Origin of the sequence: Halomonas ventosae (genome assembly GCF_004361885.1) — a bacterium.
GTDB lineage: Bacteria > Pseudomonadota > Gammaproteobacteria > Pseudomonadales > Halomonadaceae > Halomonas > Halomonas ventosae_C.
This window is the reverse complement of record NZ_SNWH01000011.1, coordinates 1-56,688: the sequence shown is the minus strand read 5'-3', so window position 1 is coordinate 56,688 and position 56,688 is coordinate 1. Positions and strand designations below refer to the sequence as shown.

The 56,688-nt window shown below is 65.2% G+C and carries 51 protein-coding genes, 6 tRNA genes and 1 riboswitch (1 of these 58 only partly in view); of the genes, 21 read left to right on the top strand and 36 right to left on the bottom strand.

Annotated features, from left to right (window positions below):
• Together recA and DFO68_RS09800 are read right to left on the bottom strand one after the other, a co-directional pair.
• A protein-coding gene (recA, locus tag DFO68_RS09805) for a recombinase RecA (protein WP_133483477.1) crosses the window boundary here: on the bottom strand, positions 1–582 show its 5' portion. Its footprint begins 492 nt before the window's first position; the window shows 582 of its 1,074 coding nt (coding positions 1–582); it begins with the start codon at positions 580–582; the stop codon falls past the left edge of the window.
• A gap of 114 nt (positions 583–696) precedes the next feature.
• Positions 697–1,209, bottom strand: a complete 513-nt coding sequence (locus tag DFO68_RS09800; protein ID WP_133483476.1) for a CinA family protein — start codon at positions 1,207–1,209, stop codon at positions 697–699.
• 144 nt (positions 1,210–1,353) lie between these two features.
• On the opposite strand from DFO68_RS09800, the gene mutS reads away from it, so the two are divergent.
• Positions 1,354–3,933, top strand: a complete 2,580-nt coding sequence (gene mutS / locus DFO68_RS09795) for a DNA mismatch repair protein MutS (protein ID WP_133483475.1) — start codon at positions 1,354–1,356, stop codon at positions 3,931–3,933.
• Positions 3,934–4,096: 163 nt separating this feature from the next.
• The gene (gene fdxA / locus DFO68_RS09790) at positions 4,097–4,420 is read left to right on the top strand and encodes a ferredoxin FdxA (RefSeq protein WP_133483474.1); all 324 of its coding nucleotides are present in this window, start codon (positions 4,097–4,099) and stop codon (positions 4,418–4,420) included.
• A gap of 493 nt (positions 4,421–4,913) precedes the next feature.
• Here fdxA and eno read toward each other — a convergent pair whose 3' ends face one another.
• Genes eno through DFO68_RS09775 form a run of 3 tightly spaced genes read right to left on the bottom strand, consistent with a single transcriptional unit; the run spans position 4,914 to position 8,811 of the window.
• Positions 4,914–6,206 (bottom strand): phosphopyruvate hydratase, encoded by a 1,293-nt coding sequence (eno, locus tag DFO68_RS09785; RefSeq protein ID WP_133483524.1) that lies wholly within the window; start codon positions 6,204–6,206, stop codon positions 4,914–4,916.
• 47 nt (positions 6,207–6,253) lie between these two features.
• A complete protein-coding gene (gene kdsA / locus DFO68_RS09780) occupies positions 6,254–7,150 on the bottom strand; it encodes a 3-deoxy-8-phosphooctulonate synthase (protein WP_243726477.1) in 897 nt (298 codons plus the stop codon).
• 5 nt (positions 7,151–7,155) lie between these two features.
• Positions 7,156–8,811: a CTP synthase gene (locus DFO68_RS09775; protein WP_133483473.1), complete on the bottom strand. Its 1,656-nt coding sequence runs from the start codon at positions 8,809–8,811 to the stop codon at positions 7,156–7,158.
• A gap of 176 nt (positions 8,812–8,987) precedes the next feature.
• On the opposite strand from DFO68_RS09775, the gene DFO68_RS09770 reads away from it, so the two are divergent.
• A tRNA-Met gene (locus DFO68_RS09770) sits at positions 8,988–9,064 on the top strand.
• 227 nt (positions 9,065–9,291) lie between these two features.
• Here the strand turns inward: DFO68_RS09770 and DFO68_RS09765 are convergent.
• A complete protein-coding gene (locus DFO68_RS09765; RefSeq protein ID WP_133483472.1) occupies positions 9,292–10,590 on the bottom strand; it encodes a M18 family aminopeptidase in 1,299 nt (432 codons plus the stop codon).
• Between the two features lie 142 nt (positions 10,591–10,732).
• Between DFO68_RS09765 and DFO68_RS09760 the strand changes: the two genes are divergently transcribed.
• Entirely contained in the window at positions 10,733–12,787 is a 2,055-nt protein-coding gene (locus DFO68_RS09760) for a carboxy terminal-processing peptidase (RefSeq protein ID WP_133483471.1), read from the top strand.
• A gap of 207 nt (positions 12,788–12,994) precedes the next feature.
• Here DFO68_RS09760 and DFO68_RS09755 read toward each other — a convergent pair.
• From DFO68_RS09755 to DFO68_RS09735, 5 genes are all read right to left on the bottom strand, one after another.
• Positions 12,995–13,070: transfer RNA gene (locus tag DFO68_RS09755), tRNA-Asn, on the bottom strand.
• Positions 13,071–13,131: 61 nt separating this feature from the next.
• A tRNA-Asn gene (locus DFO68_RS09750) sits at positions 13,132–13,207 on the bottom strand.
• A 60-nt stretch (positions 13,208–13,267) separates the two neighbouring features.
• Positions 13,268–13,343: transfer RNA gene (locus DFO68_RS09745), tRNA-Asn, on the bottom strand.
• A gap of 132 nt (positions 13,344–13,475) precedes the next feature.
• Positions 13,476–13,552: transfer RNA gene (locus DFO68_RS09740), tRNA-Met, on the bottom strand.
• A gap of 85 nt (positions 13,553–13,637) precedes the next feature.
• On the bottom strand, positions 13,638–14,603 hold the full coding sequence (locus DFO68_RS09735) for a choline ABC transporter substrate-binding protein (protein ID WP_133483470.1): 966 nt from the start codon (positions 14,601–14,603) through the stop codon (positions 13,638–13,640).
• A 184-nt stretch (positions 14,604–14,787) separates the two neighbouring features.
• On the opposite strand from DFO68_RS09735, the gene betI reads away from it, so the two are divergent.
• From betI to DFO68_RS09715, 4 genes are all read left to right on the top strand, one after another.
• Positions 14,788–15,393 carry a transcriptional regulator BetI gene (gene betI / locus DFO68_RS09730; protein ID WP_208107400.1) on the top strand — a complete coding sequence of 202 codons (606 nt, stop codon included), beginning with the start codon at positions 14,788–14,790 and terminating at the stop codon, positions 15,391–15,393.
• Between the two features lie 16 nt (positions 15,394–15,409).
• Entirely contained in the window at positions 15,410–16,894 is a 1,485-nt protein-coding gene (betB, locus tag DFO68_RS09725; RefSeq protein ID WP_133483469.1) for a betaine-aldehyde dehydrogenase, read from the top strand.
• Between the two features lie 9 nt (positions 16,895–16,903).
• Entirely contained in the window at positions 16,904–18,601 is a 1,698-nt protein-coding gene (betA, locus tag DFO68_RS09720; protein ID WP_133483468.1) for a choline dehydrogenase, read from the top strand.
• Between the two features lie 153 nt (positions 18,602–18,754).
• Positions 18,755–21,202 (top strand): acyl-CoA dehydrogenase, encoded by a 2,448-nt coding sequence (locus DFO68_RS09715; RefSeq protein ID WP_133483467.1) that lies wholly within the window; start codon positions 18,755–18,757, stop codon positions 21,200–21,202.
• 25 nt (positions 21,203–21,227) lie between these two features.
• Here the strand turns inward: DFO68_RS09715 and DFO68_RS09710 are convergent, their stop codons facing one another.
• The 4 genes from DFO68_RS09710 to DFO68_RS09695 form a co-directional block, all read right to left on the bottom strand.
• Complete coding sequence (locus DFO68_RS09710; protein WP_133483466.1) at positions 21,228–21,788, bottom strand: carboxymuconolactone decarboxylase family protein; 561 nt, start codon at positions 21,786–21,788, stop codon at positions 21,228–21,230.
• 14 nt (positions 21,789–21,802) lie between these two features.
• Positions 21,803–23,131: an aspartate aminotransferase family protein gene (locus DFO68_RS09705; RefSeq protein ID WP_133483465.1), complete on the bottom strand. Its 1,329-nt coding sequence runs from the start codon at positions 23,129–23,131 to the stop codon at positions 21,803–21,805.
• Between the two features lie 192 nt (positions 23,132–23,323).
• The gene (locus DFO68_RS09700) at positions 23,324–24,301 is read right to left on the bottom strand and encodes a quinone oxidoreductase family protein (protein ID WP_133483464.1); all 978 of its coding nucleotides are present in this window, start codon (positions 24,299–24,301) and stop codon (positions 23,324–23,326) included.
• A 92-nt stretch (positions 24,302–24,393) separates the two neighbouring features.
• Positions 24,394–24,981 (bottom strand): hypothetical protein, encoded by a 588-nt coding sequence (locus DFO68_RS09695; RefSeq protein ID WP_133483463.1) that lies wholly within the window; start codon positions 24,979–24,981, stop codon positions 24,394–24,396.
• Between the two features lie 141 nt (positions 24,982–25,122).
• Here DFO68_RS09695 and DFO68_RS09690 point away from each other — a divergent pair, with 141 nt between their 5' ends.
• Positions 25,123–25,875, top strand: coding sequence for a glycerophosphodiester phosphodiesterase family protein (locus DFO68_RS09690; protein WP_133483462.1), 753 nt, complete (start codon positions 25,123–25,125; stop codon positions 25,873–25,875).
• Positions 25,876–25,895: 20 nt separating this feature from the next.
• Here the strand turns inward: DFO68_RS09690 and DFO68_RS09685 are convergent, their stop codons facing one another.
• The 4 genes from DFO68_RS09685 to DFO68_RS09670 are packed head-to-tail and all read right to left on the bottom strand — an operon-like array spanning position 25,896 to position 30,421.
• Positions 25,896–26,663 carry an ABC transporter ATP-binding protein gene (locus tag DFO68_RS09685; protein ID WP_133483461.1) on the bottom strand — a complete coding sequence of 256 codons (768 nt, stop codon included), beginning with the start codon at positions 26,661–26,663 and terminating at the stop codon, positions 25,896–25,898.
• Positions 26,663–27,631 (bottom strand): FecCD family ABC transporter permease, encoded by a 969-nt coding sequence (locus DFO68_RS09680; protein WP_373190775.1) that lies wholly within the window; start codon positions 27,629–27,631, stop codon positions 26,663–26,665. Before DFO68_RS09680 ends, DFO68_RS09685 begins: the two co-directional genes overlap by 1 nt.
• Positions 27,628–28,539, bottom strand: a complete 912-nt coding sequence (locus DFO68_RS09675; protein WP_373190776.1) for a cobalamin-binding protein — start codon at positions 28,537–28,539, stop codon at positions 27,628–27,630. The genes DFO68_RS09680 and DFO68_RS09675 overlap by 4 nt, the downstream gene beginning before the upstream one ends.
• A gap of 10 nt (positions 28,540–28,549) precedes the next feature.
• The gene (locus DFO68_RS09670; RefSeq protein WP_133483459.1) at positions 28,550–30,421 is read right to left on the bottom strand and encodes a TonB-dependent receptor domain-containing protein; all 1,872 of its coding nucleotides are present in this window, start codon (positions 30,419–30,421) and stop codon (positions 28,550–28,552) included.
• A 131-nt stretch (positions 30,422–30,552) separates the two neighbouring features.
• A riboswitch (cobalamin riboswitch) is annotated at positions 30,553–30,772 on the bottom strand.
• A gap of 131 nt (positions 30,773–30,903) precedes the next feature.
• Between DFO68_RS09670 and DFO68_RS09665 the strand changes: the two genes are divergently transcribed.
• Positions 30,904–31,992: a PA0069 family radical SAM protein gene (locus DFO68_RS09665; RefSeq protein ID WP_133483458.1), complete on the top strand. Its 1,089-nt coding sequence runs from the start codon at positions 30,904–30,906 to the stop codon at positions 31,990–31,992.
• A gap of 10 nt (positions 31,993–32,002) precedes the next feature.
• Here DFO68_RS09665 and DFO68_RS09660 read toward each other — a convergent pair whose 3' ends face one another.
• From DFO68_RS09660 to DFO68_RS09635, 6 genes are all read right to left on the bottom strand, one after another.
• Entirely contained in the window at positions 32,003–33,001 is a 999-nt protein-coding gene (locus DFO68_RS09660) for a zinc-dependent alcohol dehydrogenase family protein (protein WP_133483457.1), read from the bottom strand.
• Between the two features lie 53 nt (positions 33,002–33,054).
• Positions 33,055–33,906, bottom strand: a complete 852-nt coding sequence (locus DFO68_RS09655) for a DUF2797 domain-containing protein (RefSeq protein WP_208107399.1) — start codon at positions 33,904–33,906, stop codon at positions 33,055–33,057.
• Positions 33,890–34,165, bottom strand: a complete 276-nt coding sequence (locus tag DFO68_RS09650) for a YeaC family protein (RefSeq protein ID WP_133483456.1) — start codon at positions 34,163–34,165, stop codon at positions 33,890–33,892. The genes DFO68_RS09655 and DFO68_RS09650 overlap by 17 nt, the downstream gene beginning before the upstream one ends.
• Positions 34,166–34,175: 10 nt before the next feature.
• Positions 34,176–35,027 carry a rhomboid family intramembrane serine protease gene (locus DFO68_RS09645; protein ID WP_133483455.1) on the bottom strand — a complete coding sequence of 284 codons (852 nt, stop codon included), beginning with the start codon at positions 35,025–35,027 and terminating at the stop codon, positions 34,176–34,178.
• Positions 35,028–35,205: 178 nt separating this feature from the next.
• Positions 35,206–36,225, bottom strand: a complete 1,020-nt coding sequence (locus DFO68_RS09640) for a metallophosphoesterase (RefSeq protein WP_243726476.1) — start codon at positions 36,223–36,225, stop codon at positions 35,206–35,208.
• Positions 36,225–37,106 carry an NAD(+) kinase gene (locus DFO68_RS09635; RefSeq protein ID WP_133483454.1) on the bottom strand — a complete coding sequence of 294 codons (882 nt, stop codon included), beginning with the start codon at positions 37,104–37,106 and terminating at the stop codon, positions 36,225–36,227. Before DFO68_RS09635 ends, DFO68_RS09640 begins: the two co-directional genes overlap by 1 nt.
• 145 nt (positions 37,107–37,251) lie before the next feature.
• Here DFO68_RS09635 and DFO68_RS09630 point away from each other — a divergent pair, with 145 nt between their 5' ends.
• A complete protein-coding gene (locus DFO68_RS09630) occupies positions 37,252–38,433 on the top strand; it encodes a glycosyltransferase (protein ID WP_243726475.1) in 1,182 nt (393 codons plus the stop codon).
• A complete protein-coding gene (locus tag DFO68_RS09625; RefSeq protein WP_208107398.1) occupies positions 38,433–39,755 on the top strand; it encodes a PIG-L family deacetylase in 1,323 nt (440 codons plus the stop codon). The genes DFO68_RS09630 and DFO68_RS09625 overlap by 1 nt, the downstream gene beginning before the upstream one ends.
• A 117-nt stretch (positions 39,756–39,872) precedes the next feature.
• On the opposite strand, the gene DFO68_RS09620 is transcribed toward DFO68_RS09625, so the two are convergent.
• Positions 39,873–40,757, bottom strand: coding sequence for a DMT family transporter (locus DFO68_RS09620; protein WP_133483452.1), 885 nt, complete (start codon positions 40,755–40,757; stop codon positions 39,873–39,875).
• 92 nt (positions 40,758–40,849) lie between these two features.
• Complete coding sequence (locus DFO68_RS09615; RefSeq protein ID WP_133483451.1) at positions 40,850–41,380, bottom strand: YqaE/Pmp3 family membrane protein; 531 nt, start codon at positions 41,378–41,380, stop codon at positions 40,850–40,852.
• Positions 41,381–41,671: 291 nt separating this feature from the next.
• On the opposite strand from DFO68_RS09615, the gene DFO68_RS09610 reads away from it, so the two are divergent.
• The 5 genes from DFO68_RS09610 (at position 41,672) to DFO68_RS09590 (ending at position 45,671) form a co-directional block, all read left to right on the top strand.
• Positions 41,672–42,079, top strand: coding sequence for a CBS domain-containing protein (locus DFO68_RS09610; RefSeq protein ID WP_133483450.1), 408 nt, complete (start codon positions 41,672–41,674; stop codon positions 42,077–42,079).
• Positions 42,080–42,429: 350 nt separating this feature from the next.
• Positions 42,430–42,503, top strand: a tRNA-Gly gene (locus DFO68_RS09605).
• A 66-nt stretch (positions 42,504–42,569) separates the two neighbouring features.
• Positions 42,570–42,935: a hypothetical protein gene (locus DFO68_RS09600; RefSeq protein ID WP_133483449.1), complete on the top strand. Its 366-nt coding sequence runs from the start codon at positions 42,570–42,572 to the stop codon at positions 42,933–42,935.
• A gap of 329 nt (positions 42,936–43,264) precedes the next feature.
• Complete coding sequence (gene putP, locus DFO68_RS09595) at positions 43,265–44,755, top strand: sodium/proline symporter PutP (RefSeq protein ID WP_133483448.1); 1,491 nt, start codon at positions 43,265–43,267, stop codon at positions 44,753–44,755.
• Between the two features lie 280 nt (positions 44,756–45,035).
• Entirely contained in the window at positions 45,036–45,671 is a 636-nt protein-coding gene (locus tag DFO68_RS09590; RefSeq protein ID WP_133483447.1) for an OmpW/AlkL family protein, read from the top strand.
• Positions 45,672–45,765: 94 nt separating this feature from the next.
• Here DFO68_RS09590 and DFO68_RS09585 read toward each other — a convergent pair whose 3' ends face one another.
• On the bottom strand, positions 45,766–46,098 hold the full coding sequence (locus tag DFO68_RS09585; RefSeq protein ID WP_133483446.1) for a YqcC family protein: 333 nt from the start codon (positions 46,096–46,098) through the stop codon (positions 45,766–45,768).
• A gap of 286 nt (positions 46,099–46,384) precedes the next feature.
• Between DFO68_RS09585 and DFO68_RS09580 the strand changes: the two genes are divergently transcribed.
• The 4 genes from DFO68_RS09580 (at position 46,385) to DFO68_RS09565 (ending at position 49,366) form a co-directional block, all read left to right on the top strand.
• On the top strand, positions 46,385–47,410 hold the full coding sequence (locus DFO68_RS09580) for a DUF3549 family protein (RefSeq protein WP_133483445.1): 1,026 nt from the start codon (positions 46,385–46,387) through the stop codon (positions 47,408–47,410).
• 24 nt (positions 47,411–47,434) lie between these two features.
• Complete coding sequence (locus tag DFO68_RS09575) at positions 47,435–47,872, top strand: ATP-dependent zinc protease family protein (protein ID WP_133483444.1); 438 nt, start codon at positions 47,435–47,437, stop codon at positions 47,870–47,872.
• A gap of 31 nt (positions 47,873–47,903) precedes the next feature.
• Positions 47,904–48,812: a 30S ribosomal protein S6--L-glutamate ligase gene (gene rimK, locus DFO68_RS09570; RefSeq protein ID WP_133483443.1), complete on the top strand. Its 909-nt coding sequence runs from the start codon at positions 47,904–47,906 to the stop codon at positions 48,810–48,812.
• Between the two features lie 107 nt (positions 48,813–48,919).
• Positions 48,920–49,366 (top strand): hypothetical protein, encoded by a 447-nt coding sequence (locus tag DFO68_RS09565; protein WP_133483442.1) that lies wholly within the window; start codon positions 48,920–48,922, stop codon positions 49,364–49,366.
• Here the strand turns inward: DFO68_RS09565 and DFO68_RS09560 are convergent.
• From DFO68_RS09560 to DFO68_RS09525, 8 genes are all read right to left on the bottom strand, one after another.
• A complete protein-coding gene (locus tag DFO68_RS09560; RefSeq protein WP_133483441.1) occupies positions 49,287–50,069 on the bottom strand; it encodes a SanA/YdcF family protein in 783 nt (260 codons plus the stop codon). The genes DFO68_RS09565 and DFO68_RS09560 overlap by 80 nt on opposite strands.
• Positions 50,070–50,089: 20 nt before the next feature.
• Entirely contained in the window at positions 50,090–50,662 is a 573-nt protein-coding gene (gene sufT / locus DFO68_RS09555; protein ID WP_133483440.1) for a putative Fe-S cluster assembly protein SufT, read from the bottom strand.
• A gap of 19 nt (positions 50,663–50,681) precedes the next feature.
• On the bottom strand, positions 50,682–51,923 hold the full coding sequence (locus tag DFO68_RS09550; RefSeq protein WP_133483439.1) for a cysteine desulfurase: 1,242 nt from the start codon (positions 51,921–51,923) through the stop codon (positions 50,682–50,684).
• Positions 51,924–51,926: 3 nt separating this feature from the next.
• Positions 51,927–53,309 (bottom strand): Fe-S cluster assembly protein SufD, encoded by a 1,383-nt coding sequence (gene sufD, locus DFO68_RS09545; protein WP_133483438.1) that lies wholly within the window; start codon positions 53,307–53,309, stop codon positions 51,927–51,929.
• Entirely contained in the window at positions 53,306–54,058 is a 753-nt protein-coding gene (sufC, locus tag DFO68_RS09540) for a Fe-S cluster assembly ATPase SufC (RefSeq protein ID WP_133483437.1), read from the bottom strand. Before sufC ends, sufD begins: the two co-directional genes overlap by 4 nt.
• 191 nt (positions 54,059–54,249) lie before the next feature.
• Entirely contained in the window at positions 54,250–55,692 is a 1,443-nt protein-coding gene (gene sufB, locus DFO68_RS09535; protein ID WP_133483436.1) for a Fe-S cluster assembly protein SufB, read from the bottom strand.
• A gap of 71 nt (positions 55,693–55,763) precedes the next feature.
• On the bottom strand, positions 55,764–56,225 hold the full coding sequence (locus DFO68_RS09530; protein WP_133483435.1) for an SUF system Fe-S cluster assembly regulator: 462 nt from the start codon (positions 56,223–56,225) through the stop codon (positions 55,764–55,766).
• Positions 56,226–56,466: 241 nt separating this feature from the next.
• On the bottom strand, positions 56,467–56,688 hold a 222-nt coding region (locus DFO68_RS09525), incomplete at its 5' end, for a transposase (RefSeq protein WP_166637549.1).

The window sequence follows — 56,688 nt, the reverse complement described above, 5'->3', positions numbered from 1 at the left end:
GTTGATGAACACCACCATGCAATTGGCGTTCTTGATGTTGCCGGTGATCTTGCGCAGGGCCTGGGACATCAGGCGGGCCTGCAGGCCGACATGGGAGTCGCCCATCTCGCCCTCGATCTCGGCGCGCGGGGTCAGCGCCGCCACCGAGTCGATGACGATCACATCGACGCCGCCGGAGCGCACCAGCATGTCGCAGATCTCGAGGGCCTGCTCGCCGGTATCCGGCTGGGAAACCAGCAGGTCATCCAGGTTCACGCCGAGCTTCTCGGCATAGCTCGGGTCCAGGGCATGCTCGGCATCGATGAAGGCGCAGGTCTTGCCCTGCTTCTGGGCTTGGGCGATCACCGAGAGGGTCAGGGTGGTCTTGCCCGAGGACTCGGGGCCGAAGATCTCGACCACCCGGCCCAGCGGCAGGCCGCCGATACCCAAGGCGATGTCCAGGCCCAGCGAGCCGGTGGACACCGAGGGCATCACCACGCGCGGGGTATCACCCAGGCGCATCACGGTGCCCTTGCCGAACTGGCGATCGATCTGGGCAAGGGCGGCGTCCAGCGCCTTGCTGCGGTTTTCGTCCTGAGCCATCACGGGCCTCCTGAATCTGGGGTCTCTGGAATACTGTATGACTGCACAGTAGTATGGCGAAAAAATCTCGGCGCGGCCAGCGTTGCGGTCACGCCAGCGCGGCCTGGTGTGGCATCAGTGTGCCTCCAGCCGCCCCACCAGGCCGATCAGCGCCTCGCGCACGGCCTGCTCGCGCACGGCCGCCCGGTCGCCGGCGAAATGACGGCACGCCGATTCGGCCCGCTCGGCATCGCCCCAGGCCAGCCAGACGGTGCCCACCGGTTTGTCGGGACTGCCCCCGCCGGGGCCGGCCACCCCGCTGATCGCCACGCCGAGCCCGGCACCGCTATCGCGGCAGGCACCGGCCACCATCGCCTCGACAACCTGTCGGCTCACCGCCCCATGCTCGGCCAGCAGCGCCTCCGGCACGCCCAGCAGGCGAGTCTTGGCGCCGTTGGCATAGGTCACATAGCCGGTCTCGAACCACTCGGAGCTGCCGGCCACGGCGGTGATGGCGCTGGCCACCCCGCCCCCGGTGCAGGACTCCGCTGCGGTCACCGTGATGCCATGCTCGCGGCACCGTTCGCCTAGTCGCTCGGCGAGAGCCGTGAGGTCGAGATCATTCAGGCGGGAGGCGCGGGTGGGCATGGCATGACTCCTAGGCATTCGCAGCGGCCGAGACAAGCTCGGCCGCGCGTGAGCGATGACTTTTCCGTACAATAACGGCTTTGCCAGCGACATGCATGGCACATTCGACGCCAGCCCTCCGTCAACCGCCAGAGCAGGAACCCGATGTCACAGGCCAGTGCCCAGCATACCCCGATGATGAGCCAGTACCTGAAGATCAAGCACGAGCACCCCGACGTGCTGCTCTTCTATCGCATGGGCGACTTCTACGAGCTGTTCTTTGACGATGCCCGGCGTGCCGCCGCCCTGCTCGACATCACCCTGACCCAGCGTGGCCAGTCCGCCGGCCAGCCGATCCCCATGGCCGGGGTGCCCTACCACAGCGCTGAAGGCTACCTGGCCCGGCTGGTGGCCGCCGGGGAGTCGGTGGCGATCTGCGAGCAGATCGGCGATCCCGCCACCAGCAAGGGACCGGTGGAGCGCCGCGTGGTGCGCATCGTGACGCCAGGCACCCTTTACGACGAGGCGCTGCTGGATGCCCGCCGCGACAACCTGCTGGTCGCCGTGGCCCCGCTCGGCGAGCGCTGGGGCCTGGCCTGGCTGGAGCTCTCCAGTGGCCGTTTCAACGTGCTGGAGGTCGAGGGCGAAAGCGAAATGCTCGCCGAGCTCATGCGCCTCGATCCCGCCGAGCTGCTGGTGGCTGAAAGCCTGACCCTGCCGACGGTGCTTGAGGGCCGCCGTGGCCTGCGTCGCCAGAGCGACTGGCTGTTCGATCTCGATAGCGCGACGCGCACCCTGTGCGACCAGTTCCAGGTTCAGGACCTGCGCGGCTTCGGCTGCGCCCACCTGGAGGCCGCGATCACCGCCGCCGGCGTACTGGTCGACTATGCCCGGGACACCCAGCGCACGACCCTGCCCCATGTCACCGCCATCGGCGTGGAGAGCCGCGACGAGGCCGTGGTGATCGATGCCGCCAGCCGCCGCAACCTGGAGATCGACGTCAACCTCGGCGGCAGCGCCGACAACACTCTGGCCAGCGTACTCGACACCACCGCCACGGCCATGGGCTCGCGGCTACTCAAGCGCTGGCTCAACCGTCCGCTACGCGACCGCGCCCAGGTCGTAGACCGTCAGACAGCCGTGGCGCTGCTGCTCGACGGCGAGGGCTTCGCCACCCTGCGTGAGTCACTCAAGGCGATCGGCGACGTGGAGCGGATCCTCGCCCGGGTGGCCCTTTACAGCGCGCGACCGCGCGACCTGGCCCGCCTGCGCGACGCCCTGGTCGCCCTGCCCGAGCTTCAGGCTGCCCTCGAGGCCTACGCCGAAGGTTCCGCGCTGGACGAGCTGCGCCACCATATCCAGCCCTTCCCGGCACTGGCCGACACTCTGACCCGCGCCCTGGTGGAGAACCCACCGGTGGTGATCCGCGACGGCGGGGTGATCGCCGAGGGCTTCGATAGCGAGCTCGACGAGCACCGCGGGCTCGCCGAGCATGCCGGCGATTACCTGGTCCGCCTGGAGACCCGGGAGCGCGAACGCACCGGGTTGCCCGGCCTCAAGGTGGGCTATAACCGGGTCCATGGCTACTACATCGAGGTCCCCCGCGCCCAGGCCCGTGACGCCCCCGCCGACTACGTGCGCCGCCAGACCCTCAAGAACGCCGAGCGCTTCATCATCCCGGAACTCAAGGCGTTCGAGGACAAGGCCCTCTCGGCGAAGTCCCGCGCCCTGGCCCGGGAGAAGCTGCTCTATGACAGCCTGCTCGACACCCTCAACACCGAGCTCGCCGCGCTGCAGGGCACCGGGCGGGCGCTGGCGGCCCTCGACGTGCTATGCACCTTCGCCGAGCGCGCCCGGGCCCTGGAGTTCGTGCGCCCGGCGCTACCCGAGTCACCGGGCATCGACATCCGCGGTGGCCGCCACCCGGTGGTGGAACAGGTCACCGAGACGCCCTTCGTGCCCAACGACCTGGTGCTGGACGATACGCGGCGCATGCTGGTCATCACCGGCCCCAACATGGGCGGCAAGTCCACCTACATGCGTCAGGCTGCGCTGATCACCCTGCTCGCTCATACCGGCAGCTTCGTGCCGGCGGATGCAGCCGCCATTGGCCCGGTGGACCGCATCTTCACCCGCATCGGCTCCTCGGACGATCTGGCCGGCGGGCGCTCCACCTTCATGGTGGAGATGACCGAGACCGCCAGCATCCTGCACAATGCCAGCGACGAGAGCCTGGTGCTGATGGACGAGATCGGCCGCGGCACCAGCACCTTCGATGGTCTTTCGCTGGCCTGGGCCAGCGCCGAGCACCTGACCCGCACTCGCGCCTTTACGCTCTTCGCCACCCACTACTTCGAGATGACGGCGCTGGCCGAGCAGGCCGAGGGAGTGGACAATGTCCACCTCACCGCTACGGAGCATCGCGACGGGATCGTCTTCATGCACCGGGTGGAAGAGGGTCAGGCCAGCCAGAGCTACGGCCTGCAGGTGGCCCAGCTCGCCGGTGTCCCTCACAGCGTCATCGCCCGCGCCAGGGAGAAGCTCGCCACCCTGGAGCAGCAGGAGGTCGACCAGGGCAGCCGGCTGCCGACCGGCGAGGGAGAACGGCCGGCTGCGCCCCGCCAGGCCGACCTCTTTGCCAGCACGCCCCACCCGCTGGTCGAGCAGCTGGACCGCCTAGACCCCGACGCGCTGTCGCCCCGTCAGGCACTCGAGCTGCTCTACCGCTGGAAGGAAACCCTGTAAATGGCCGACAATGGCGCCGAGCCCGGCTTGCGAGGTTGCCCTCGCCACGACTAGAATGGCTCGATAAAATTACTTAAATTATAAGAATGCTATTTCTTATAACCAATATTACATCATCGACTAGCGGCCGCCCCCCGCCACGGTCAGAGAATGGGAGACTGGCATGACATTCGTCGTCACCGAGAACTGCATCAAGTGCAAGTACACCGACTGTGTCGAGGTCTGCCCGGTGGACTGCTTCTACGAGGGCCCCAACTTCCTGGTGATCCACCCCGACGAGTGCATCGACTGCGCACTGTGCGAGCCGGAATGCCCCGCCGAGGCGATCTTCTCGGAGGATGAGCTGCCTGAGGGCCAGGAGGCGTTCATCGAGATCAATGCCGAGCTGGCCGAGGTGTGGCCTAATATCACCGAGAAGAAGGATCCGCCGGAGGATGCCGAGGAGTGGGACGGCAAGCCAGGCAAGCTGGAGTTGCTCGAGCGCTGAGCTGCTAACGCGGACGGAGACGACAAGGCCGGATGTTGCATAACATCCGGCCTTGTCGTCTCTGCCCTGAGCGAATAAGGGGAACACTCGGCAAAAAGGCGGCCCGCAGGCCGCCCGCTCCCAGCTGATCCACAGGCGGTTCCCTCCGCCTGACTCCCGTGATGGTTTCCCTGCCCGGGAGCGGCGTCCTGCCGCACCGAGCGCATCACTGACGCATCCCGTTGCATCCTGCCGAAAGAGCCTCGCTGCTCTCCCACATCCCGAATGCAGTGTGACATAGCCGCATTGCCGCGCAAGCCCGCCCATGATGGGCCGGCCAAAGTCATTGCAGCCCACCCATTCATCACCGCGAAAATTAAATCCTTTTAAATCAATCAAATAAAAAGGCCAACCCCGTGAGGAGTGGGCCTTTCCGATGCAGAAATAGCATATCTCTTCGCCACGCTGTAGGCGATCTCCTACAGCAGGTCGCGCAAAAGGCAACGCTGTTCGCTTACTGCCCCTTGATGGCGGCGCGCCCCGGATAGCCCACCGCACCGTCCAGTTCCTGCTCGATGACCAGCAGGCGGTTGTACTTGGCGACGCGGTCCGAGCGGCTCAGCGAGCCGGTCTTGATCTGGCCGGCGCAGGTGCCCACGGCGAGATCCGCGATGGTGGTGTCCTCGGTCTCGCCGGAGCGATGGGAGATCACCGCGGTGAAGCCGGCATCCTGGGCCATGCGGATCGCCTCCAGAGTCTCGGAGAGCGAGCCGATCTGGTTGAACTTGATCAGGATGGAGTTGCCGATCTGCTCGTCGATGCCGCGCTTGAGGATCCGGGTGTTGGTGACGAACAAATCGTCGCCCACCAGCTGGACCTTGTCGCCCAGGCGCTCGGTCAGCGCCTTCCAGCCGTCCCAGTCGGACTCGTCCATGCCATCCTCGATGGAGACGATCGGGAACTGCTCGCAGAGCTCGGCCAGGTAGCCGACGAAGCCGGCGGCGTCGAAGGCCTTGCCTTCGCCGGAGAGGTCGTATTTACCCTCCCGATAGAACTCGGAGGAGGCACAGTCCAACGCCAGGGTCACCTCGTCGCCCAGGCGGTAGCCGGCGTCGGCCACGGCCTGCTGGATGACCGCCAGAGCCTCGGCATTGGAGTCGAGATTCGGTGCGAAGCCGCCCTCGTCACCCACCGAGGTGGCAAGTCCCCGGGCGCTGAGCACCTTCTTCAGGGCATGGAAGATCTCGGCCCCCATACGCAGCCCTTCGCGAAAGGTCGGCGCCCCCACCGGCTGGATCATGAACTCCTGGATGTCGACGTTGTTGTCGGCATGTTCGCCACCGTTGAGGATATTCATCATCGGCACCGGCATCAAGTACGTCCCGGGCTGACCGTAGAGCTCGGCAATATGCGCGTAGAGCGGCATGCCCTTGGCATTGGCGGCGGCTTTGGCCGCCGCCAGCGAGACGGCGAGGATGGCGTTGGCGCCGAGGTTGGCCTTGTTGTCAGTGCCGTCTAGCACCTGCATGGCGTCGTCTAACCCGCGCTGGTCACGGGCATCCATGCCCAGCAGACGCTCACGGATGGTGGTGTTGACGGCCTCCACGGCCTTAAGCACGCCCTTGCCCAGGTAGCGGTGCTTGTCGCCATCGCGCAGCTCCAGCGCCTCGCGGGAGCCGGTAGAGGCCCCGCTGGGCGCACAGGCCACACCCACCGCACCGCTTTCCAGGCGCACCTCGGCCTGCACGGTGGGATTGCCGCGTGAATCGAGTACCTCGAGGGCGTGAAGTTCAACGATCTTGGTCATCTTGTCGGTCATTGTTGTGGGTCCTTGTCGTGTCAGCGTGGGGCGAATCAGCAAATCTCGAGCGGGGCAAACCCCTTCACCAGGTCATCGACGGCCTTGAGCTGAGCCAGGAAGGGCTCGAGCTTGTCCAGCGGCAGGGCACAGGGGCCGTCACACTTGGCGTTGTCGGGATCGGGATGAGCCTCCAGAAAGAGACCGGCCAGGCCGACCGCCACCCCCGCACGGGCCAGCTCGGCGACCTGCTGCCGCCGCCCACCGGCGCTGTCGGCCCGCCCACCGGGGCGCTGCAGGGAGTGGGTGACATCGAAGAAGACCGGATACCCGGTCTGCTTCATGTCACCGAAGCCGAGCATATCAACAATCAGATTATTATACCCAAAGCTGGAGCCGCGCTCGCAAAGCAGCAACCTGTCGTTGCCGGCCTCCTCGCACTTGCGAATGATGTGGCGCATCTCGTGGGGGGCGAGGAACTGCGGCTTCTTGATGTTGATCACCGCCCCGGTCTTGGCCATAGCGACCACCAGGTCGGTCTGGCGCGCCAGGAAGGCGGGCAGCTGGATGATATCGGCGACCTCGGCCGCCGGTGCGGCCTGCCAGGGGTCATGGATGTCGGTGATGATCGGCACGTTGAAACGCGCTTTGACCTCAGCCAGGATCTCCAGCCCCTTTTCCAGCCCTGGGCCGCGGAAGGAGTGGATGGAGCTGCGGTTGGCCTTGTCGAAGCTTGCCTTGAAGACGTAGGGCATGCCCAGCCGGCTCGTCACCGTCGCGTAGGTCTCGGCGACCTCGAGGGCCAATTCGCGGGACTCCAGCACATTCATGCCGCCCAGCAGCATCAATGGCAATGAATTGCCGGCCGTCAGGCCGGCGACGGAGATATGCCGCTCAGGACTCTGTCTCTCAGGACCATGCCGCTCAAGGGTAGACGCGCTCATCGCGGACATGGGCCTCACGCCGGATGGGAAGAGTGAGCACGGATGCGGGCCGCCTTGTGTTCCAGCGCCGCATTGACGAAACCGGTGAATAGCGGATGACCATCACGAGGCGTGGAGGTGAACTCCGGATGGAACTGGCAGGCCACGTACCAGGGATGGTCGGGCAGCTCGACCATCTCTACCAGGGAATGGTCGACGCTCTTTCCGGCGACCACGAGTCCCGCCTGCTCGAGCTCATCGATGAACTGATTGTTGACCTCGAAACGGTGGCGATGACGTTCGACAATCTCGTCGCTGCCATAGGTCTCGCGGGCCTTGGAGCCGGCCTTGAGCTGACAGACCTGCCCGCCCAGGCGCATGGTACCGCCGAGATCGGAAGCCGCGTCACGCAGTTCCACCTTGCCCTCTGGGCTGAGCCATTCGGTAATCAGGCCAACCACCGGGTGCTGGGTATCGTGGGTGAACTCGGTGGAATTGGCATCCCCCCAGCCGGCCACGTGGCGGGCGAATTCGATCACCGCCACCTGCATGCCAAGGCAGATGCCGAGATAGGGAATAGCGTTCTCACGGGCAAAACGTGCCGTGGCGATCTTGCCTTCCACCCCGCGCTCACCGAAGCCGCCGGGGACCAGGATGGCATCCTTGCCGGCCAGACGCTCGCTGCCATGGCGCTCGATGTCCTCGGAATCGATATAGTCGACATTGACCTTGACCCGGGTCTGGATGCCGGCGTGGATCAACGCCTCGTTGAGCGACTTGTAGGCGTCGAGTAGTTCCATGTACTTGCCGACCATGGCGATGTTGATCGACTTTAACGGATTGAGCTTGGCGTCGAGCACATGCACCCATTCGCCGAGGTCGGCCTCGACCGCCTCGAGACGCAGCTTGTCGCAGACGATATCATCTAGGCCCTGCTCGTGGAGCATCAGCGGAATGCGGTAGATGGTGTCAGCGTCTTGCAGCGGGATCACGGCCCGCTCTTCCACGTTGGTGAACAGCGCGATCTTGCGCCGCTCGCTCTCCTCGAGCTCCACTTCGCTACGACAGATCAGGATGTCCGGCTGGATGCCGATGGAGCGCAGCTCCTTGACGCTGTGCTGGGTCGGCTTGGTCTTGGTCTCGCCGGCGGTCTTGATATAGGGCACCAGCGTCAGGTGCATGAAGATCGCCCGGCTCGCGCCCAGTTCGCTTCGGATCTGGCGGATCGATTCCAGGAAGGGCAGCGACTCAATATCACCCACGGTACCGCCGATCTCGACCAGCGCTACGTCAAAGCCCTCGCCGCCGGCATAGACGCGACGCTTAATCTCGTCGGTGATATGCGGAATCACCTGGACCGTTCCGCCCAGGTAATCGCCGCGGCGCTCGCGGCGTAGCACGTGCTCGTAGACGCGCCCGGTGGTGAAGTTATTGGCTTGGGTCATCTTCGTGCGGATGAAGCGCTCATAGTGGCCCAGGTCAAGGTCGGTCTCGGCGCCATCCTCGGTGACGAACACCTCGCCATGCTGAAAGGGGCTCATGGTACCTGGATCCACATTGATGTAGGGATCGAGCTTGAGCATGGTGACCCTGAGGCCGCGTGCCTCGAGAATCGCCGCCAGCGAGGCCGACGCTATGCCCTTGCCGAGCGAGGACACAACACCGCCGGTCACGAAGATATAGCGTGTCATGGAGAACCTTCGAAACGTGATCGGTAGGCACGACAGGGAGCCGCACCAGGATGGGATGACAAACTAGCAGATTACGACCAAAGGCTCAATTTCGACAGCTTCAGGCCAAGGCTATCGCAGATAGCCTTGGCCTTGACCCGAGAAAGCAAACTGCGTATGCTTTCGCCCCATTATTTGGCTACGTAGCTCAGCTGGTTAGAGCACATCACTCATAATGATGGGGTCCCCTGTTCAAATCAGGGCGTAGCCACCAGATACCCGAACACTACCCAAAAACCCGCCTAGTTCACTAGGCGGGTTTTTGGGCATCACTCATTGAGGATCGGGTTCATCGCAGACTGGCGTGGTCGTTGACCGACGATATATCGGCTGGCCATCTGACCTCATAGGCTTGGCAAGCAACAGCGCACCGGGCATGGCGAGGGCTCCATCGTCACGTCACACCTAGCTCATCACAACCCGTACCTTGCCGCTGAAGTATCAGAGCAGCTCGGAGCAATCGAAGAAGGCGGTGAGCACCCGCGTCAGGTACTCCACATCCCGGGCGCCGGCGGTCTCGCGGATCGAGTGCATGGCCCACTGGGGCAGCCCCACGTCCAGGGTCGGCAAGCCGAGCTCGGTGGCGGTGATCGGGCCGATGGTGCTGCCGCAGCCCATATCGGCGCGAGTCACGAAACTCTGTACCGGCACCTCGACCGCGCGACAAAGCTCACGAAACAGCGCTGCCGTGGCGCTGTTGGTAGCATAGCGCTGGCTGGCATTGACCTTGATCACCGGCCCGCCGTTGAGCAGCGGCCCGTGGGCGGCATCGTGCTTGTCCGGGAAGCTGGGGTGCAGGGCATGAGCGTTGTCGCACGAGATCAGCCGAGAGGACTGAATCAGGCGGATGAAGCCCTCCTCTCCCGCCTCGCCGAGCTGATCGCTGACTCGCCGTAGCACGTCGCCGAGGAAAGGTCCCTGGGCACCGCAGGCGCTGGCGCTGCCCACCTCCTCGTGGTCATTGGCTACCAGCACCGCCCCCTGGCGGCCGTCGCTCTCCAGCAGAGCCTCCAGGCCGATGAAGCAGGAGAGCAGGTTGTCGAGCCGGGCACTGGCGATCAGCTCAGCGTCGACGCCGACCAGAGCCGGTGACTGCATGTCGCGCAAGGCGAGTTCGAAGTCGAGGAGCTCGACGTCCTCAAGGCCGTGCTGCTCGGCGATCCAGCGCTTGAGCAGGCGTTCGAAGTCGGGCTGCTCGCCGCCCTGCAGGAAGACCGGCGCCATCTGGGTCTGGGCATTGAGAGCACGGCCATTGTTGACCTCACGATCGAGATGGATGGCCAGGCTGGGAATAATCGCCACCGGCCTGTCGACATCGAGCAGCACGCCCTCGATACGACCATCGGCGTGGCGCAGGTGGACGCGGCCGGCCAGGCCCAGGTCACGGTCGAACCAGGGAGCCAGCAGGGCCCCGCCATAGACCTCCACGCCAAGCTGGAGCCAGCCTGTCGAATACTGCGCCGGGCATGGCTTGAGGCGCAGACCCGGGCTGTCGGTATGAGCCCCCACCAGGCGCAGCGCCTGGAGCCGTTCGCGGGGCAACTGCAGGGCGACCAGCGAGGAATCGTTACGGGTGACGTAGACTCGCTCGCCAGGGGAAAGCTGCCAGGCGTCGGTCTCCAGGAGACGCCGGTAGCCGGCCGCTTCCAGGCGCTCAGCCAGGTGGGCCGTGGCATGCCAGGGCGTGGGGGATCGACGCAGGAAGTCGAGCAGGCGCTCGAGTCGGGCATCCTGGGACATGGAATTCCTCTATCACTGGGCATTTCAGGCGTCTTGGCAACACACGCAAGCTGATACAATGGACGCTTCGTCCATGCAACTCGTCAGCCGAATCGAAGTCTTAATAAATATCAGTGTACACGAATCGGGGAGAGCTTCATCAATGAGCCTGTTTGTCACTCTTGGGCGTTCAGTGGCCCTAGCCCTGCTGCTGGCCACCACGCCGGTATTGGCGGCCATCGAGCCGAACGACGCTCAGCGTCAGGTCTCCGTGGAAGTGGCCGAATCGCTGCGCTATGGCCACTATGCGGATGTCAGCCTCGACGACGGCTGGTCGCAACGCGCCTTCTCTCGCTATCTGGATATCCTGGATGGCCAGCGGGCCTACCTGCTGGACCGCGACGTTGCCGCCTTCAGCGACCTGGCGACGGGCATGGACGAGGCGCTGCTCGACGGCGAGCTGGCGCGGCCCTTCGCCCTCTATCAGCGCTACCAGGAGCGCACCGAATCACGTCTCGAGTGGCTGCTCGCCCGACTCGATGAAGGCCTCGACTTTTCCTTCGATAGCAACCAGCGCCTGGAACTGCAGCGCGAGGATGCCCCCTGGGCCGGCCAGCAGGCGACGCTGGACGCGCTGTGGATGAAGCGACTCAAGAATGCCGCCCTGACCCTGGCCATCAACGACCAGGATGCCGCACAGGTGGAAAACACCTTGCGCCAGCGCTACGAGGGGCAGCTCTCGCGCCTGCGCCAGACCAACCAGGAGGATGTCTTCGGCCTGTTCATGGCGGCGGTGACCGGCAGCATCGACCCCCACAGCGAGTATCTCTCGCCGCGCCAGGGCGAGTCCTTCGATATCCAGATGCGCCTCTCGCTGGAGGGCATCGGCGCCCTGCTCCAGGCCGACGGCGAATATGTCAAGGTATCAAGCTTGGTACCCGGCGGCCCCGCCGAGCGAGCCGGCGACCTGCAACCGGCCGACCGCATCATCGGCGTGGGCCAGGAGGGCGAAGCGATCATCAACGTGGTGGGCATGCGCCTTGATGACGTGGTCGACATGATCCGCGGCCCCAAGGGCTCGGTAGTCCGCCTTGAGGTGGTACCCGCCCAGGCCGTCGACATGACGCGCTCCAGGGTCATCGAGATCACCCGCGACACCGTGGAACTGGAGGATCAGGCCGCCCAGGGCGAGGTTATCGAGATCGAGCGTGATGACGGCACCCACCGCCTGGGCGTAATCACCATTCCTGCCTTCTACGTGGATTTCGATGCCTGGCAGGCCGGTGAAGAGGACTATCGCAGTACCACGCGTGACGTGGCCAAGGAGGTGGAGCGGCTCCAGGCCGAAGGCATCGAGGGCATCGTGCTCGACCTGCGCAATAACGGCGGCGGCGCCCTGCAGGAAGCCAACACGCTGATCGGACTGTTCATCGACCGCGGTCCCACGGTGCAGGTACGCGATGCCCGTGGCCGCATCAGCCTCTACGGGGATACCGAGAGCGGTACGCTCTACGACGGCCCACTGGCCGTACTGGTCAACCGCCTCTCGGCATCGGCCTCCGAGATCTTCGCCGGCGCCATCCAAGACTATGGCCGCGGCCTGGTGATCGGCACCGACACCTTCGGCAAGGGCACGGTCCAGACCCTCAACGAACTCAGCCATGGCGAGATCAAGCTGACCCGCGCCAAGTTCTATCGCATTTCCGGGGAAAGCACCCAGCACCGCGGGGTGGAGCCGGACATCCGCTTCCCGAGCCTAATCGACCCGGAGATGATCGGCGAGAGCAGTCTCGACAACGCCCTGCCGTGGGACACCGTACGCAAGGTGCAGTACCGTACCTACGGCGAGCCACGTCAGTACCTGGCGACGCTGCGCAGCCGTCATCAGGAGCGTGCCGAGCAGCAGCCGAACTTCCACTACCTCGAGCAGCAGTCTGCGCTGAGCCGCAAGCTGCGCGAGCAGCACACCAGCGTCAGCCTCAATCGCGAACAGCGCCAGCGCGAGGTTCAGGCTCAGGAGGCCGAACAGCTCGCCCTGGAGAACGAACGCCGTCGCGCCCTAGGCCTGGCACCGCTGGAGGAATGGGAGGATGAGCCCCGCAGCGCGGAGGACGGCGACCAGGAGCCGATCGATCGTGCCCAGATTCGCGAGGCAGCGCAGATCCTGCTCGACTACCGCCAGCTCGAGACCCCCTTGCACTACGCGGAACGCAACTGAATAGGCAGACTGGCTAAACGCGCAGGCCCATGGCCTGCGCTCCATTCTGCCCTGCGTCCATCTGCAAGACACCAGACGTCGGGCCATCGGGTCCGTCGTCTCACGTTTCACGTTGGATGCTCGCTTCGCCGACGACAAGCCACGCCACCCATGGCGAGAGGCGCCACGGCGTTCAACCGGCAAGGCGAAATCAGCAACCGACAGGATTGGCTCCCCGAACAGGACTCGAACCTGTGACCCAGTGATTAACAGTCACTTGCTCTACCAACTGAGCTATCGGGGAAGAATGCAGAATGATGCACTTGCACTAGCTAGGGGGGATGCGGCAGGCAGGTAGGAGCGGTTGGCTCCCCGAGCAGGACTCGAACCTGCGACCCAATGATTAACAGTCATTTGCTCTACCAACTAAGCTATCGGGGAATGACCGCATGCCGCAATGTGCGTGATAAATCGACGTAAGCCTCGCTGTATAAGCGATACTGGCTCCCCGAGCAGGACTCGAACCTGCGACCCAATGATTAACAGTCATTTGCTCTACCAGCTGAGCTATCGGGGAATGACCTCAAGCACGGGGCGTAGTATACGGATAGCGCGCGCCAGGTCAAGCGGCCGGTATCGTGCCCCTTGCCAGGCGCCGATCGAAAACGCCCGCCGGGGCGAAGGGCCTGGCGGGCGTTTAGGTCTGTCCTGGTGGCTACGCCCTGACTCGAACAGGGGACCCCATCATTATGAGTGATGTGCTCTAACCAGCTGAGCTACGTAGCCTTATCAACGGCTTGCCCGACCGCAGCCGAGCAACGCGGAGCGATTATGCACGCGGGCCCGCTGCATGGCAAGCCCGCGCGAGTCCTCAGGTCTCGATGTCAAGGGCGCGCTTGACCGCCGGCAGCGCGGGCTTGCCGTTTCGCGTCTCGACTCCCTCCAGCCAGACCTCCAGAACCTCAGGGTTGGCCTGCAGGTAGGCACGGGCGGCGTCGCGGGGATCGGTGCCTTTGTCCATGATCTCGGCCATCAGCTGGTTTTCCATCTCGAGGGTAAACTCGAGGTTTTCCAGTAACCTGCCGACATTGGGGCACTCCTCCACATAGCCTCCACGGGTATTGGTATAGACGGTGGCACCCCCCAGGTCTGGGCCGAAGTAGTCATCAGCACCTAACAGGTAAGCTATGTCGAAGTTGGTGTTCATCGGGTGCGGCTCCCAGCCCAAAAACACCATCCACTGCTTCTCCGGCACCCGGGCGCTCAGCTCGGCGAGCATGCCGGCCTCGCTGGAATCGATCAGCTTCCAGTCGCCCAGCCCAAAGGCGTCGTCGTCGATCATCTGTTGGATCAACTGGTTGCCATCATTGCCGGCTTCGATGCCATGGATCTGGCTGTCGAACTGCTCGGCATGCTCATCGAGATCAGCCACCGAGGTGACGCCGGCATCATAGACATACTGGGGTACCGCAAGGGTGTACTTGGCACCTTCCAGGTTGGCTGCCAGGCGATCGACATCACCATCCTCGACGTAAGGATCGCTGATCGATGCCATGGAGGGCATCCAGTTGCCTAGAAAGACGTCGAAGTCGTCGTTCTTCAAGCCTTGGTAAGCAATCGGCACCGAAACGGTATCGACACGGGCCTGGTAGCCCAGCGCCTCCAGCACTTCGCTGGCAAGCGCGGTGGTGGCGGTGATATCGGTCCAACCGACCTCGGCGAAACGCACGGTCTCGCAGCTCTCGGGTTCGGCGGCCTGCAGCGGCGAGATGGCAAGACCCAAGGCGCTAGCCCCGAGCCCCAGAGTCAGGCCGCGGTTCAGGTAACGGGTAAGCATGGAGGCACTCCTCTTGTGTGACATGCCGTATCGCCGCGGTGGTAGTAGCAGCACCGGGCAACGGGCTGGTCTGCCAGATCTTTATTAATTGAACGATCAATAAAGAAATGGCAAGCTGTGCCTATGTTAACCACGCTCTACCGGGTGGTTGCAAGATCAATTTCCCAGACAGGAGCCTGCAACGGTGCCCAAGGTTGGAATGGAACCCATCCGCCGCCAGCAGTTGATCACGGCCACCATGGCGGCGATCGACGAGGTCGGCCTGGCCGATGCCACGGTGATGCGCATCGCCCGCCATGCGGGCGTCTCTGCCGGCATCATCAGCCACTACTTCGGCGGCAAAGATGGCCTGCTGGAGGCCACCATGCGCCACATCCTCAGCGATCTGGGCGAGGCGGTGGCGGCGCGGCGCGGCGCACTCACTACCAGCAGCCCCAGGGACCATATCGGCGCCATCATCGACGGCAACTTCGATCGCAGCCAGGTCACCGGGCCGGTGGCCAAGACCTGGCTGGCCTTCTGGGCGAGCAGCATGCACAAGCCGGGGCTGGCGCGGCTGCAGCAGGTCAATGACCGGCGTCTCTATGCCAACCTCTGCCACCAGTTCCGTCGCCTGATGCCTCGCGACGAGGCGCGTGCCTGTGCCCGCGCACTGGCCGCCCTGATCGATGGCCTGTGGCTGCGCGGCGCCCTGACTCTGGAAGGCCTGAACAGCGACGAGGCACGCCGCCTAGCCCGGGATTACCTCGACCGCCTGCTCGATGCACGAGATACCCTCTCCCCTTCCTAAATGGAGCTCACTCACCATGGCATTTCTCGAGACCCAGACCCTTTACATCGATGGCCGTCACACCGCCGCCACCTCCGGCGAGACCTTCTCGGTGATCAACCCCTTCGACGGCTCGCAGCTGGCCGACGTGCAGCAGGCCGCCGAAGCCGATGTGGACGCCGCCGTGGCGGCGGCTCGCCGTGGCCAGCGGACCTGGGCGGCGATGACCGGCATGCAGCGCGGGCGCACCCTCAACCGCGCCGTGGCGCTCTTGAGAGAACGCAATGACGAGCTCGCCGAGCTCGAGACACGCAACACCGGCAAGCCGATCAGCGAGACAACCGCGGTCGATATCACCACCGGTGCCGATGTCCTCGAGTACTATGCCGGCCTGGCGTCGGCCATCGAGGGCAGCCAGATTCCGCTGCGCGAGGACTCCTTCGTCTATACCCGTCGCGAGCCGCTGGGCGTGATCGGCGCGATCGGCGCCTGGAACTACCCTCTACAGATCGCCTGCTGGAAGAGCGCTCCGGCGCTGGCCGCCGGTAATGCCGTGGTCTTCAAGCCCAGCGAGGTTACCCCGCTGACCACCCTGCGACTCGCCGAGATCTTCACCGAGGCGGGACTGCCCGATGGCGTGTTCAACGTGATCCATGGCGACGGCAGCGTCGGCGCGCTGATGACCGGCCACCCCGGCATCGATAAGATCTCCTTCACCGGCGAGGTGGGCACCGGCAAGAAGGTGATGGCCGCCGCCGGCGGCTCCACCCTCAAGGAGGTGACCATGGAGCTCGGCGGTAAGTCGCCGCTGATCGTCTTCGCCGATGCCGACCTCGACCGTGCCGCCGATGCTGCCATGATGGCCAACTTCTACTCCAGCGGGCAGATCTGCACCAACGGCACCCGGGTCTTCGTTCAAGGCGCCGTCAAGACCGCCTTCGCGACGAAGATTGCCGAGCGGGTGGCGCGCATCAAGGCCGGCGACCCGCTGGATCCGAGCGTCAACTTCGGCCCCCTGGTGAGCTTCGAGCACCAGGCCAAGGTGCTCTCCTACATCGCCCTGGGCAAGCAGGAGGGCGCCACGCTGCTGGCCGGCGGCGAAGACTGGAGCGACGGGCAACGGGCCGGAATTGAATGGCAAGAGGGCGCCTGGGCGCCCCCCACGGTATTCAGCGACTGCACGGACGAGATGCGCATCGTGCGCGAAGAGATCTTCGGCCCGGTGATGGCGCTGCTGACCTTCGATGACGAGGAGGAGGTGGTCCGCCGCGCCAACGCCACCCACTACGGCCTAGCCGCCGGCGTCTTCACCGAGCGCCTCAACCGCGCCCATCGGGTGATCCACCGCCTGGAGGCCGGCATCTGCTGGATCAACACCTGGGGCGAATCTCCTGCCGAGATGCCGGTGGGCGGCGTCAAGCAGTCCGGCGTGGGGCGCGAGAACGGCCTCGAGACCCTGGCCCACTACACCCAGAGCAAATCGGTGCAGATCGAGATGGGCCCCTTCGAGTCGGTATTTTAAGGAGACCCCATGTCCCAAATCCGCGAATACGACTACGTCATCATCGGCGCCGGCTCCGCCGGCAACGTCCTGGCCACTCGCCTCACCGAGGACGAGGGCGTCAGCGTCCTGCTGCTCGAGGCCGGCGGCCCCGATTACCGCCTCGATTTCCGCACCCAGATGCCAGCGGCCCTGGCCTACCCGCTGCAGGGCAAGCGTTACAACTGGGCCTTCGAGACCGACCCGGAACCCCACATGGGCAACCGGCGCATGGAGTGCGGTCGCGGCAAGGGCCTGGGCGGTTCCTCGCTGATCAACGGCATGTGCTACATCCGCGGCAACGCTCTGGATTACGACCACTGGGCCAAGGCGCCGGGGCTCGAGGACTGGACCTACGCCGACTGCCTACCCTACTTCAAGAAGTCCGAGCGACGCGACATCGGCGGCAACCTCTACCATGGCGATAGCGGGCCAATCGAGGTCACCACACCGAAAGACGACAACAACCCCCTCTACCGCACCTTCATCGAAGCGGGCACGCAGGCCGGCTACCCGCAGACCGAGGATGTCAACGGCTACCAGCAGGAGGGCTTCGGCCCCATGGACCGCTTCGTTACCCACAGAGGCCGGCGCGCCTCCACCGCGCGTGGCTACCTCGACCAGGCAAAGGGGCGCGCAAACCTAACCATCGAGACTCATGCCCTCACCGATGTCATCGAGTTCGCGGACAAGCGCGCCGTGGGTGTGCGCTACTTTCTCAAAGGCAAGGGCGAGCCACGCCAGGCCCGCGCCCGCCGCGAGGTGCTGCTGTGCGCCGGGGCCATCGCCTCGCCGCAGATCCTGCAGCGTTCCGGCATCGGGCCGAAGGCGGTACTCGACGAGTTCGGCATCGCGCCGGTGCAGGTCAACGACAACGTCGGCGCCCATCTCCAGGACCACCTGGAGATGTACATCCAGTACGAGTGTACCCAGCCGATCTCGCTCTACCCGGCACTCAAGTGGTGGAATCAGCCGAAGATCGGTCTCGAGTGGCTGCTGTTCGGCAAGGGAATTGGGGCCAGCAACCAGTTCGAAGCGGCAGGCTTCATCCGCTCCAGCGATCAGGAAGCGTGGCCCAACCTGCAGTACCACTTTCTGCCCATCGCCATCAGCTACAACGGCAAGAGTGCCGTCCAGGCGCACGGCTTCCAGGCCCATGTGGGTTCCATGCGCTCCGAGAGCCGCGGGCGCATCCGCCTGACCTCCCGGGACCCCCAGGCTGCGCCAAGCATCCTGTTCAACTACATGTCCACCGCCAAGGACTGGCAGGAGTTCCGCGATGCCATCCGCCTAACCCGCGAGATCATCGCCCAGCCCGCCTTCGACCCCTACCGCGGCCGAGAGATCTCGCCGGGGCCGGACGCGCAGTCCGATGCCGAGTTGGATGCCTTCATCAAGTCCCATGCCGAGACCGCCTATCACCCCTGCGGCAGCTGCCGCATGGGCGAGGGCAACGATACGGTGGTGGATGGCCAGGGCCGAGTGCATGGCATTGACGGGTTGCGGGTGGTCGATTCCTCGCTGTTTCCGGTGATCCCTACCGGCAACCTCAACGCGCCGACCATCATGCTGGCCGAGAAGATCGCCGAGCGTATCCGCGGCCGCGAACCGCTGCCACGCTCGGATGCCCCCTACTACGTGGCGGGCGATGCCCCGGCCCGCGGCGAGCCCCGGCGCCGCCTCGACTGACCGCGCCAGTGCCTCGACACCCATGTGCCCCGCCCTGCCCTGCAGCGCGGGGCGTTTGCGTGGGCACTAGCCGGTTGCACTGAAGTGGGCTAATCTGCAAGAATTCAAACGTCTGTTCGAATCCTTGCGTTCCACAATAACCGGAGTCACTCCATGCTCACCCTGATCCTGCTGATCGTGGCCGTGGTCGGCCTGCTGGCGATAATGCGCCGCGAGGCGGGCGCCCTGCCCGCCCTGGTCCTGCTCGCCGTCACCGGCCTGGCCAGCCTGCTCCTCGCCTCCTCGCTGCTGGGCGTGGTGCTGTTGCTCGCGGCCGCGCTGGTGGCCGTGACCGGCCTGCCCGCCCTGCGCGTCCGCTGGCTTACCCCGCGCCTCTTCACCCTGTTCAAGAAGGTCGCGCCACGCGTCTCGGAGACCGAACGCGTGGCGCTGGCAGCCGGCAGCGTGGCCTGGGATGGCGAGCTCTTCACCGGTCAGCCCGACTGGCAGGCACTGCTCGCCTACCGGGACGAAGGGCTCACGGCCCAGGAGCAAGCCTTCCTCGATCACCAGTGCAGCGTGGCCGCCGGCATGTGCAACGACTGGGAGATCGCCCAAGAGCTCGCCGACCTGCCCGAGGCGCTGTGGGATTACCTCAAGCGCGAAGGCTTCTTCGGCATGATCATCCCCCAGGCCTACGGCGGCCTTGGCTTCTCCGCCAAGGCCCAGTCGCTGGTCCTGCAGAAACTCTCGATCAACGAGATGCTGATGGTCACGGTGGGCGTACCCAACTCCCTGGGCCCGGGCGAGCTGCTGCTCAAGTACGGCACCCAGGCACAGAAGGACCACTACCTGCCAAGGCTGGCCGACGGACGCGAGATCCCCTGCTTCGGCCTCACCGGCCCCCGTGCCGGCAGTGACGCCACGGCCATCCCCGATACCGGCGTGGTCTGCCGGCAGGAGGTCGACGGCGAGCAGGTGCTGGGCCTGCGCCTGAACTTCGAGAAGCGCTGGATCACCCTGGCGCCCATCGCCAGCGTGGTGGGCCTGGCCTTCCGGCTCTTCGACCCCGACCACCTGCTGGGCGAGGAGAGCGATCGCGGCATCACCCTGGCGCTGATTCCGCGCGACACCGCGGGCATGGAGATCGGCCGCCGCCACCACCCCATCGGCAGCCCCTTCCTCAACGGCCCCATCAAGGGCAAGGACGTCTTCGTGCCGCTCGATACCATCATCGGCGGGCCCGAGATGATCGGCCAGGGCTGGCGGATGCTGGTGGAGTGCCTCTCCATCGGCCGCTGCATCACCCTGCCCTCCGGCGCCACCGGGACCGCCCGCTACGCCCTGGGCTGGAGCGGCGGCTTCGCCCGTATCCGTCGCCAGTTCAACGTGCCGGTGGCCGAGATGGAGGGGGTGCAGGAGCCCCTGGCGCGCATGGCGGCGCTGGCCTACGTCTCCCGGGCCGCGGTCTACCAGACGGCCAACACCATCGACCACGGCGAGAAGCCGGCGGTGCCCTCGGCGATCCTCAAGAGCCAGCTCACCGAGTTCCAGCGCCAGATCCTCGGCGACGCCATGGACATCCACGGCGGCAAGGCGGTGACCCTGGGGCCGCGCAACTACTTAGGAATAGGCTACAGTGCCAACCCGGTGGCCATCACCGTGGAAGGCGCCAACATCATGACCCGCAACCTGATGATCTTCGGCCAGGGAGCGATCCGCTGCCACCCCTACGTGCTCGAGGAGCTGGCCGCCAAGGAGGCCGACAACCTGCCAGCCTTCGACCGCGCCTTCTTCGGCCATGCCGGGCTGATCTTCGGCAACGCCGCCCGTGCTCTCACCCAGGGCCTGGGACTCGGCCGGCCAGGCGTGCCCTTCGACGAGGTCGCCGCGCCCTATGCCCGGGATGTCGCCCGCCTCTCCGCCGGCTTCGGGCTGTGCGCCGATGCCGCCATGGCGAGCCTCGGCTCGACCCTCAAGCAGCGGGAGATGCTCTCGGCGCGCCTGGGCGACGTGCTCTCCAACCTCTATCTTGCCTCGATGACGCTCAAGCAGTGGCACGAGGGCGACAAGGTCGAGGGCGAGGCCGCCCTGCTGCACTATGGCTGCCGTTTCCTGCTGGGGCGCGCCGAACAGGCCCTGGACGAGCTGTTCGACAATCTGCCGAGCCGTGCCCTGGGCCGGCTGCTGCGCCTCATCGTGATGCCGCTCGGACGCCGCTGGAAGCGCCCCCAGGATGACCTGACCCGCGAGATTGCCCAAGCCGTCTCCCGCGACACGGCGCTGCGCCACTACCTGCTGGATGTCACCTGGCAGGAGAACGACGGCAGCCGCGACAACCCGCTGGCCCGTTACAACGCCCTGCTGGCCAGCCAGGAGCGCGCCGAAAAACTCTACCGCCAGGTCCAGAAGGCCCATGCCAAGGGCGAGCTGCCGGCACACGCCCTGCACCCCGAGCAGAAGGTGGAGGCCGCGTTGGAGAAGGGACTGATCTCCGAGGAGGACGCCAGCTTCATGCGCGAGCGCGAGGCCGAGGTGCTCGAGCTGCTCAGCGTGGACGACTTCGCCTACGACGCATTCGCCACCGGCAAGCACCAGGTAGCGCGCCATGACGCCGCCTGAGACACATCAAACCCGCCCGCAAAAGTCACGGCTCGGCGAACGGCAGGGGGGCGGTGTCGCGACGCACCTCGAAGACATTAAGGGTCATGGCCACCAGGGCGTAGTAGCCGAAGATCCCCACCAGCTCGACCAGCGCCGCCTCGCCAAAGGCCGCCACCGCTTCGGCGTAGAGTGCGTCATCGACGCGACGCGTGGTGTAGAGCGTCTTGCCCAGACGATAGACCAGCGCCTCGTCATCGCGCTCGAAGGCCGGTTCTCGACCCGTTTGAAGGGCCTCGATCAGCGCCTCGCTGACCCCCGACTCACGGGCGATGGGGGCATGGATCTGCCATTCGGCCTGGGACTGCCACCAGGCGGCGGTGAACAGGATCGCCAACTCCGTCAACCGCGTCTCGAGCCGGGTGCCGTATCGGCAGAAGGCGCCGAGTCGCTGGGCGTGATCGGCCAGTTTCGGGCTATGGATCCAGGCGAGGAAAGGGCCATCCAGATTGCCGCGGGGGCCACTCAGGATAGCGTCCAGCACGCGGCGCTGATCGGGTGCCATGGTGGCCTCGTCCAGTGGGGAGAGTCGGGAATCGATCGGCATCGAACTGAGCTCCGTCAGGCGTGGTGGAAGACTGTGTTCAGGGTCGCGTCGAGCTTATCGACAATCTCGTCCAGATGGGATTCCTCGAGGATGAAGGGCGGAGCGAGCAGGATATGGTCGCCTCGCCGCCCGTCAAGCGTGCCGCCCATCGGATAGCACATCAGCCCCTTGTCCATGGCCGTGCGCTTGACTGCCGCATGCAGCTTGCGCGACGGATCGAATGGCGTCTTGTCGCCGCGGTCAGCCACCAGCTCGAGCCCCCGAAAGAGCCCGCGCCCGCGGATGTCGCCGACATAGGGGTGCTCGCCGAAACGCGCCTCCAGGCGCTGCTGGAGGCCCTCGCCCAGGCTCGCGACGCATGACAGCAGGTCGCGCTCCTCGATGGCCCGCTGCACCGCCAGGGCGGCGGCACAGGCGGTGGCGTGACCGATGTAGGTGTGGCCATGCTGGAAGAACCCCGAGCCCTCGGCGATGGCCCGGCGAATGGGCTCGCTGACCAGGGTCGCCCCGATCGGCTGGTAACCGGCGCCCAGGCCCTTGGCGATGGTCGCCAGGTCCGGGGCCACGCCCTCCTGTTCGGCGGCAAACAGGCTGCCGGTCCGACCCATGCCGCACATCACCTCGTCGAGGATCAGCAGGATGCCGTGGCGATCGCAGATCTCGCGCACCCGCCTGAAGTAGCCCGGCACCGAGGGAACCGCCCCCAGGGTTGCCCCCACCACCGGCTCGGCGACGAAGGCCATCACGCTCTGCGGCCCCAGGCGCTGGATCTCGGCCTCGAGTTCCTCGGCCAGACGCTCGCCGTAGGCTTCCGGAGTCTCGCCGGGCGCCTGGTCGCGATAGGCGTAGCAGGGACTGACGTGGCTCACCTGCACCAGCAACGGCTCGAACTGCTGCCGCCGCCAGGCGTTGCCGCCGGTGGCGAGGGCCCCCAGGGTGTTGCCGTGGTAGCTCTGGCGCCGCGCGATCAGGTACTGGCGCTGGGGCTCGTCCCGCTCGATGAAGTACTGGCGCGCCAGCTTGAGCGCTGCCTCCACCGCCTCGGACCCGCCCGAGACGAAGTAGACCGACGACAGCCCTTCCGGCGCCCGCGCGACCAGGAAGTCCGCCAGGGACTCCATCGGCTCGTTGGTGAAGAAGGAGGTGTGTGCGTAGGCGAGCCGCCCGACCTGCTCCCGTACCGCCTCGATCACCCCGGCATCGCTGTGGCCCAGGCAGGACACCGCCGCGCCACCGCAGGCATCCAGGTAGCGGCGCCCCTCGGCATCGATAAGATAAGGGCCCTCGCCGCTCACGGCGGTCGGGTAGTGTTGATGCAGATGACGATGGAAGACGTGGCTCATGCTGACCTCACACGGGGATGATGCGAATCATCTTGGCATGTTTAAGGAAGGAAATATTGCCGCTGGCCGAAAGACGGCTGAGCGCGGCGGCAAACCTGCCGGGCGACGTCGGCGTGGCCGAGCTCAAGTGGCGCGAACAGCTGATCGGCGAGCTCCACGAGCGCTGTGATCCCCGCCTGAGACCCGGAAAGGTTACGGCAGCAGGATGGTGGAGCCGGTGGTCTGGCGTCCCTGTAGGGCCTGCTGGGCCTTGCCGGCCTCCGCCAGCGGATAACGCTGGGCAATGTCCACCGTCACCTTGCCGCTCTGCAGCATCTCGAAGAGCTCGCCGGCCATCCACTCCAGCCGCTCACGGGTGTCGGCGTACCCGTTGATGCTCGGGCGGGTGAGGAACAGCGACCCCTTCTGGTTGAGGATGCCGATGTTGACCCCCTCCACGGCGCCGGAGGCATTGCCGAAGCTGACCATCAGCGCACGCGGCTTCAGGCAGTCCAGCGAGGTCTCCCAGGTATCCTTGCCCACCGAGTCGTAGACCACGTCGCACATGGCACCGCCCGTCAACTCGCGCACCCGCTCGACCACATCCTCCTGGGTGTAGTCGATGATCGCCCAGGCGCCGTTCTTCTCGGCCAGCGCCGCCTTCTCCGGGGAGCTGACGGTGCCGATCAGCTTCACGCCCAGCGCCTTTGCCCACTGGCAGGCGATGGAGCCTACGCCACCGGCGGCGGCATGCCAGAGGATGGTCTCGCCGGCCTCGAGGCGGTGGGTCTGGCGCATCAGGTACTGCACGGTGAGGCCCTTGAGCATGCTGGCCGCGGCGGTCTCGACGTCGATACCGGCAGGCAGCACCACCACCTTCTCCGCCGGCAGCACGTGCTGCTCGGCATAGGCGCCCAGCGGGCCCTGGGCATAGGCGACCCGGTCACCCGCCGTAAGGTGGGTAACGCCCTCGCCCACCGCCTCGACCACGCCGGCACCCTCGGTGCCGAGCCCCGAGGGCAGCGAGGGCGCCGGATAAAGGCCGGTGCGAAAGTAGATGTCGATGAAGTTGAGACCGACGGCCTGGTTCCTGACGCGGACCTCGCCGGGCGACGGCTCGGCTGGCGGGACATCGACGAGTTCGAGGACCTCGGGGCCGCCGGTGCGGGCGAACTGGATGCGCTTGGCCATGAGGGTGTTTTCCTTGTGCTGCCTGCGGGATGGGCCCACCAGTCAAGCGCCGTAGCTTGCCGTGGTCAAGTCATGCCGCTCTCCGAGCTGGGCTATCTGAGGGTAGCGGGGAAGGACTCCAGGCCGCGGATGAAGCGCGCCTTGTAGTCATCGAACAGCTCGCGGTCGCGCTTGAACGACTGGATCACCGCGGTCTCGTCGAAGCTCAGCGCCCGGGGCAGGTCCTCGAGGGACGTCGCCGGATGCTTGGGACCCAGGCCGATGCGCCCCCCGGCCTTGCCCGTCAGCCAGCGTGTGATGCCTGCCTCGCGAAAACGGGCCTGCTGCTCGGCGTCCACGGCATCGATGCGCAATGGCGCCTTGAGCGCCAGCTCGGCGATCAGGCGCTCGGCCGGCCGTGTCACCATCTCCTGGTGCGGCGGCTGGTCTAGGTCGGCCAGCAGCATCACGGTCATGCTGCTGCCGAGCTCATCGAGTACCAGCAGGGCCAGCGCCATGGGGCGCGAGCGATCATCCACCAGCGCCAGCACCCTGGCCGCCTCCTGCTTGACCAGCACGCCCAGGGTGCCGGCAAAGATCGCCAGCGGCCTGAGCCCCGCCTCCTGGCCATAGGCCTCGGCACACAGGCGAGCGAGGCAGGCCTCGCGCTGCTGGGGATTGTTGATATGCACGACTCTCATCTCAAGGCTCCTTGCGTACGACACCTTTATCAGGGACGAAATCGCGCAGCCTAGCATATCCAGGCCTTGGCGGATGGCGATACGCTATAAGGCCACTTCCTCGCCGCCCATCAACGACCCATTGCTGACCAGGACGTGTCCATGCCCTATCCCGATATCCCCTTGCCCCCCCTGATCGCCCATCGCGGCCTCTCCGCCCATGCCCCGGAGAACACCCTCTCCGCGGTGCGCGCCGCTCACGCCGCGGGCGTCAGCTGGGTGGAGCTGGACGTGCAGTTGCTCGGCGACGGGACACCGGTGATCTGGCACGACGCCAACGTCCGGCGCTGCTCCGATGGCCGCGGACGCCTGGCCGACCTGAACCTGGCCGCGGCCCGCCGGCTCGACGTTGGCAGCTGGTTCGGCGACACCTTCCTGGGCGAACGCATGGCCACCCTCGGGGAGATGCTGGCCCTGATCGACGAGCTGGAGATGGGGGTGAACCTGGAGCTCAAGGTGAATCGTGGCCGCGATCCCCGGGCCCTGGTGGAAACCGCCCTGCCCGCGGTGATGGAGGCACTGCCGCCGGCGTGCCGGCTAGTCTCCTCCTTCAACGATACCGCCCTGGCCCGGGCGCGCGCCCTGGCCGGGCCCGAAACGCTGGCGCTGGGCGTGCTCTTCGAGGGCGTCTCCCGCGACTGGCGACACCAGTGCGCGGCGCTGAAGGCCTACAGCGTGCATGCCGACTGGAAGCGACTGAAGGCACCGCGGGCCCGGGAGGTCACCGAGGCTGGCTATCGGCTGCTCTGCTACACAGCCAACGATCCCGCCGCCTTCGCCCCGTGCTGGCAATGGGGCGTCGCGGCGGTGATCAGCGATGATCCGGCGTGCTTCCTCGGCCACCTGCCTACCTGAACTGGCCCGGCGTCCAGGCTTCAGGGCACAGCGACGAACACCCTCGAGCCCTCCACCTCGGCACTGGCCAGGCGCTGGCCATAGAGACGCTCGAGGGCCGCCGGCGCCATCATGCGCTCCACCGGCCCCCAGCAGGCCTCGCCGTGCGGATACAGCAACAGCAGGTGATCGCACCAGCGCGCGGCCAGATTCAGATCATGCAGGCACAGCATCACGGCGCGGCCACAGGCCGCCTGCTCGGCCAGTAGCCGCATCACCACCACCTGATGGTGCAGGTCGAGATGATTGGTAGGCTCGTCGGCGAGCCAGATACCCGGATCCTGGGCCAACAGGGTGGCGATTGCCAGACGCTGGCGTTCGCCACCGGAAAGCGTGGACACCTGACGAGCGCTGAGTGCGGCGAGGTCAAGCCGCGCCAGGGCACGCCGGGCCAGCGCCAGATCCTCGGCACTTTCCAGCTGCCACGGCGAAAGCCAGGGGTGGCGGCCGATCAGGGCAACCTCCTCCAGCGTGGCGGGAAAGCCGTCGTGATGCTCCTGGAAGACCAACCCCAGGCACTGGGCCAGCCGGCGGCGGCGCAGGCGTGTCACCGGCACACCGTCTACCTCTACCCGGCCGGCGCGCGGCGGCCGCAGAGCGGCCAGGGTATGCAGCAGGGTGGTCTTGCCCGCGCCGTTGGGTCCCAGCACGCCCCACACCTGGCCTGGCCGCACGGTGAGGTCCAGCGGGGGCCCGCCCTGGCGGCCCGGCACGTCGATGACCAGCCCACGGGTCTCCAGGCATCCCATCAGCGACTCCTGTGCAGCAGGTAGAGAAAGGTCGGCACGCCGAGCAAGGCGGTGATCACCCCCACCGGCAACTGCTCGGGAGCGATGACCGTCCTCGCCAGGCTATCAGCGAGCACCAGCAGGGTGCCGCCGGCCAGGGCGCAGGCGGGCAGGATCAGCCGCTGGTCGTTGCCCAGTGCCAGGCGCAGCAGGTGCGGCACCACCAGTCCCACGAAGCCGATGCTGCCCGCCGTGGTCACAGCCACGGCGGTGACCAGGCTCGCTAGCAGATAGACTAGCCACTCCAGACGGCGGACCGCCACCCCCAGCGCCGCGGCCTGCAGCCCGCCCCTAGCCAGCACATTGAGGCTGCGCCCCAGGGGCACCACCAGCAGGCAGACCACGGCCAGCAGGCCGAGCGCGGCGCTGGGGCGGCGTGCATGAGCCAGGTCGCCCATCAGCCAGTAGAGCATGCCCGGCAGCTGCCGCGTCGGGCTGAGCGACAGGATCAGGGTGATCAGCGCGCCCCAGCCTGAGGCGACGACCACCCCGGTGAGCAGCAGCCGCGAAGAAGTCCAGCTGCCGGTGCCATGGGCCAGGCCGAATACCAGCAGGATCGCCGTCAGGGCGCCGGCAAAGGCCGACCCCGAAACCACGACACTGCCCAGCCCCGCCAGCATCGCCAGCAGGGCGCCCACCGCCGCGCCGCCGGAAAGCCCCAGCACATAGGGATCGGCCAGGGGGTTTCTCAGCAGCACCTGCATCAGGGCGCCGGCCACCGCCAGCAGGCCGCCGGTGGCGAAGGCGGCCAGGGCGCGCGGCAGGCGCAGCTCGAGGATCAGGGTGCGTGACAGGGCATCGCCCTCGCCTGCCAGCGCAGCGAGTATCTGGCCCGGAGTGAGGTTCACGCTGCCCAGGCAAACAGCCAGCATCAGGGCGAGCAGAGCCAGCGCCGCGAGCCCGCCGATCGCGCGAGAGTAAGCGCTCACTTACCTCTCTCCGGGCGTCGCGCTCGGGCCTGGTCGAGTCTCTTGCACAGCGCTTCGGTCCCCTCCAGCAGGCGCGGCGTGGGGCGCTGGAGCAGCGACGGGGGCACGAGGAAGAGGTTGTCGCGGGCCACCGCGGTCAGCTCGGGGAAGCGTTGCCATGCCTCCAGCCAGCGATGGTTTTCCTCGCCCCGCCCGCCAGCGAGGATCACCTCGGGATCGGCTGCCAGCAGGGCCTCCTCATCGATGCGTGGCACCAGCCGCGCGAGACCGCCGAAGACATTCACGCCGCCGCAGAGCCGGATCGCCTTGCCGATCAGGTGCTCGTCGTTGACGGTCATCAGCGGCGCGTCCCAGACCTGGTAGAACACCGGCACCGGGGACGCCTCGGCATGGCGCGCCGCCAGCTCAGCGAGCCCGCGACGAAAGCGCTCGGCGGCCAGACGCCCCTGCGCCTCGCTACCGGCCAGCTGCGCCAGCCGCTCGAGGGCCGTGGCGATGCCCTCGAATGTGCGTGGTTCAATGCGAAACACCGCCACCCCCAACCGTTCCAGACGCTCCACCTGCTCGGCCGGGTTGCCAGTGACCCAGCCGATCACCAGGTCCGGCTGCAGGGCCACCAGCCGCTCCAGGTCGAGACGATCGTGACTGCCCACCGAAGGCAGCTCATTGGCCGCGGGCGGATAGTCGCTGTGGTCCACCACCGCCACCAGCCGCTGCCCCGCACCGGCGGCGAAGAGCAGTTCGGTGGCGCCGGGCGAGAGCGCGACGATCCGTTCCGCCGGCGCCGCCAGGCACACCTGCCGGTCGGTGTCATCCCGGGCGCACACCTCGTCGGCAGACGCCTGCCCGGCCAGGCCGCACAGCAGCGCGAACCAGAGCCCAGGCCAGGCGAACAGACGGCGGGACACTGGCCAGACCCTACTGGCCAAAGCGGATGCTGACCAAGGCTGTGCGGCCGGCATTGATGTAGTCGAAGGGCATGCTCTCGAAGGTGGCGGTATCGAAGTCGGTTCCCTGTGCCGTGACATACTGCTTGTCCATCACGTTCTCCAGGGTGGCCCGCAGCGACCACTGCGGCGCAAGCTGCCATCCGGCCCGCAGGTTGACGATCCCATAGCCCGGCAGTCGCTGCTGATTGGCGGCATCGTTGTAGCGATGGCTCTGAGCGATCCAGGACGCACCCGCTGACCCGTTGCCCAGCTCACGATCGATATCCAACCGCAGGCTATGGGTAGCGCGGCGTGCCAGCTGGTGGCCGGTGTCGCGATCCTCGGGGTCGCTGTAGGTGAGGGCGGCTCCCAGCGTCCAATCAGCGACATCGGCGCCAATCGACAGCTCGGCACCACGGATGCGGGCCTTGTTGACGTTGACCGGTCGGAAGTCAGCGTCCAGGGCGATCAGCTCATCCACCTGGGTCTGGTAAGCGGCGAGATCCCAGAACCAGGCGTCATGCTGGCCGCGGATCCCCACTTCGATAGACTCGGACGTTTCGGCATCCAGGTCGGGATTGCTCGAACCGGCAAAGGGGAAATAGAGCTCGTTGAAGGTCGGCGCGCGAAAGGCCGTGCCATAGCTTGCCCGGGCGATGTGGTGAGCATCCAGTTCATAACCCAAGGCCAGGCTGCCGGTCAGCTCGTCGCCGAATGCCTGGTTGTGATCGTGGCGCAGGCTGAGCTGAGTGGTCAACGGCTGAAAATCCAGCAAGCCCTGGGCGAATACCGCCCGATTGTCGCGACTCTCCTCGTCGAAGGCGAGTCTGGACGTCTGGCTGTCACCGAGATCGTCCTTGCGATACTCGGCGCCCAGTATCAATTCATGCAGGCCGAATGCCAGGGTGTTCTTCCACTGCACAGTACGGGTCCGGGTCTCGAAGAGAGAACGGTAGGTTGGTGCGAGCGTATCGCGCTCATCACGCGCCTCGCTGAGGGTGAGCCGGCTGTTCCAGAGGGCGGTGATCGGCAGTTCCGCGTAGACCCCTGCTACCTGCTGCACGAAGTCATCCTCTGCGGGTCCAGAGGCATCGAACTCCGTGCTCCCCCGCGATCGCAGCGCCAACACCCCAAGCTCGGCCCCACTGTCATAGGTGTGGGAGACACGCAGCAAACCACTGGTGTTGTCATATCCCTTGTCGTCGCCGCCGCGGCGCACTGGCGCGCCTTGGGTATCGAAGCGGCTGGCGGCGACATGGTAGCGGGTGCCACCCTCGGCGCCGGAGAGACTGGCGCTGTAGCGCTGGGTCTCAAAGGAGCCACCACCCACCGAAAAGCGCAGCGTGGGCTCGCCATCGCCTCCCTTGGGGGTGAACAGCTGGATCACGCCGCCCACCGCATCGGCGCCGTAGAGGCTACCCCGCGGTCCGCGCACGATCTCGACACGCTCGAACAGGCGCGGATCCAGGAACTCCCAGGACGCCGCCCCGGTGGTCGCCGAGCGCAGCCGGATGCCGTCGATCAGCAGCACATTGGCATTGCTGCCGGTTCCGCGGATGAAAACGCTGCTCTGCTTGCCGAAGCTGCCCTGGGTGGTGACATCCACCCCGGGCTGGCCACGCAGCACATCCGTCAGGCTAGCCGGGTTCTGACGCTGCAGGGTGGCCTCGTCGATCACGGTGACGGAGGCGAGGCTCTGGTCAGCGGTACGGGGTACCAGGGCCGCGGTCACCACCATCGGATTGAGCTCCACGCTGGGGGGCGTTGGGTCGGCGAGGTTCGACTGGGCGTGGACCACCAGCGGCAACGCGATGACGCCAAGGGCGGCCAGGCCCCCGGCGGCGTGATGTAGGGTGTTCATCGTGTGTCCCTTGCTCACCGTGCTCACCCGCACGGCGTGATGGCGTATTGAGCGCCGAGGCGGCAAGGGGTCGAGGGAGAAGAACGAACGGAAACGCGCTACCGGCCCTGCCTCGAGGTTGCCCACCGCCACTCGGCATGAACTCTCGGGCCGGTCTCCGGGCTGACGAGTGGGTAATGGGCAACAGTCAGGCCCAAGTCCCCGAACGACCGCCTTCCCGTGCCGCAGCACAGTGGCATGATGGCCGTTCTTTACTCGATCACCGTTGCGGGGGCAGCGTCGGAATCCCATCACCGACTTCCCGTTTCACTGGCGGACGCATCCACCAGCACCTGAGAGTGCGGGTAAGCTAGCAATCCCCCGATGAAGCGTCAACGCACACCCAGCGCCTGATGGACCTGACGCAGTTGATTTGCCGATGCGCTGACAGAGCATCGCCGCGCCTCTATACTGATCTTTTATACAGCATAATGGTGTCCCCGATGATCCATCAACCGAACCGCGATGGTGTGGCGCGCAAGGGCCGTGGCGCCACCTTCGATCCCCACAACCGTTTCGCTCCAACCATCAGCGAGCCGGACGCCGACGGCTGGTGGCAGGAGGAGGCGCCGACGAGCCTGGCCACCGAGGTATACGAGGAACACACCCGCAGCGCGCTTGCCTGGAACAGCTCCCCCGACCTGCCCTTCGACCGCTCGATCAATCCCTATCGCGGCTGTGAGCATGGCTGCATTTACTGCTTCGCCCGGCCAAGTCACGCCTACTGGGATCTCTCCCCGGGGCTCGACTTCGAGACGAAGCTGATCGCCCGAACCGGGTTGGTGGAGCGCCTGCGCGAAGAATTATGCAAGCCCGGCTACCCGTGTCACCCCATCAACCTCGCCGGCAACACCGATGCCTACCAGCCGCTGGAAGCCCGCTACGCCACGACCCGCGCCATCCTGGCGCTGCTGCTGGAGTGCCGCCATCCGCTGACCTTGGTAACCAAGGGAGAGCTGATCCTGCGCGACATCGACCTGCTGCAGGACCTGGCCAAACAGCGCCTGGTGCGGGTGATGGTCAGCCTCACCAGCCTGGATGGCGAGCTGAAGCGCACCCTGGAGCCGCGGGCCGCCTCCCCATCGGCTAGGCGGCGGGTGATCCGCCGCCTGAGCGAGGCCGGTATCCCGGTGGGCGTTTTAGTGTCACCGGTGATCCCCGGGCTCACCGACCATGAGCTCGAACGTCTGCTCGAGGCCGCCAGCGAAGCCGGCGCCACTACCGCCGGCTGGATGCTGCTGCGCCTGCCCCGGGAGGTCGCCCCGCTGTTCGAGGCGTGGCTGGCCACCCACTACCCTGAGCGCGCTGGCAAGGTAATGAGCCTCGTCCGCCAGTGCCGCGGCGGCGCGGACTACGACCCGCGTTTCGGCAAGCGCATGCGTGGCGAGGGAGTGTTTGCGAAGCTTCTGGAGCAGCGCTTCCATAAGGCCTGTCGTCGTCTTGGCCTCAATGACCCGGCGGCCAAGGCAAACCAGGCATTGGACACCTCGGCCTTCCGGCCGCCGCATACCCAGGGGGATCTCTTCGACTGATCCTTGAAGCTCAGGGGATCAACACTGCCGCGCCAGAGAATCGCCCCTCTCGCAGCGCCTCGAGCGCTTGATTGGCCTCTTCCAGCGGATAGGCGTGGGTCTCGGTGCGAATCGGCACCTTGGGGGCGAGCGCCAGGAACTCCTCGCCATCACGACGGGTGAGGTTGGCGACCGATTTCACCGAGCGCTCCTCCCAGAGCAGGCGGTAGGGAAAGGAGGGAATATCAGACATGTGGATGCCCCCGGAGACCACCGCGCCGCCGGGGCGCACGTGGGAGAGCGCCGCGGGAATAAGCGCGCCCACCGGAGCGAAGAGCAGCGCGGCGTCCAGCGGCTCGGGCGGGGCCTGGTCGCTGCCGCCGGCCCAGACGGCACCCAGGCGACGGGCGAAGTCCTGCGCCTGAGTATCACCGGGGCGGGTGAAGGCATAAATTTCCTGCCCACGGGCAACGGCCAGCTGAGCCAGGATATGCGCCGCGGCACCGAAGCCGTAGAGGCCGAGCCGCCGGCTCGTCTCGCCGCCGGCCAGCCGCCAGGTGCGATAACCGATCAGGCCGGCGCACAGCAAAGGGGCAGCAGCCTGGGCATCCTCCGCCGGCAGGGGAAAGCAGTAGCGGGCGTCGGCCACGCAGTACTCCGCGTAGCCACCGTCGCGGGTGTAGCCGGTGAACTCGGCCCGCTCGCAGAGGTTCTCGCGGCCGGCCCGACAGGGCTCGCACTCGCCGCAGGTCCAGCCCAGCCAGGGCACGCCGACCCGCTGCCCTGTCGCCAGGTCGGAAACGCCCTCACCCAGCGCCGACACCTCGCCGACGATCTCGTGGCCGGGGATCAGCGGCAGGCGGGGCTCGCTGAGCTCGCCATCGAGCACGTGAAGATCGGTGCGGCAGACCCCGCAGGCCAGCACGCGCACCTCGACCTCACCGGGACCGGGCGCGGGGCGCGGGACTTGCTCTAGCTCGAGTGGCCTGCCCGGGGCGTGCAGGCGCATGGCGCACATCGACTCGCTCATCGGTTCTCCTCCGGCGGTGGGGCACTTGCGCTGCTCGCAGGATAGCTCAGGAATCAAGCGGCGACCTTGACCTCGTACCCGGTAAACTTGCGCAGGTTGATCACGCCACTATCGAGGATCAGGTACTGGCCCTTGATGCCCAGCAGGGTGCCGGCCACCACGGGATGCTTGTCGAGATTGTGGGAGACCACCTTGGTGGGAAACGCCAGCACCGGATAGTCGAAGCTCAGCGGCGCCTCATCGAGCAGGCGGATGGCATCTGCGCCAAAACGCTCGCGCAGGTTGGCCAGGCCAGCCTCCAGCCGCGCCAGCAGGCGGTCCCGCTCGGCCACCAGGTCAAGCCGCTCGGTGCGTCCCTTGAGCATGGCACGCCAGTTGGTGCGATCCGAGACCTGCTCCTTGAACAGCACCTCGACGAAGCCCGACTGCTGGCGGGTGCCCACCTCGAGGATCGGCAGGGCCTGCAGCGCCCCCTGGTCGAGCCAGCGGGTCGGCATCTGACTTGCGCGAGTGATCCCCACCTTGAGACCCGAGGTATTGGCCAGGTAGACCACGTGGGGCTGGAAGCAGTGGCGCTCGGCCCACTCGGGCTCGCGGCAGGTGCCTTCGAAGAAGTGGCAGAGCTCCGGCTTCATGATGCAGGTATCGCATTGGGCGAGCCGCTTGAAGCACGGGTAGCAGTGGCCCTGGGCGAAGCTCTTGCGGGTGGCCCGCCCGCAGTGGGTGCAGGTGATGGCGCCGGTCCACGCCAGGCGCAAGGGCTTGCCGAGACAGGCGTTGAGGTCGAGCCGGGCCTCGCCGGCCCGCAACAGGTAACGGGCCGGCGAGCCCGGGGCGATGGCCATTTTGCTCAGGCAGACCTGCAGCGCCGTGGCAGCCTCGATCGACTCAGTCACGGCTGGCATCCCGGGCCAGGCCGGCCCGTTCAGGAGGCACGTCGTTGGCGCTGCCACAGGTGCGTCGCTGCAGGTAGCCGACCCGCTGCGCCTCGGGCACCTGGTTCTCCACCTCGTAGCGCATCACCGCCTCGAGGCACAGCTCGGTTTGCTCGGCCGTCAGCATCCGGCCATCCGGCCACTTGCGCAGTGACACGGCGCGCTTGAGGCTCTCGTAGATGGAGGGAGTCATCTGCTGGATCATGCGATCGAAGGACATCTCGCTCATGAAGGGTCTCTCAGGTTTGACGGCGGGCACGCCCGGCATCATACCAGCCCAGCACCAGCCCCACGACCAGCCCGCCCAGGTGCGCCTCGTTGGCCACGTTGCCAAATCCCACCAGGGCGGCCATGTCGGTCATCGCGAAGACCAGCCAGCCGAGCATGAAGACCACCAGCATCTGGGGCACGAAGAACCCGCTACGCGGCGCGCGGCGTGACATCAGCCAGACATAGGCCAGCAGCGCGAAGTCGACGCCGGACATGCCGCCGAACAGCACGCTGCCGGTGGCGTATTGAGCCAGGTTGGCGCCGATGCCGGCGACCAGCAGCAGCGCCAGCATCCGGGCGCTGCCCTGCAGCGCCTCCACCTGGCGGCCGAAGTACCAGAGCCACAGCATGTTGAAGATCAGGTGCATCCAGCCGAAGTGCAGGAAAGCCGGAGACAGCAGCCGCCATACCTGGCCCGAGGCGAGCGCATCGCCGAGGTTGCCGAAGGCCAGGCCGCCATTGACCACGACCAACGGCACGATAGTCAGCGCCGCGATCACGCGATCACCCAGCACGCCCATGACAGCAAAGACCAACAGGCACAGACCCAGCGCCAGCGAGGTCACCGGCACCTGGCGAAAAGGGCCGAGCCACTCGCCGGTTGGAGGCCTCGCTGCCGCTCCTCGCTCGAGCATCAGCGGCTCATCCTGGCGCCAGCGCTCGAGCAGCCTGAGCATCGCCTCGTGCTGCTCGGGATCGACCAGCCACAACACCTGCCCCTCGCTCTCTTCGGTGATCCGGTGTCCGATGCGATGGGCCCAGAGGGCACGCCGCAGCTCACGGGTGTCGATATCGTGGGGCAGCAGGATCACCCGGTACATGGCCTCTCCAGCAAGTGACGAGCCCGGCATGACGGTGCGCGCAGGCCACGCAAAGAAAAAGTCCGGCGGAGGGGGCCGCCGGACAAGAGCAAGGGATCATTCAAGGGAACACTTACTCTGATGGCGTAGAGGGGCATGAGTTCACTCATGGCACGCGGTTTTTTCGTAACAAATTGTGTCAATCAAAATCGATCTCCCAGGGCCGAGGCCGAGCCTGTTCCTCACGCGGCACCCGCTCCCACACGAAGTGATCGGCATCCAGCCGCTGTTCGCCGCTCCAGCGGTAGGCCACCAGGCGGCCGAACTTGACCGCACTGTAATCCAGACACGCGATGTTGCTGGTGGGCAGGGCCGGGATGCCCTCGCACCAATAGTGGCCGATGAACAGCGGCGGCTGCTCGGGTCCGTAGTAGCACAGCCGGGAGCGCTGCTCTGCGGTTAGCTCGTGGGCTTCCAGGTCGCCCGGCAGGTTGTCCGGCTGGAAGATGACATCGCCCCAGGTCTGTGGCTCCCGAGCCCAGAAGTGAGCCCGGAAGCTGCGCCGAGTGAAGCCGTCGCCCGACTGGATCACCACGCCCTCCGGCAGCGGCAGATGAATGCCGCGGGTCAGTCGGTCGAGGATACGCGACGCCTGGCTCCCCGGCACCACCGACGCGGCCAGGAAGTCCGCATCGATGCGCGCGTCGGGATACTCCCGGCGCAGCGCGTCCACCAGCGGCGGGTCCCAGCAGGCATGCACCACTCGCAGGCCATCGAGCTCCAGGCACAGCGGGATCTCCAGAAACCAGGCAAGCGCCTCCTCCCACTCCTGGGGATGGTCGCGGTACTGTTCCAGGGTCTCCTTGATGATGCGGTTGTGGCGCGGGGTGTGCTCACGCAGCCACTCGCGCCCCGGCTGGCCGGGAGCGCGATGGCAGTAGGCCAGGGCATTGGCCTCGTGGTTGCCCATCACGATGAGGGCCTCACCCGCCTCCACCATGCGCCGGGCGATGCTGACCGCCAGGCGGATACGCGGCCCCCGATCGATCAGGTCGCCGAGGAAGATCACCTTGCGTCGGGGATGACGATAGACGCCGCCACGCTGATGGTAGCCGAGACGCTCGAGCAGTGAACCCAGTGTGGCACCGCAACCGTGGACGTCGCCGATCAGGTCGTAGCCTTCGAGGCTACCTTGCATGCGCACCTCGCTCTCCTTCATCAGTCTCCCAGCCGATTGCTCCAGCCCAGCTTGCTGCGCAGAACCTCGTAGAAGTTGTGGCCCAGCGGATGCACCAGTTGCACTCGGCGAGGCTTGCGACGGATCACCAGCACGTCATCGGGCTTGGCCACCGCACGGGTCTGGCCATCGCAGCTGATATGCGGATAGGTCTGGTTGGTTTCGCCGATATGGATGCGGATCTTGCTGGCGGCATCGATGGCAATGGGTCGGCTCGATAGGGTATGCGGGAACATCGGTACCAGGGTGATCACCTCGAGCTTGGGATGCATGATCGGCCCGCCACCGGAGAGTGCATAGGCCGTGGAGCCGGTGGGCGTGGCGATGATCAGGCCGTCGCTGCGCTGGCTGTAGACGAACTGGTCGTCGATGAACAACTCGAATTCGATCATGCGCACCGCCTTGCCGGGATGCAGCACGACCTCGTTGAGGGCATCGCCATTGCCGACCTGGACATCGCCCCGGTAGAGCTCGGCATCCAGCAGGAAGCGCTCCTCTAGCTCATAGCGTCCCTCGAGCACCTCACCCACGCGCGCCTCGATCTCGTCGGGCGAGATATCGGTGAGAAAGCCCAGCCGCCCGCGATTGACGCCCAACACCAGGGTGCCGGTGTGGCAGAGGGTACGGGCGGCGCCGAGCAGGCTGCCATCGCCACCGACCACGATCACCAGGTCGCAGAGCTCGCCGAGCAGGCGTCGACTGGCCTCGGGATGGCCATGGTCGAGCAGTACCGTGGCGGTCCTGTCCTCGATGATGGCATGGTAGCCACCGGCGTCGAGGAAGCGGATCAGACGCTTGAGGGTATCGACCACCTTGGCGCTGCCCAGGCGACCGATCAGACCGATGTTCTTGAAGGTTGGCATGCGCAGGCCTCTGGCTTCGCGGCCGCCCATTATGGCGACTGGCCAGAAAGCGGGCAAACGCGCCTATGTAGTGGGGAAAACCGACACCAGTCGCGATCCATGATACATTTTGCAAGGCTATGCTCTGCACTCGGTTGGATTCACGTTGCCTACCACTACCCAGCACACACAACGCATACTCATCACCCTGCGGCGTCTCGGCACTGGTGGAATAGAGCAGAGCACACTGACCCTCGCCAACGCCATGGCCGCTGAAGGGCACGAGGTTCACGTGCTGGTGCTCAAGGGCCAGCCAGAGCGACTGCCTGACCCTGACGTCACTGTCCATTGCCGTGACCTCGAGAAGCAGCAACGGCGGAGCGTTATCGGAATGAGCTGGCATGTTCTCAGTCGCCTGATACTGAAACCTTTGCTGCCAGGCTCTGGCTTTGTCTGGCAAGGCCTTCGCTGCAGTCAGGCATTTGAGGCATTCGTGACCGAGTCCGAAGCTCAATACGGCCATTTTGACCTTATCCTGATCCGTGGCCAGGGAGCCTTTGAGCTGCTATGGAAGTTTCGCGACCCACGTGCTTGGCGCATAGCCGAGGCGGTAACCGGACGATTCCACGGCCGACTGGCCAGTTGGCTCACTCGATGCCTCTACCAGCGGCACAAAGTCCTCTGTGTCTCCCACGGTGTCCAGGTGGAACTACACGGCTACCTGCAAAAGAATGGTGCCCACGTTGACGATAGCCGTGTCATCCATAACGCAATACCCCTCCAGCGTCTCAAGCAGCTGGCAATGCAACCACGCAGGCCCGAGATTCAAGGGCCCTACATCGTACATGTCGGCCGGCTGGTACCTGTCAAGAACCAAACACTTTTGCTCCACGCTTATGCAAAGGCGCGGCAATGGGGCCTATCACTGCCCCTAGTAATCATCGGCGACGGTTCTCAACGGCGAGCTCTGCAAACTCTCACCGATCAACTTGGAATCGACAATACCGTACACTTCCTCGGTGAGTTGGAGAACCCATACCCTTGGATGGCCGATGCCGAGGCTTTCGTACTGAGTTCTCGCTTCGAAGGTCTAGGCTTGGTCTTGATCGAGGCACTGGCTCTGGGCACTCAGTGCGTGGCCACTGTTGCTCCGGGGGGCATCCAGGAGGTTCTGGTGGACGAACAACGTCGCCTGCTCGCCACCCCGGATGTTGATAGCCTGGCCGCCAAGCTCTGCGAAGCCGTCGACACTCCTGTGACGGTGCGTCCAGAATGGGCAGAACGCTTCTCGACGCCGCACATCGTCAAGGCCTTCATCGACCTGATCCCCTCGTCCCAAAGCAGATGATGAACATTTCGCGACACGACCATCATCTTCCCCTGCAACCGGATTTGGAACTGCCGATCCATCTCGGGGCCGATGGCCGTCTTTGCATCAACGAGGACAATAGCCCCTCCACCTCGATGGCCACCTACAGTTGGCTACTCGAAGTGGACTACCGAGCGACAGGCCGCTGGAGCATTCCGGCTGTGACCACTCGGCAGGGTGGAAGGGAGCTGTTTACCCAGTATCTGGAGCCCCGCCAATCGGGAAAACGCCTATTGAACCTGACGGGTATCTCGGGAAGTGAGGCGATATTCGTTACCACTAGGCATTGCCGATTGGCCCCGCATGTCAGGTTGCTGGGCTTTCGCCAGCCGGCACTGGATAAAAGGCCGATCATGCTCATTGCTCCTCACCCCGATGATGCAGAGCTCGCTGCCTATGGGTTCTATCGCCGCCATTATGACAATGTCTGGATTATTACCCTGACCGCCGGTGAGCGACAGAAGCGACTGGATCACCAGTATCTGCCCGGCTTGGACGACGATATCCGAAGCGCCAGCTTCCGCAAGGGACGAATTCGGGCCTGGAACAGCGTAACCACTCCCTTGCTGGCGAACGTGCCCGCCGAACGGCTGATCATGCTGGGCTATTTCAACGATACTTTGTCAGAACTGCTGCAAGAACCCGACACCCATATCCCCTCACGTGGGGACTTTGCTCTCACCCCAAGAGAATTCCGAACCTGGAATATGCACCGGTTAAGCTCCGATGCCGCCCTGGAGAATCGCGGCGAACTCTTGCTACAGGACCTGGTCGAGCTCCTGTTATACCTGAAACCCGCCACAGTCGTCGTCACCCACCCTGAGATAGATCCCCACCAAGACCATATCGCGGCAGCCAGAGCCATCGCATCTGCACTCCAACAAGCCGCCCACTATCCCAAACAAGTACTGCTCTATGCCAATCATCTGCGTGGCATACGTGGCTTTCCGCGCGGACCAGCGCATGCCGCTGCTGGCGTATGGCCGCTGTCAATAGCGACGTCCTGCCTGGGCCCATGGAGCTTTTATAGCGAAGTGCTGGACAGAGAATCACAAAAAGAAAAGGCGATGGCTCTGGATACCATGCATGATCTCAGGGCCCGTATGGGGTTGGAAAAACGCATAAAACGCTGGCTAAAGCGGCATGCAAGTGGTCTGGATAAGGTCTCCTGGAAGGACTATGGGGACCACGACTACTTTCAGACCCATATCAAGGCGCATGAAACCTTCGCCATGGTCTCTGGCGAAGCCTTTGTAAAGGGCCTGTCCTCTTCAATCCACACCTTACATTCTTCGCGGTAACATCAAGACCCGCTAACCAATCTCCACCTGCCAGCGCCAGATACGGCTCACCATCCTCCTGATCACCAGAGGGCGATGCGTTACCTTTTTGTTCACGGCCTTGTCGTATGACGGCTGCTATCCGGGGGTGGGAAAGGCCGACGCGAGACGGCGGCGCTTCAGCCACCACTTGTTGAGTGCCAGCGAGCCGACGATGATGGCGCCACCCAACCCCAGGCGCACCAGGTCGGCATCGCGGTTCCAGATCACCAGGTTGACCAGCAGGCCGGCGGGGATCAGGACATTGTTCATGATCGCCAGGGCACCGGCATCGACCCGCGTCGCGCCGAGGTTCCAGAGGAAGTAACCCAGCCCCGAGGCCACCAGCCCCAACCACAGCAGCACGCCCCATTGGACGCCGGTGGTGGGCAGGCCTGACGCACTGCCCAGCAGCGCGAAGGCGGGCACGGCCACCGCCAGGGCGCCGAGATAGAACCAGCCGAACACGCTGTGGCGCGGCAAGCCCTCGGGCAGGCTTGCCGAGAGGCGGCGATAGCCCACCTGCCCTAGGGCGAAGCAGAGATTGGCCCCCTGGACCACCATGAAGCCCACCCAGAAACCGCTGTCGAGGCCCTGATAGCGAATCACCGCTGCACCCAGTACCGCCAGCGACGCGGTCACCAGATAGAAAGGCGTGAAGCGCCCGAAGAGGGCGTCGTCGAGCAGGGCGATGTAAATCGGCGTGAAGATGGTGAAAAGCAGTACCTCCGGCACCGAGAGCAGCAGGAAGGACTGGTAGAAGAAGATGTACATCGCACCCAGCTGCACCGCCCCCAGCCCCATCAGCGCAAGACGCTGGCGACCGGGCAATAGCGAGGGGCGCAGAAAAGGCAGGAACACCAGCGTCGCCAGGCCGATGCGCATCAACACCGCAAAGTAGCTATCTACCTGGCCGGCCAGATAGACACCGATCAGCGAGAACGAGAACGCCCAGAGGGCGGTGACAGCGACGAGAAGGCCCAAGGTCAACTCCTGATGGCAAAGTGGGTTGACGCCGATTATACCCGTCGTTACTGCCGAGCAAAGCCCGCCCGCCGCCAAGCAAGATACGCACCTCAGCGCGCGGTGTGGCGCAGCCACCACAGTGCATATACGACCCCGGGCAGCCAGCCCAACAGGGTCAGCACCAGGCTGGCAGCGATTCGGGCTCCCCCACCCTGAGCAAGACCCACCGCCAGCGGCGGCAACAGCACCGCTAATATGCACAGGGCGAGACGAGTCGTGGCAGGCATCGCCCGCTTCTGCTCCTGGTTTTGATCCTGGCTTGACGAGGCCAGGCTCGGGTCGACCCGAGCCTGGCCGCCCGCCGCCGGTGTAAAGTGCTGGATGGCCTCGCTGTCCTCGTCGTGTTCGAGCGCCCGGCGATGGGCCTGGTGGTCAATCTTCTGGTCTAGTGCCTCGGCGCCCTCGGCCAGCGTCTCGTGGTAGCGCTCCCACTCTTCCCAGTCGAAGGGCGTCCCGGCACGGGGACGTTGCTCTCCGGCTTCCCTAGCGCGCGACCAGGCCTTCTCTTCCAGGGTATTGGGGCGCTCCTGGTCTCGTTGACCATCCAGTCCCTTCTTAGCCATGTACTCCCGAGCATCCATGTGACAACTCCCTTGAGGGTGACAGGCCGACGTCGCGGCCGATCCATTCGAAACAGTGTGCCATATGGGAGACGAGGAGCGTGGCCAGGTTCCTGACCACTACCAACGATCCGGCCAGGATGGAGAAACGTTGGCGACTGGCATACCGGAGTTCGCCGCGAGATCAACTATGCTGGGGACGAGACACGGCTGCGGCCTGTGCCTGGCAACGTGAACGCTGGCTGCAGCCCAGGCCATTACTGCCCGGCACAAACTACTGTCCGGTAACTGTCTTGTACAAGGAGATACGCCATGTCCAACAAGGCCCCCACCACCGTGCGCGAGATCATGTCGCGTGACTGCTACCGGGTCACCGGCACGACCTCGGCCTCCACCCTGGCCGAGGGCCTGGCACTGCATCGCCTGCCAGGGGTCCCGGTGGTCGACGAGCGCGACTACTTGATCGGCTTCATCTCCGAGCAGGACGTAATGGGCAAGGTGCTGGAAAGCTCCTACCTCAACGATGAGCCGCCGCTGGTGCGCGAGTTGATGCGCAATGAAGTGCTCTCGGTAACCCCTAACAAGAGCATTACCGACCTTGCCCAGGAGATGCTTGGTGCCAAGCCCAAGGTCTATCCGGTGATCGAGCAGAACCGACTGGTGGGCATCGTCACCCGCCGCGACGTGCTCAGCGCACTGCTGCGCATGCGTCACTCATGAAACCGGCCTCCCATGAGGCCTAGTCCCGGCATCGGACCTGTCACGACCCAGACACAAAGAAAAACCACCCCATGCGGCATGGCATGGAGTGGCAAAATCGAAAGTGCAAGCTTAGGCAACAGTGTTAGCGACTGCTATCGCGTTGTTGCCTACGCTCATTCAGACAGCGCCACACAGAAAAGTTCGTCAGATTCTCAAAAAACATCATCGACAAGACACTCACCGCTTGAAAGAGCCGTTGATGGCTTTCGACAACCCAGAGAAAAACAGCGGCTTAGCGACGAATGGCCACGAAATCCCCGACGCTGCTTGCAAAGGCTAACCAATTGGTTTTATTATCGATTTCTAACGCGGGTGTAGCTCAATGGTAGAGCAGAAGCTTCCCAAGCTTAAGACGAGGGTTCGATTCCCTTCACCCGCTCCACGAATGGCCTACACCCCCCGCGCACCAACCGGCCCGACAGGGCCCGGCATCAGGGAGCCGCGAAACATGGCCCTTTTCCTGCTGGTCCTGGTCATTTGCCTGGTCATCTTTGGCGGCATGATCGCGCTGCTGATGCTGTCCGGCACCCCGCGCTATCGCACCGAACCCGAGCACATGCTGGAGCTGTTCGACAAGGCCCTGGAGAGTCGCGTCGGCGAGACCGAATGGAACGTCATCATCGGCTATCCGATCCGCCATGATAACTACCTGGACGGGATCAGGCGCCGCGCCCAGCGCCTGATGGATGAGCACGGGCGCCATGGCCGCGTGAGCCGCGGCAAGGCGCTGCTCGACGCCACCGGCCAGGAGGAGCTCGCGGCGCTGCGCGACCACCTGGCGGCACATACCTCGCTGCAACGCCGCCAGGACTGAGCCTCGTGTTGATACCTTGCAGACAGCCTGTGATGCCATGCCCCGGATGGGGTGATGTGATATCCCGCGATTCATCTATCCCACGAGGCTAGACAAAGGTCGAACATTCAACCTCTCGACTGCTTAAAACCACGGAAACGTGAAATCGCGAGGCAAATTCGACAAGCAATACACGGTTTGTCGCCTTACCCTCTATGAACGCCCCACGTCCGCCCTTGCGCTCGCTCGAACGCGTCGTGATGCATACCATCAGCAAGCCGGCCTGCAAGCTTGCCCACCCCCTGTCGACGCTACGCTCGACCTAATAACCAATAAATTGGAGAAGCTTCATGGCTACCGGTGTTTGGATCAGTCTTTTCGTCTATTTTGCGCTCATGATCGCCATCGGTTTTTATGCGATGCACAAATCCACGTCCACCTCCGAGGATTACATACTGGGAGGTCGCTCCCTGAGCCCACAGGTGGCGGCGCTGTCGGCTGGCGCGTCGGACATGAGCGGCTGGTTGCTGCTGGGCCTACCCGGCGCCATGTTCGTCTCGGGCTTGGGATCTGCCTGGATCGGCATCGGCCTGCTCGCGGGTGCGTTGTGCAACTGGACACTGGTCGCACCACGCCTTCGCGAACAGACGGTTCACTATGGTAATGCGATCACCATTCCCGAATTTCTGGCAAACCGGTTTCCGACTCAGGCCATGTCGCTGAGAACGGTCTCCGCTGTCGTCATCGTGGTGTTCTTCGCGGTTTACACCGCCTCAGGGCTGGTGGCGGGCGGCAAGCTGTTTGAAAGCGCCTTTGCCGGCGTGATCAATATTGGTGGCATGAGCGACTATGCGACAGGCGTCATGCTGACCCTGGGCGTGGTACTCGTCTACACCGTGGTCGGCGGCTTCCTGGCCGTGAGCATGACGGACTTCGTGCAAGGCTGCATCATGATGCTGGCCCTGGTGATCATGCCAGCAGTGGTGCTCTTCGGCGAAGGCGGTGGCGGTTTCTCCCAGGCGTCGCAGACTCTGAATGAGGTCGATCCCTCCCTTCTTTCATGGACGGAAGGCCTGACCTTCATCGGCTGGCTGTCTGCGGTGACCTGGGGGCTGGGGTATTTCGGGCAGCCGCATATCATCGTGCGCTTTATGGCCATACGGACGCTCAAGGAGGTTCCAGTAGCCCGTAATATCGGCATGAGCTGGATGCTAATCTCGCTGATCGGGGCGATCTCACTGGGTATCTTCGGTCGGGCTTACGCGATCCGCAACGGCCTGGATGTCGAGGATCCGGAAACCATCTTCATCATCCTGTCGAATCTGCTGTTCCATCCGCTGCTCACCGGCTTCCTCTATGCGGCCCTGCTGGCAGCGATCATGAGCACTATTTCCAGCCAGCTTTTGGTGTCGTCTTCCTCACTGACCGAGGACTTCTATCGTCTGTTCCTGCGTAAGCAAGCAACCGAGAAGGAGACTGTCACCGTAGGACGGATAAGTGTCGTGCTGGTGGGGCTGGTTGCCATGGTGATTGCGTCTGATCCAAATTCCCAGGTTCTGGGTCTAGTCAGCAACGCCTGGGCGGGCTTTGGCGCGGCGTTTGGTCCACTGATCATCCTGTCGCTGATGTGGTCACGCACCAATGGCGCCGGTGCCATCGCAGGCATGGTAGTGGGGGCCCTCACCGTGATGTTGTGGATCTCTCTGGGCTGGAACGCCTCGTTCATGGGCGGCCCCGGCGTATACGAAATCATTCCTGGCTTCATCGCAGCCTTCATTGCCATCCTGGCGGTGAGCAGCGTGACGGTCAATGCGGGGGAATATCAGCACATCACTCGCTGAACGCGCACACTTCCACGTTGGAGGTAGCGAAAGGGCTCCTGCGGAGCCACGCCAAGCCGGCATCGTCGCCTTTCGGTCTCCATCCCCGCTCTGCTTGACGGTTGCCCACAGTCAAGATGAAAAAACATCAGGAGGCGGGCCCGAAAACCGCCTTGCATCCCTTCATGGCAATGACGAGTGAGCCTTGCGCTGGATCAATAATATTCCCATGGCGAGACGCTAGAATACGCTAGTCGCGTTGCCATAAGCAGCCGCGCCTTCGTCAACCAGGAGACGACCCATGCACAAGACCGCTCTTTCCTCTCTACTTGCCGCCGGCTTCGCGGCGGCTGCCTTGACCGCCAGCACTCAGGCATTTGCCTATGGCGCCGGCGACTTCTTCACCCGGGTGGGCGTAGCCAAGGTCGACCCCAAAAGCGACAACGGTGAACTGGTCAATGGCTCCCTCGATGTTGACGTCGAGGATGATAACGGCTTTGCCTTTACCCTGGGCTACCGCTTTACCGACAAATTGGGGGTGGAGCTGCTGGCCGCCGAGCCCTTCGACCATGACATCAGCCTGGGCGACGGGGCCTTAAGCGGCTCCACTGATCACCTGCCGCCGACCCTGACCCTGCAGTACTACCCGCTGGGCGGCACCGCAGCTCGGATCCAGCCCTATGCCGGCATCGGCGTCAACTACACCCGCTTCTCGGATGAGGAAATTAGTATTCCTGGCGCCGATCTTGAGTTGGACAACTCCTGGGGCGCTGCTGGCCAGCTGGGCGTCGACCTGCTGATCGACGACCATTGGGCGTTTAACGCCGCCGCCTGGTACCTGGATATCGATAGCGATGCCAGCCTCGACGGAGAGGACATCGGCAAGGTCGAGGTTGATCCGGTAGTGGTGATGGCGGGGCTCAGCTTTCGCTTCTGATTATCCAGTCAGATAACCCGGCCCGAGCGGCGGACCGGGTTGAGTTTATTGCTGCCATAGGCAAAGTAGCAGGGCATCTCAGGATTCCGCGGCATCAGTTCTCTGTGACCAGGCGGTCGATCTCCTCGACCACCTTGCCCATCAGCAGCCGGTCGCTGGCGCGCGCGCCCTGCTGCTGCAACCAGGCATCCACTGCCGGGGCGACGTCGCAGGTCTCCGGCATCAGCGAGCGCGACTCGACCAGGGCCTCCAGGCGCACGATGAACACGAAGCGCAGCCACTGGGGCAGCGTCATGGTGTCGATGCAGAATGGCTGGACGCTGCGGAAGGCGTCCGGCTCGGGTCGCTCCATGCGCCACAGGCTGGCGGCCTTCATGGTGGCCTCGAGCTCGCGCAGGGCGGTGCCGAGTTCGTCGTGAACGGTCATGGGCAGTCTCTTCGGTGCATGTGGGACCATTATCTCCGTTAGGCCCCGCCACTGGCCACCCCGCGGGGCCTTCCACTGCCTGACCCGCCCTCTTGTGCATAGTGCACAGATATCCTGAACGGGCCTGTGGATAAACACTGGAAAGGTCTCCCCTGGCCGCTTCCCATGGGCCATGGGGCAGACTGGTCAACAACTGACCAACGACGGATCGCGACGAGGCCCCTCTCGGCGGCTGACAGCACCCCGACACCGCGGTAGAGTGCACGGTTCCTGACCCGGAGATAGCATGCAACCGATCCACAGCCTTCACGACTTCTTCCGGCGCAGCGGTGCCGAGGCGAGGCTCTACCACCTCGGACGGCGTGTCGAGCCGTGCTCGCTCGACACCCTGGCCGCCTTCGAAGCCGGCGAGCTGGCCTGGCCGGCCCCCTGGCAGGGCACGGCGCGCCTCGCCATGGTCTTCCGCCTGGGCGACCTGGAGGACCCGCTGATCTGGTTCCTGGCCCTGCCGCTGGACGAGCAGGGCCACCTCGACCCGGCCCCGCGTGACGCCTTCCTGCAGCGCCTGCTGGAGACCCTGGGCCATGGCGTGCGGGGCCTGGGGCGCACGGAGAGCGCCGGGATCGACAACCTGATGAAGGACAACCCTCTGACCTTTACCCCCGCACTGCCCTTCCAGGCCGTGCTGCATGCGCGGGCCAGCCTGGATGCGGGCCTGCCCGCCAGCCAGCACCTCGAGCCGGTCGAGGCCTACCTGACCGGGCAGCAGGCGATCGACTGGCGCGCCCTGGGCCTGCAGGGCCTGGCCGACTTCGCGGTGCGCCTGGATAGGGAATCGAGCCGTATGCTGGCCGCACGCCTGGACACCCTGCCCGGCGAGGTACTGACCTCGCTGTGCTACTGTCTGGAGCATGTGGCGATTGCCGACGAGCTGGCCCGCGCCCTGCGCCGTCGCGGGGAAACGGCAGGCCGCGCCGGGGACATCGAGACCTTCTGCGCCTGCGTGCGGGCCATGGGCGGCGCCTCGACCGAGCTGGCCGGCGCCTGGTTCGACGCCCTGCTCGATGACCCGGACGCCTGCGGTCCCGACCTGCTGGCGGCCATCGCCGGGCGCGGCTGGCGCCACCTGGAGGATGCCGAGCGCCTGCCCCGCTTCCTCGCCCGCCTGGCCGAGACCCCCGGGGCCGACTTCACGGCCGTGGCCCGTGACCTGGCGCTGGTCCCGCGACTGCGCCTGCCGCTGCTGATGACGCTGCGTGAGGCCGTGCCGAATGGCGCAATTGGCCGCCGCCTGACCGGCCTGTCAGGCTGAGCGCAGAGACCTGGGAGCGAGAAGATGAGAGAACTGCCCTACACGCCCAAGGCGGTGATCGGCCGCCGCGAGATGGTCACCCTGCCAGAGCTGCATCTGACGCTGTGCGCCAAGGTCGATACCGGCGCGCGAACCTCGGCGCTGCATGCCGAGGACATCGAATCCTTCGAGGATGACGGCCATCTCTGGGTCAGCTTCACGACACGTGGCGGTGGTCCTGGCACGCCGGCCCATGTTCACCGCATGCACCTGCATGATCGACGGCGGGTGACCAGTTCCAACGGTCAGTCGGAGTGGCGCCACGTGATCCGCACCACCATGCAGCTTGGCAGCCTGGTCTTTCCCGTGGAGCTGAGCCTGACCGACCGTCGCGACATGCGCCATCCGATGCTGCTCGGCCGCCGCGCCCTGCGCCGCCTGCTGGTGGCCCCCGGCGTGGCCTTCCTGCATGGCGAACCCTGACCCTCCCCGGCCATCGAACCTGGAGTCACGAATGCACATCGCGCTGCTATCACGCAATCGCAACCTCTACTCCACGCGGCGCCTTATCGAGGCGGCCGAGCTGCGAGGGCACACTGCGCGGGTGGTCGATACCCTGCGCTGCTACATGAGCATCACCTCGCACCACCCCTCGATCCACTACAAGGGCGAGGAGCTTGAACCCTTCGACGCGGTGATTCCGCGTATCGGCTCCTCGATCACCTTCTATGGCTGTGCGGTGCTGCGTCAGTTCGAGATGATGGGCACCTATGTGCTCAACGACAATGTCTCCATCACCCGCTCCCGCGACAAACTGCGCTCCCTGCAGTTGCTGTCGCGCAAGGGGCTGGGGCTGCCGATCACCGGCTTCGCCCACTCGCCGGACGACATTCCCGACCTGATCACCATGGTCAGGGGCGCCCCGCTGGTGATCAAGCTGCTGGAGGGCACCCAGGGCATCGGCGTGGTGCTGGCCGAGACCAACCAGGCCGCCGAGAGCGTGATCCAGGCCTTCATGGGCATGAAGGCCAACATCATGGTGCAGGAGTACATCAAGGAGGCGAAGGGCGCCGATATCCGCTGCCTGGTGATCGGCGACAAGGTGGTGGCCTCGATGAAGCGCCAGGCTGCCGAAGGCGAGTTCCGCTCCAACCTGCATCGTGGCGGCAGCGCCAGCGTGATCCGCATTACGCCGGAGGAGCGCTCGACGGCGATCCGCGCCGCCAAGGCCATGGGATTGCGCGTGGCCGGTGTAGACCTGCTGCGCTCCAACCATGGTCCGGTGATCATGGAGGTCAACTCCTCGCCGGGGCTGCAAGGCATCGAGACCGCGACCGGCAAGGACATCGCCGGGCTGATCGTCGAACACCTGGAGAAGAACGCCTCTCCGCGGCATAAGGTCCCGCCACGCCCCAAGGGGTGAGTCCTTGGCCCGGACCACTGACGGGTGCCGCAAATAATTGACCTTTTGGGGTGGCAAACGTAAGGCGACAGCCCCACAATCTGCGTCACCGGAGGAGGTGACCACGCATGTTTCTCGATAATCGCCAAGTGGCGATGGACAGTGCCCTTGAGGCAATGGCCGACAGCATCGACTATTTCCAGGATAACCTGGAGCGCCTGGGTCCCACGCTACGCGACAGGCTCGAGCCCCACTATGAGGCGCGCAAGAAGTCGATGCATGAGCTGCAGGAACTGGCGCGTAAGCACCTCAACCTGCTACCGCGCGATGCCGATGTCGAGCGCGACGACTACATGTGGTTGTGGAGCCGGTTAAAGAGCTTCGTCGGCAACGAGAATCAGGTGGTGATCGGCGAGCTGTTGGAACAGGAACGGGTACTAATGCAGGCGCTGTCGACGCTGTTTACCCATCCCCTGCCCGATCCCATGGAGCCGGTCATCGAGGAGTGCTGGAAGGGCTGTCGGGCACTGATCCGCGAGCTGTATCGCCTTCAGAAGCAGCGTCCGAAGCGTTGAGCATGCCACGCGGGAGCAGCAGCCGCTCACGCTCCGGCGGCATGATCTGCAGCGGCTCCAGCGGCCCCAGGAAGTGGGGCTCGCGCTTCCAAAGATAGAGATCCCCCAGGGTGGCCACCCGTGCCACCCACTCGCGAAGCTTCAGTTGCCAGAGCCCGGCCGCGACGCGATCGGGTGCCGCGCAGCCCCTCACCTCCAGACCCAGCGCCTCGCCGATGAACAGCGCCCGCGGCAGGTGCCAGTCCTGAGTGATCAGCAAGGCGCGCTGCACACCGAACACATCGCGGGCCCGCGCCAAAGTGTCGAAGGTACTGAAACCGGCATAGTCCAGTGTCATGTCTTCGTCACGCACGTCGCGACCGCGCAGGTCACGCCACATGGTTACCGGCTCGTTGTAATAGCGGGTGCTGTTGTCGCCGGAGATCAGCAGATGGTCGACGCGCCCCAGATGGATCAGCGCGGCGGCAGCGCCCATGCGTCCTTCGAAGTGCGGGTTGCGCGCCCCACTGCGGGTCCAGTGGGACGTGCCGAAGACGATACCCACGGGCTCGCTGACACAGCGCGCGAGATCGTCCTCGATCTTCCCCTGGGTACGCGCCAGCACATAGAGGTTGGCCAGCACGAACAGCGCCGCCGCCAGCAGCGACAACGCTCCCAGTGACATCAATACCCCCTTGAAGACCTTCCACAATGGCCGGTGCATCGCGCTCCCCGGAGCAGACGCTAGAACATCCCGAGTTCCAGCTTGGCCTCGTCGCTCATCATCTCACGGCTCCAGGGCGGATCGAAGACGATCTCGGTATGGACCTTGCTGATCTGCGGGGCACCGAGGATCTTGTTGCGGGCATCGGCGGCGATCACGTCGCCCATGCCGCAGCCCGGGGCGGTCAGGGTCATGCGGATGGTGACTATGCGCTCGCCGGTGATCAGCCGCTCGATGCGACAGCCATAGACCAGGCCCAGATCGACGATATTCACCGGGATCTCGGGGTCGAAGCAGGTGCGCAGCTGATCCCACACGAACTGCTCGATCTCTTCCTCCGTGGCATCCTCGGGCAGGGTCGGGCGCGGCAGCGCCTCGAGGCCCAAAGCATCCAAGTTGGCTCCCTCGATCAGGTAGAGGCGTCCCTCGTAGCCCACGCTGACGGAGCTGCCCTTGGCCTGCATCACGCTGACCACGCTGTCCTCGGCCAGTGTCACGGTCTTGCCGAAGGGGATGGAGATCGCCTCCACGTCGCGCTGTAGGGGCAACTGCTGGCCCTTGTAGAGGGTAGCCATCTGCTCGATATCGCTCATATCGCCTCCTTGATGGCGCTCAGCGCAGCATGCCGATGACGCGCTCGAGCCCGTCGACGAAGACGTCGATCTCCTCGGGCGTGTTGTAGGCGGCGAAGGATGCCCGGCAGGTGGCGTCCACCCCGAAGTGGGCCAGCAGCGGCTGAGCGCAGTGATGGCCGGTGCGGATCGCCACCCCGAGCTGGTCGATCAACAGTCCGATGTCCTGGGAGTGAGCGCCATCGACGACGAACGATAGCACGCCGGTCTTTTCCGGTGCAGTGCCCAGGATGCGCAACCCCTCGATGGCCCCCACGCCCTGGGTGGCATGCTCGAGCAGCCGAGCCTCCCAGGCGCCGATCAGGCCAAGGCCGATCTCATCAACCCATTGCAGGGCACGCCCCAGGGCGATCACCTCGGCGATGGCCGGCGTGCCGGCCTCGAACTTATGCGGGATGTCGGCGAAGGTAGTCGGCGTCTCGAAGGAGACCATACGGATCATCTCGCCGCCGCCCTGCCAGGGCGGCATCGCTTCGAGTAGTTCGGCCTTGGCGTAGAGCACCCCCACGCCGGTAGGGCCATAGACCTTGTGACCGGAGAAGGCGTAAAAGTCGGCGTCGATGTCGCGCACGTCGATGGCCTGGTGGGGCGCGGCCTGGGCACCGTCAACCAGGATTCGTGCGCCCTGCTCGTGGGCCACCCGCGCCATCTCGCGCACCGGGTTGACGGTGCCGAAGGCGTTGGAGACATGGTTGACCGCCACCAGCCGCGTGCGCTCGGTGACGAGGTCACGGTAGGCCGCCTGGTCGAGCACGCCGCGCTCATCCACCGGGATCACCTTGATGGTGAAACCCAGCTCGCCGGCCAGCAGCTGCCAGGGCACGATGTTGGAGTGGTGCTCGAGGTGCGAGATCAGCACCTCGTCGCCGGGGCCAAGGTTGGTGCGTCCCCAGCTGTTGGCCACCAGGTTGATCGCCTCGGTGGTGCCGCGGGTGAAGACGATCTCGCGGGTCTCGCCTGCGTTCAGGAAGACACGCACCGTCTCGCGGGTCCCTTCGAAGGCTGCCGTGGCCTCGTCGGCCAGGGTATGCAGCCCACGATGGATATTGGCGTTGTAGCGAGCGTAGTAGTCGTCGAACACCTCGATCACCTGCTGCGGGGTCTGGCTGGTGGCGGCGTTGTCCAGATAGACCAGTGGCTTGCCATGCACTTCCCGCTCGAGGATGGGGAAGTCGCGTCGCACCCTCACCACATCCAGCGTCAGGTCGCTGAAGTCGGCCATGGCTCACTCCTCGTTAAGGGCGGTGGCAGCTTCCACCAGACCGGTCAGGTTGAAGCGCTCGGGGAGCTTGCCGGCCACGGCCCGTTCGACCCGCTCGGCGATGACGTCGAGATCGACCTGCTCGAGCACCTCGCCGGCGAAGGCCAGGGTCAGCAGACCGCGGGCCGTCTGCTCGTCGATGCCGCGACAGCGCAGGGCGAACACCGCCTCCTCGTCGAGCTGGCCGGTCGTGCTGCCATGGGAGCACTTGACGTCGTCGGCATAGATCTCGAGTTCGGGCTTGGTGTCGATCTCGGCGCGGTCGGAGAGCAGCAGGTTGGCGTTGCTCTGGTAGCCCTCGATCTGCTGGCTGTCGCGCTTGACCACCACCTTGCCATTGAACACGCCGTGGGCGCGATCGTCGAGGATGCCCTTGTAGTTCTCGTTGGAGAAGGTGCGCGGCGCGTTGTGGTTGACCAGAGTATGGTTGTCCACGTGCTGGCGCCCCTGACCATAGAAGAGCCCGTTAAAGTTAGCTTCGGCACCCTGGCCATCGAGCTCGGCCACCAGGTCGTTGCGTACCAGGCCACCACCCAGGTTCAGGTTGAAGGAGGTGTAACGGCTGTCGCGGGCCTGCTCGACATGGATGCTGGCCACGTGCAGGTCGGCAAGCGGCGCCTCCTGCAGCTTGTAGTGGGTAAGGATAGCGCCGCGCTCGAGGATGACCTCCTCCACCAGGTTGGTGAAGTTGGCGGCGCCCTCCTCGCCGACATGATGCTCGATGACCGTGGCCTGGCTGCGGGAACCCGCCTCGAGCAGGATACGCGGGTGGCTCATCACCGGCGCCTCGCCGGCCCGGGAGAGGAACTGCAGGATGATCGGCTTCTCGACGATGGTGCCAGACGCCAGGCGCAGCACGGCGCCCTCTTCCATGAAGGCGGTATTGAGCGCCGCGAAGGCCGAGAACTCGACCCCGGTGAGCCGACCCAGCGGCCCCCCCACCGCCTCGTGGTTCTCCACCAGCGCCTCGTGGTTCTCCACCAGCGCCCGGGACAGCGGCAGCAACTGCACGCCGTTGGGCAACTCGTCGAGCCGTGACAGCGCCGGGGCGAAGATGCCGTCGACGAAGGTCAGCCGATGGGCCTCCAGAGGCAGGGTCAGACTCGCCGCCGTGGCCGGGGAGAAGTCGGCATCGGTGGCCAGGTGGAAGTCGCCCCGGGCAATGGCCCGCACGTCGGTGTACTTCCATGCCTCGATACGGCGATGAGGAAAGCCCAGCGCCTCGAAGCGGGCGGCCCCCGCCTGGCGACGGGCGGCGATCCAGGTCGGCTCGGCGCCGCGGGCGTTGCTGCGCTCGCTCAACCGGTCGAGGAAGCGTTGCACATCGCTGTGTACGGCATCACTCATGCGGCGGTCTCCTCCTGCACCCAGTCATAGCCACGGCTCTCGAGTTCACGGGCCAGCTCGGCATCGCCGCTCTTGACGATGCGGCCATCGACCAGCACGTGCACGCGATCCGGCACGATGTAGTCGAGCAAGCGCTGGTAGTGGGTCACCAGCAGGATGGCCCGGTCCTCGGCGCGCAGGGAGTTGACGCCATCGGCGACCACCTTCATGGCATCGATGTCCAAGCCCGAGTCGATCTCGTCGAGCATCGCCAGCTTCGGCTGCAGCACCAGCATCTGCAGGATCTCGTTACGCTTCTTCTCGCCGCCGGAGAAGCCCTCGTTGACGGCACGCTGCAGGAAGCTGGTGTCCATCTTCATGGAGGCCACCTTCTCCTTGATCAGCTTCATGAACGCCGGTGCCGGGATCTCACCCAGCCCCTGCGCCTCACGCTGGGCGTTCAGCGCTGCCTTGAGCAGGTAGATGTTCTTCACCCCCGGGATCTCAACCGGGTACTGGAAGCCCAGCAACAGGCCGGCGCGGGCCCGCTCCTCGATCTCCATCTCCAGCACGTCCTGACCCTCGAAGGTGATCGAGCCCTGGGTCACCTGGTAGCCGTCCTTTCCGGCGATCACCGCCGACAGGGTCGACTTGCCGGCCCCGTTGGGGCCCATGATGGCGTGGACCTCACCGGCGTTGATGGTCAGGCTGAGGCCCTTGAGGATCTCGGAACCCTCGACCGTGACGTGCAGATCCTTGACTTCGAGCATGTTGACTACCTTTGATTCGTGGTGAGCCGCCGGCGCGACCCGAAAAAATGATGCTTTCCACTGCGCCAGAGGCGCGTCATGAGCGACGGTCAATCAAGGCGGAGGTCCGACGAGTGCAGCGGAGTTGACTGCTGCTCAATGAGCATGCCGAGGAGGGCCTCCAACACTGAGTGACCGAGCGCAATAGCGCCTTAACCAACAGCGCCTTCGAGGGTAACGTTGAGCAGCGCCTCGGCCTCCACGGCAAACTCCATGGGCAGCTCCTGGAACACGTCCTTGCAGAAGCCGTTGACGATCATGCTCACCGCATCCTCCTCGGAGATGCCGCGGCTCTGGCAGTAGAAGAGCTGATCCTCGCCGATCTTGGAGGTGGTCGCCTCGTGCTCGACGGTGGCGGTGCTGTTGCCGATCTCCTGGTAGGGAAAGGTGTGGGCGCCGCAGGTATCACCGATCAGCAGCGAGTCGCACTGGGTGAAGTTGCGCGCCCCCTTGGCCCGTGGGCCCACCTTCACCAGGCCACGGTAGGACTGGTTGCTGCGCCCGGCGGAGATGCCCTTGGAGATGATGCTCGAGCGGGTGCCCTCGCCAATGTGGATCATCTTGGTTCCGGTGTCGGCCTGCTGGCGGCCGTTGGTCACCGCCACGGAGTAGAACTCGCCGATGCTGTGCTTGCCGCGCAACACGCAGGAGGGATACTTCCAGGTGATGGCCGAGCCGGTCTCTACCTGGGTCCAGCTGATGCGCGAACGGTCGCCGCGGCAATCGCCGCGCTTGGTGACGAAGTTGTAGATGCCGCCCTTGCCGTCCTCGTCGCCGGGATACCAGTTCTGCACGGTGGAGTACTTGATGTAGGCATCCTCGAGGGCCACCAGTTCGACCACCGCGGCGTGCAGCTGATTCTCGTCGCGCTGGGGCGCGGTGCAACCCTCGAGATACGACACCTGGGCCCGGTCTTCACAGATGATCAGGGTGCGCTCGAACTGCCCGGTGTTCTCGGCGTTGATGCGAAAATAGGTGGAAAGCTCCATGGGGCAAGTCACGCCCTCCGGGACGAAGACGAAGGAGCCGTCGGTGAACACCGCGGAGTTGAGCGCCGCGAAGTAGTTGTCGCCCTGAGGCACCACGCTGCCCAGGTACTTCTTGATCAGCTCCGGGTAGTCGCGGATCGCCTCGGAGATGGAGCAGAAGATCACGCCCGCCTCGTAGAGTTTCTCCTTGAAGGTGGTGGTCACCGATACCGAATCGAAGACCGCGTCCACCGCCACCCCGGCCAGGGCCGCCCGCTCGTGCAGGGGAATGCCCAGCTTCTCGTAGGTCTCGAGCAGCTTGGGGTCCACCTCGTCGAGGCTCTGGGGCTTGTCCTCGTCACGCTTGGGCGCGCTGTAGTAGGAGATCGCCTGGTAGTCGATGGACGGATAGTCGAGATGCGCCCAGGAGGGCGGCGTCATCTTCAGCCACTGGTGGTAGGCCTTGAGGCGCCATTCCAGCATCCACGCCGGCTCGCCCTTCTTGTTGGAGATGAAGGCGATGGTGCTCTCGTCCAGGCCGGGCGGTACCGTGTCGCTCTCGATGTCGGTCACGAAGCCTTCCTTGTAATCGCGACGGACAAGCTGTTCCATTTCCTGACTTGCCATGATGTCTCCCCCTCCCGGGCGGTTGGGTCAGCGAGCACTGGCTCGCCTCGGGTAGTAAAATGCTCGTAGGGTCAGGCCTCGACGGCCAGACTCACGCTCTGAATGGGCAGCTGCACCGGCAGCTTGATCGGATCGGTAGCGGCCAGATGCGCCAGGGTCACGCTGTCGAGCAGGGCGCGGATGGCCAGCGAGACGCGCTGCCAGTTGTCCGCCACGCCGCAGGTGGCGGCCAAGTCGCAATCGCCTCCGACCTGGCTGCACTCGGTCATCGCCACCGGCCCCTCGATGGCCGTGATGATGTCAGTGGCGGTGATCCGGGACGCCGGACGCGCCAGCGAGTAGCCCCCCTGGGCACCGCGCCGCGACTCGAGCAGCCCCGCCTTGACCAGCATCTTGAGGGTCTTGCTGACCGTGGGATGGGGCAGCTGGACCGCCTCGGCAAGCTCTGCGGCCGCCTGAGACTGCTCGGGATGGCGGGCGATCTGTGCCATCACCACCGCCGCGTAGTCGGTCAGTCTGGAAAGCTTCAGCAAGGCCTGACTCCCCGGGGGCCATGCCCCTCGTGTTCGATTGAGGACCAGTTTAGTCCTGTATGATTTTGATGTGAAGCCCCGGCGGCCAATCGTGCCGATCACGGCATGTTCAGGGGTGTTATCAAAAATAACGATAATCTGTCGCATTTGATGGCTATTAGAGGGGTCCGCTTACCCGAGAGGCATCAGCACTGCCAATCCGTGCCATTGCGCATCCTCATTCACGGAAAACAAATCCTGATTACGCATAAGGCTCAGCCATCTTCAGGAACCGGTATGGCATCGGCGGTGTTCTGGCGGCGACCGTGAGAAACCGCGGGATCATGGCCTTGAGGTCATAGCGCCGATTGAAGCGATACTCGAATTCGGCCAGGTAGCGTGGGGTATGTTTCCCGCGGATGGCATGGTAGGTGCCGGTGATCGCGTTCTTGACGTTGCCCAGCACCGTGTTGACCCAGTTGAA

Bases quoted from the DNA above. Each gene is read 5' to 3' on its own strand.
- DFO68_RS09700 (WP_133483464.1), bottom strand. From the start codon at position 24,301: ATGGCCAAGCGCATCCAGTTCGCCCGCACCGGCGGCCCCGAGGTCCTC.
- DFO68_RS09560 (WP_133483441.1), bottom strand. From the start codon at position 50,069: ATGCACCGGCCATTGTGGAAGGTCTTCAAGGGGGTATTGATGTCACTG.
- DFO68_RS09575 (WP_133483444.1), top strand. From the start codon at position 47,435: ATGAGAGAACTGCCCTACACGCCCAAGGCGGTGATCGGCCGCCGCGAG.
- mutS (WP_133483475.1), top strand. From the start codon at position 1,354: ATGTCACAGGCCAGTGCCCAGCATACCCCGATGATGAGCCAGTACCTG.
- DFO68_RS09655 (WP_208107399.1), bottom strand. From the start codon at position 33,906: ATGCCAGCCGTGACTGAGTCGATCGAGGCTGCCACGGCGCTGCAGGTC.
- DFO68_RS09670 (WP_133483459.1), bottom strand. From the start codon at position 30,421: ATGAACACCCTACATCACGCCGCCGGGGGCCTGGCCGCCCTTGGCGTC.
- DFO68_RS09600 (WP_133483449.1), top strand. From the start codon at position 42,570: ATGGCCCTTTTCCTGCTGGTCCTGGTCATTTGCCTGGTCATCTTTGGC.
- DFO68_RS09735 (WP_133483470.1), bottom strand. From the start codon at position 14,603: ATGCTTACCCGTTACCTGAACCGCGGCCTGACTCTGGGGCTCGGGGCT.
- DFO68_RS09615 (WP_133483451.1), bottom strand. From the start codon at position 41,380: ATGGATGCTCGGGAGTACATGGCTAAGAAGGGACTGGATGGTCAACGA.
- DFO68_RS09690 (WP_133483462.1), top strand. From the start codon at position 25,123: ATGCCCTATCCCGATATCCCCTTGCCCCCCCTGATCGCCCATCGCGGC.
- betA (WP_133483468.1), top strand. From the start codon at position 16,904: ATGTCCCAAATCCGCGAATACGACTACGTCATCATCGGCGCCGGCTCC.
- rimK (WP_133483443.1), top strand. From the start codon at position 47,904: ATGCACATCGCGCTGCTATCACGCAATCGCAACCTCTACTCCACGCGG.
- betB (WP_133483469.1), top strand. From the start codon at position 15,410: ATGGCATTTCTCGAGACCCAGACCCTTTACATCGATGGCCGTCACACC.
- DFO68_RS09705 (WP_133483465.1), bottom strand. From the start codon at position 23,131: ATGAGCCACGTCTTCCATCGTCATCTGCATCAACACTACCCGACCGCC.
- DFO68_RS09665 (WP_133483458.1), top strand. From the start codon at position 30,904: ATGATCCATCAACCGAACCGCGATGGTGTGGCGCGCAAGGGCCGTGGC.
- DFO68_RS09610 (WP_133483450.1), top strand. From the start codon at position 41,672: ATGTCCAACAAGGCCCCCACCACCGTGCGCGAGATCATGTCGCGTGAC.
- DFO68_RS09765 (WP_133483472.1), bottom strand. From the start codon at position 10,590: ATGTCCCAGGATGCCCGACTCGAGCGCCTGCTCGACTTCCTGCGTCGA.
- DFO68_RS09565 (WP_133483442.1), top strand. From the start codon at position 48,920: ATGTTTCTCGATAATCGCCAAGTGGCGATGGACAGTGCCCTTGAGGCA.
- sufT (WP_133483440.1), bottom strand. From the start codon at position 50,662: ATGAGCGATATCGAGCAGATGGCTACCCTCTACAAGGGCCAGCAGTTG.
- eno (WP_133483524.1), bottom strand. From the start codon at position 6,206: ATGACCAAGATCGTTGAACTTCACGCCCTCGAGGTACTCGATTCACGC.
- DFO68_RS09645 (WP_133483455.1), bottom strand. From the start codon at position 35,027: ATGTACCGGGTGATCCTGCTGCCCCACGATATCGACACCCGTGAGCTG.
- DFO68_RS09710 (WP_133483466.1), bottom strand. From the start codon at position 21,788: ATGCCGATCGATTCCCGACTCTCCCCACTGGACGAGGCCACCATGGCA.
- DFO68_RS09695 (WP_133483463.1), bottom strand. From the start codon at position 24,981: ATGAGAGTCGTGCATATCAACAATCCCCAGCAGCGCGAGGCCTGCCTC.
- DFO68_RS09590 (WP_133483447.1), top strand. From the start codon at position 45,036: ATGCACAAGACCGCTCTTTCCTCTCTACTTGCCGCCGGCTTCGCGGCG.
- DFO68_RS09760 (WP_133483471.1), top strand. From the start codon at position 10,733: ATGAGCCTGTTTGTCACTCTTGGGCGTTCAGTGGCCCTAGCCCTGCTG.
- DFO68_RS09685 (WP_133483461.1), bottom strand. From the start codon at position 26,663: ATGGGATGCCTGGAGACCCGTGGGCTGGTCATCGACGTGCCGGGCCGC.
- fdxA (WP_133483474.1), top strand. From the start codon at position 4,097: ATGACATTCGTCGTCACCGAGAACTGCATCAAGTGCAAGTACACCGAC.
- DFO68_RS09800 (WP_133483476.1), bottom strand. From the start codon at position 1,209: ATGCCCACCCGCGCCTCCCGCCTGAATGATCTCGACCTCACGGCTCTC.
- DFO68_RS09635 (WP_133483454.1), bottom strand. From the start codon at position 37,106: ATGCCAACCTTCAAGAACATCGGTCTGATCGGTCGCCTGGGCAGCGCC.
- DFO68_RS09625 (WP_208107398.1), top strand. From the start codon at position 38,433: ATGAACATTTCGCGACACGACCATCATCTTCCCCTGCAACCGGATTTG.
- DFO68_RS09775 (WP_133483473.1), bottom strand. From the start codon at position 8,811: ATGACACGCTATATCTTCGTGACCGGCGGTGTTGTGTCCTCGCTCGGC.
- kdsA (WP_243726477.1), bottom strand. From the start codon at position 7,150: ATGTCCGCGATGAGCGCGTCTACCCTTGAGCGGCATGGTCCTGAGAGA.
- DFO68_RS09640 (WP_243726476.1), bottom strand. From the start codon at position 36,225: ATGAAGGAGAGCGAGGTGCGCATGCAAGGTAGCCTCGAAGGCTACGAC.
- putP (WP_133483448.1), top strand. From the start codon at position 43,265: ATGGCTACCGGTGTTTGGATCAGTCTTTTCGTCTATTTTGCGCTCATG.
- sufD (WP_133483438.1), bottom strand. From the start codon at position 53,309: ATGAGTGATGCCGTACACAGCGATGTGCAACGCTTCCTCGACCGGTTG.
- DFO68_RS09550 (WP_133483439.1), bottom strand. From the start codon at position 51,923: ATGGCCGACTTCAGCGACCTGACGCTGGATGTGGTGAGGGTGCGACGC.
- DFO68_RS09660 (WP_133483457.1), bottom strand. From the start codon at position 33,001: ATGAGCGAGTCGATGTGCGCCATGCGCCTGCACGCCCCGGGCAGGCCA.
- sufB (WP_133483436.1), bottom strand. From the start codon at position 55,692: ATGGCAAGTCAGGAAATGGAACAGCTTGTCCGTCGCGATTACAAGGAA.
- DFO68_RS09715 (WP_133483467.1), top strand. From the start codon at position 18,755: ATGCTCACCCTGATCCTGCTGATCGTGGCCGTGGTCGGCCTGCTGGCG.
- sufC (WP_133483437.1), bottom strand. From the start codon at position 54,058: ATGCTCGAAGTCAAGGATCTGCACGTCACGGTCGAGGGTTCCGAGATC.
- DFO68_RS09650 (WP_133483456.1), bottom strand. From the start codon at position 34,165: ATGAGCGAGATGTCCTTCGATCGCATGATCCAGCAGATGACTCCCTCC.
- DFO68_RS09580 (WP_133483445.1), top strand. From the start codon at position 46,385: ATGCAACCGATCCACAGCCTTCACGACTTCTTCCGGCGCAGCGGTGCC.
- DFO68_RS09585 (WP_133483446.1), bottom strand. From the start codon at position 46,098: ATGACCGTTCACGACGAACTCGGCACCGCCCTGCGCGAGCTCGAGGCC.